The 57,369-nt window shown below is 65.3% G+C and carries 51 protein-coding genes (1 of these 51 only partly in view); 22 read left to right on the plus strand and 29 right to left on the minus strand.

Annotation, left to right across the window (positions count from 1 at the left end; all coding sequences use genetic code 11):
* Positions 1–234: 234 nt before the first annotated feature.
* From V6M50_RS05550 to V6M50_RS05580, 7 genes are all read right to left on the minus strand, one after another.
* The gene (locus tag V6M50_RS05550) at positions 235–924 is read right to left on the minus strand and encodes an N-acetylmuramoyl-L-alanine amidase (RefSeq protein WP_332817560.1); all 690 of its coding nucleotides are present in this window, start codon (positions 922–924) and stop codon (positions 235–237) included.
* Positions 925–991: 67 nt separating this feature from the next.
* The gene (locus V6M50_RS05555; RefSeq protein WP_332817561.1) at positions 992–1,849 is read right to left on the minus strand and encodes a CheR family methyltransferase; all 858 of its coding nucleotides are present in this window, start codon (positions 1,847–1,849) and stop codon (positions 992–994) included.
* Positions 1,846–2,928 (minus strand): chemotaxis-specific protein-glutamate methyltransferase CheB, encoded by a 1,083-nt coding sequence (gene cheB, locus V6M50_RS05560; protein WP_332817562.1) that lies wholly within the window; start codon positions 2,926–2,928, stop codon positions 1,846–1,848. The genes V6M50_RS05555 and cheB overlap by 4 nt, the downstream gene beginning before the upstream one ends.
* Before the next feature lie 37 nt (positions 2,929–2,965).
* Positions 2,966–3,340, minus strand: coding sequence for a response regulator (locus V6M50_RS05565; protein ID WP_039575078.1), 375 nt, complete (start codon positions 3,338–3,340; stop codon positions 2,966–2,968).
* 75 nt (positions 3,341–3,415) lie between these two features.
* On the minus strand, positions 3,416–3,853 hold the full coding sequence (locus V6M50_RS05570) for a chemotaxis protein CheW (RefSeq protein ID WP_332817563.1): 438 nt from the start codon (positions 3,851–3,853) through the stop codon (positions 3,416–3,418).
* Positions 3,850–6,282: a chemotaxis protein CheA gene (locus V6M50_RS05575; RefSeq protein ID WP_332817564.1), complete on the minus strand. Its 2,433-nt coding sequence runs from the start codon at positions 6,280–6,282 to the stop codon at positions 3,850–3,852. Before V6M50_RS05575 ends, V6M50_RS05570 begins: the two co-directional genes overlap by 4 nt.
* Positions 6,283–6,432: 150 nt before the next feature.
* Positions 6,433–7,074 carry a histidine phosphotransferase family protein gene (locus tag V6M50_RS05580; RefSeq protein ID WP_332817565.1) on the minus strand — a complete coding sequence of 214 codons (642 nt, stop codon included), beginning with the start codon at positions 7,072–7,074 and terminating at the stop codon, positions 6,433–6,435.
* Positions 7,075–7,213: 139 nt separating this feature from the next.
* Between V6M50_RS05580 and V6M50_RS05585 the strand changes: the two genes are divergently transcribed.
* The 3 genes from V6M50_RS05585 (at position 7,214) to V6M50_RS05595 (ending at position 9,855) form a co-directional block, all read left to right on the plus strand.
* Entirely contained in the window at positions 7,214–8,170 is a 957-nt protein-coding gene (locus tag V6M50_RS05585; protein WP_332817566.1) for an RluA family pseudouridine synthase, read from the plus strand.
* Between the two features lie 81 nt (positions 8,171–8,251).
* On the plus strand, positions 8,252–9,154 hold the full coding sequence (rpoH, locus tag V6M50_RS05590; RefSeq protein WP_332817567.1) for an RNA polymerase sigma factor RpoH: 903 nt from the start codon (positions 8,252–8,254) through the stop codon (positions 9,152–9,154).
* Between the two features lie 86 nt (positions 9,155–9,240).
* The gene (locus V6M50_RS05595; RefSeq protein ID WP_332817568.1) at positions 9,241–9,855 is read left to right on the plus strand and encodes a hypothetical protein; all 615 of its coding nucleotides are present in this window, start codon (positions 9,241–9,243) and stop codon (positions 9,853–9,855) included.
* Between the two features lie 150 nt (positions 9,856–10,005).
* Here the strand turns inward: V6M50_RS05595 and V6M50_RS05600 are convergent, their stop codons facing one another.
* Positions 10,006–10,806: a transporter gene (locus V6M50_RS05600; protein ID WP_332817569.1), complete on the minus strand. Its 801-nt coding sequence runs from the start codon at positions 10,804–10,806 to the stop codon at positions 10,006–10,008.
* A gap of 101 nt (positions 10,807–10,907) precedes the next feature.
* Here V6M50_RS05600 and mtgA point away from each other — a divergent pair, with 101 nt between their 5' ends.
* Together mtgA and V6M50_RS05610 are read left to right on the plus strand one after the other, a co-directional pair.
* The gene (mtgA, locus tag V6M50_RS05605) at positions 10,908–11,615 is read left to right on the plus strand and encodes a monofunctional biosynthetic peptidoglycan transglycosylase (RefSeq protein ID WP_332817570.1); all 708 of its coding nucleotides are present in this window, start codon (positions 10,908–10,910) and stop codon (positions 11,613–11,615) included.
* A gap of 114 nt (positions 11,616–11,729) precedes the next feature.
* Entirely contained in the window at positions 11,730–11,915 is a 186-nt protein-coding gene (locus V6M50_RS05610) for a hypothetical protein (RefSeq protein ID WP_332817571.1), read from the plus strand.
* Positions 11,916–11,928: 13 nt separating this feature from the next.
* Here V6M50_RS05610 and V6M50_RS05615 read toward each other — a convergent pair whose 3' ends face one another.
* From V6M50_RS05615 to V6M50_RS05645, 7 genes are all read right to left on the minus strand, one after another.
* Positions 11,929–12,468, minus strand: coding sequence for a J domain-containing protein (locus V6M50_RS05615; protein WP_332817572.1), 540 nt, complete (start codon positions 12,466–12,468; stop codon positions 11,929–11,931).
* A gap of 54 nt (positions 12,469–12,522) precedes the next feature.
* Complete coding sequence (locus V6M50_RS05620) at positions 12,523–13,308, minus strand: polyphosphate kinase 2 family protein (protein ID WP_332817573.1); 786 nt, start codon at positions 13,306–13,308, stop codon at positions 12,523–12,525.
* Between the two features lie 84 nt (positions 13,309–13,392).
* Positions 13,393–14,328, minus strand: coding sequence for a hypothetical protein (locus tag V6M50_RS05625; protein WP_332817574.1), 936 nt, complete (start codon positions 14,326–14,328; stop codon positions 13,393–13,395).
* Positions 14,329–14,397: 69 nt separating this feature from the next.
* Positions 14,398–15,273, minus strand: coding sequence for an alpha/beta fold hydrolase (locus V6M50_RS05630; RefSeq protein WP_332817575.1), 876 nt, complete (start codon positions 15,271–15,273; stop codon positions 14,398–14,400).
* 2 nt (positions 15,274–15,275) lie between these two features.
* On the minus strand, positions 15,276–17,057 hold the full coding sequence (gene aspS, locus V6M50_RS05635; RefSeq protein WP_332817576.1) for an aspartate--tRNA ligase: 1,782 nt from the start codon (positions 17,055–17,057) through the stop codon (positions 15,276–15,278).
* 97 nt (positions 17,058–17,154) lie between these two features.
* Entirely contained in the window at positions 17,155–18,666 is a 1,512-nt protein-coding gene (locus tag V6M50_RS05640) for an FAD-binding protein (RefSeq protein WP_332817577.1), read from the minus strand.
* Positions 18,666–18,995: a hypothetical protein gene (locus tag V6M50_RS05645; protein ID WP_332817578.1), complete on the minus strand. Its 330-nt coding sequence runs from the start codon at positions 18,993–18,995 to the stop codon at positions 18,666–18,668. Before V6M50_RS05645 ends, V6M50_RS05640 begins: the two co-directional genes overlap by 1 nt.
* Before the next feature lie 109 nt (positions 18,996–19,104).
* Here V6M50_RS05645 and rnd point away from each other — a divergent pair, with 109 nt between their 5' ends.
* Positions 19,105–20,292 carry a ribonuclease D gene (rnd, locus tag V6M50_RS05650; protein WP_332817579.1) on the plus strand — a complete coding sequence of 396 codons (1,188 nt, stop codon included), beginning with the start codon at positions 19,105–19,107 and terminating at the stop codon, positions 20,290–20,292.
* Positions 20,293–20,411: 119 nt separating this feature from the next.
* Here the strand turns inward: rnd and V6M50_RS05655 are convergent, their stop codons facing one another.
* From V6M50_RS05655 to V6M50_RS05670, 4 genes are read right to left on the minus strand one after another with little or no spacing between them, the layout of a single operon-like run.
* A complete protein-coding gene (locus V6M50_RS05655) occupies positions 20,412–21,908 on the minus strand; it encodes a Ppx/GppA family phosphatase (protein ID WP_332817580.1) in 1,497 nt (498 codons plus the stop codon).
* Positions 21,901–24,069 (minus strand): RNA degradosome polyphosphate kinase, encoded by a 2,169-nt coding sequence (locus tag V6M50_RS05660; RefSeq protein ID WP_332817581.1) that lies wholly within the window; start codon positions 24,067–24,069, stop codon positions 21,901–21,903. The genes V6M50_RS05655 and V6M50_RS05660 overlap by 8 nt, the downstream gene beginning before the upstream one ends.
* Positions 24,060–24,719 carry an HdaA/DnaA family protein gene (locus V6M50_RS05665; RefSeq protein ID WP_332817582.1) on the minus strand — a complete coding sequence of 220 codons (660 nt, stop codon included), beginning with the start codon at positions 24,717–24,719 and terminating at the stop codon, positions 24,060–24,062. The genes V6M50_RS05660 and V6M50_RS05665 overlap by 10 nt, the downstream gene beginning before the upstream one ends.
* Positions 24,719–25,990 carry a heavy-metal-associated domain-containing protein gene (locus V6M50_RS05670; protein WP_332817583.1) on the minus strand — a complete coding sequence of 424 codons (1,272 nt, stop codon included), beginning with the start codon at positions 25,988–25,990 and terminating at the stop codon, positions 24,719–24,721. Before V6M50_RS05670 ends, V6M50_RS05665 begins: the two co-directional genes overlap by 1 nt.
* An 85-nt stretch (positions 25,991–26,075) precedes the next feature.
* Here V6M50_RS05670 and purM point away from each other — a divergent pair, with 85 nt between their 5' ends.
* Together purM and purN are read left to right on the plus strand one after the other, a co-directional pair.
* Positions 26,076–27,194: a phosphoribosylformylglycinamidine cyclo-ligase gene (gene purM, locus V6M50_RS05675; RefSeq protein WP_332817584.1), complete on the plus strand. Its 1,119-nt coding sequence runs from the start codon at positions 26,076–26,078 to the stop codon at positions 27,192–27,194.
* 126 nt (positions 27,195–27,320) lie between these two features.
* Positions 27,321–28,271, plus strand: coding sequence for a phosphoribosylglycinamide formyltransferase (gene purN, locus V6M50_RS05680; RefSeq protein WP_332817585.1), 951 nt, complete (start codon positions 27,321–27,323; stop codon positions 28,269–28,271).
* A gap of 1 nt (position 28,272) precedes the next feature.
* Here the strand turns inward: purN and V6M50_RS05685 are convergent, their stop codons facing one another.
* The 4 genes from V6M50_RS05685 to V6M50_RS05700 form a co-directional block, all read right to left on the minus strand.
* Positions 28,273–28,902 carry a M23 family metallopeptidase gene (locus V6M50_RS05685; RefSeq protein WP_332817586.1) on the minus strand — a complete coding sequence of 210 codons (630 nt, stop codon included), beginning with the start codon at positions 28,900–28,902 and terminating at the stop codon, positions 28,273–28,275.
* Positions 28,903–28,987: 85 nt separating this feature from the next.
* Entirely contained in the window at positions 28,988–29,410 is a 423-nt protein-coding gene (ndk, locus tag V6M50_RS05690; RefSeq protein ID WP_325545881.1) for a nucleoside-diphosphate kinase, read from the minus strand.
* Positions 29,411–29,496: 86 nt separating this feature from the next.
* Positions 29,497–29,946: a DNA polymerase III subunit chi gene (locus tag V6M50_RS05695; RefSeq protein ID WP_332817587.1), complete on the minus strand. Its 450-nt coding sequence runs from the start codon at positions 29,944–29,946 to the stop codon at positions 29,497–29,499.
* Between the two features lie 22 nt (positions 29,947–29,968).
* Positions 29,969–31,438: a leucyl aminopeptidase gene (locus tag V6M50_RS05700; protein ID WP_332817588.1), complete on the minus strand. Its 1,470-nt coding sequence runs from the start codon at positions 31,436–31,438 to the stop codon at positions 29,969–29,971.
* Positions 31,439–31,569: 131 nt separating this feature from the next.
* Here V6M50_RS05700 and V6M50_RS05705 point away from each other — a divergent pair, with 131 nt between their 5' ends.
* The 4 genes from V6M50_RS05705 to rsmA all read left to right on the plus strand — a co-directional run bounded on the left by V6M50_RS05705 (position 31,570) and on the right by rsmA (position 37,219).
* The gene (locus V6M50_RS05705; RefSeq protein WP_332817589.1) at positions 31,570–33,888 is read left to right on the plus strand and encodes an LPS-assembly protein LptD; all 2,319 of its coding nucleotides are present in this window, start codon (positions 31,570–31,572) and stop codon (positions 33,886–33,888) included.
* A 135-nt stretch (positions 33,889–34,023) separates the two neighbouring features.
* Positions 34,024–35,364: a peptidylprolyl isomerase gene (locus tag V6M50_RS05710; protein WP_332817590.1), complete on the plus strand. Its 1,341-nt coding sequence runs from the start codon at positions 34,024–34,026 to the stop codon at positions 35,362–35,364.
* Entirely contained in the window at positions 35,364–36,383 is a 1,020-nt protein-coding gene (gene pdxA, locus V6M50_RS05715) for a 4-hydroxythreonine-4-phosphate dehydrogenase PdxA (RefSeq protein ID WP_332817591.1), read from the plus strand. The genes V6M50_RS05710 and pdxA overlap by 1 nt, the downstream gene beginning before the upstream one ends.
* Positions 36,380–37,219 (plus strand): 16S rRNA (adenine(1518)-N(6)/adenine(1519)-N(6))-dimethyltransferase RsmA, encoded by an 840-nt coding sequence (gene rsmA, locus V6M50_RS05720; protein WP_332817592.1) that lies wholly within the window; start codon positions 36,380–36,382, stop codon positions 37,217–37,219. Before pdxA ends, rsmA begins: the two co-directional genes overlap by 4 nt.
* 6 nt (positions 37,220–37,225) lie before the next feature.
* On the opposite strand, the gene V6M50_RS05725 is transcribed toward rsmA, so the two are convergent.
* Genes V6M50_RS05725 through guaB form a run of 3 tightly spaced genes read right to left on the minus strand, consistent with a single transcriptional unit; the run spans position 37,226 to position 40,446 of the window.
* A complete protein-coding gene (locus tag V6M50_RS05725) occupies positions 37,226–37,756 on the minus strand; it encodes a tetratricopeptide repeat protein (RefSeq protein ID WP_332817593.1) in 531 nt (176 codons plus the stop codon).
* A gap of 32 nt (positions 37,757–37,788) precedes the next feature.
* Entirely contained in the window at positions 37,789–38,979 is a 1,191-nt protein-coding gene (locus V6M50_RS05730; protein ID WP_332817594.1) for an RsmB/NOP family class I SAM-dependent RNA methyltransferase, read from the minus strand.
* 9 nt (positions 38,980–38,988) lie between these two features.
* Complete coding sequence (gene guaB / locus V6M50_RS05735; protein WP_332817595.1) at positions 38,989–40,446, minus strand: IMP dehydrogenase; 1,458 nt, start codon at positions 40,444–40,446, stop codon at positions 38,989–38,991.
* 255 nt (positions 40,447–40,701) lie between these two features.
* Here guaB and V6M50_RS05740 point away from each other — a divergent pair, with 255 nt between their 5' ends.
* The 10 genes from V6M50_RS05740 to V6M50_RS05785 all read left to right on the plus strand — a co-directional run bounded on the left by V6M50_RS05740 (position 40,702) and on the right by V6M50_RS05785 (position 52,516).
* A complete protein-coding gene (locus V6M50_RS05740; protein WP_332817596.1) occupies positions 40,702–42,072 on the plus strand; it encodes an MFS transporter in 1,371 nt (456 codons plus the stop codon).
* A gap of 35 nt (positions 42,073–42,107) precedes the next feature.
* Positions 42,108–43,193: an ABC transporter ATP-binding protein gene (locus V6M50_RS05745; RefSeq protein ID WP_332817597.1), complete on the plus strand. Its 1,086-nt coding sequence runs from the start codon at positions 42,108–42,110 to the stop codon at positions 43,191–43,193.
* A gap of 118 nt (positions 43,194–43,311) precedes the next feature.
* On the plus strand, positions 43,312–44,355 hold the full coding sequence (locus V6M50_RS05750) for a LacI family DNA-binding transcriptional regulator (protein WP_332817598.1): 1,044 nt from the start codon (positions 43,312–43,314) through the stop codon (positions 44,353–44,355).
* Between the two features lie 16 nt (positions 44,356–44,371).
* Positions 44,372–45,640, plus strand: coding sequence for an extracellular solute-binding protein (locus V6M50_RS05755; protein ID WP_332817599.1), 1,269 nt, complete (start codon positions 44,372–44,374; stop codon positions 45,638–45,640).
* Complete coding sequence (locus tag V6M50_RS05760) at positions 45,637–46,533, plus strand: carbohydrate ABC transporter permease (RefSeq protein WP_332817600.1); 897 nt, start codon at positions 45,637–45,639, stop codon at positions 46,531–46,533. Before V6M50_RS05755 ends, V6M50_RS05760 begins: the two co-directional genes overlap by 4 nt.
* Positions 46,530–47,345: a carbohydrate ABC transporter permease gene (locus V6M50_RS05765; RefSeq protein ID WP_332817601.1), complete on the plus strand. Its 816-nt coding sequence runs from the start codon at positions 46,530–46,532 to the stop codon at positions 47,343–47,345. The genes V6M50_RS05760 and V6M50_RS05765 overlap by 4 nt, the downstream gene beginning before the upstream one ends.
* A 23-nt stretch (positions 47,346–47,368) precedes the next feature.
* Entirely contained in the window at positions 47,369–48,127 is a 759-nt protein-coding gene (locus V6M50_RS05770) for an alpha/beta hydrolase-fold protein (protein WP_332817602.1), read from the plus strand.
* Entirely contained in the window at positions 48,124–49,470 is a 1,347-nt protein-coding gene (locus V6M50_RS05775) for a GH1 family beta-glucosidase (RefSeq protein ID WP_332817603.1), read from the plus strand. Before V6M50_RS05770 ends, V6M50_RS05775 begins: the two co-directional genes overlap by 4 nt.
* On the plus strand, positions 49,467–50,339 hold the full coding sequence (locus tag V6M50_RS05780) for an endonuclease/exonuclease/phosphatase family protein (protein WP_332817604.1): 873 nt from the start codon (positions 49,467–49,469) through the stop codon (positions 50,337–50,339). The genes V6M50_RS05775 and V6M50_RS05780 overlap by 4 nt, the downstream gene beginning before the upstream one ends.
* Before the next feature lie 2 nt (positions 50,340–50,341).
* Entirely contained in the window at positions 50,342–52,516 is a 2,175-nt protein-coding gene (locus tag V6M50_RS05785) for a glycoside hydrolase family 2 protein (protein WP_332817605.1), read from the plus strand.
* Here V6M50_RS05785 and V6M50_RS05790 read toward each other — a convergent pair.
* The 3 genes from V6M50_RS05790 to V6M50_RS05800 all read right to left on the minus strand — a co-directional run.
* Entirely contained in the window at positions 52,513–53,679 is a 1,167-nt protein-coding gene (locus tag V6M50_RS05790) for an SGNH/GDSL hydrolase family protein (RefSeq protein WP_332817606.1), read from the minus strand. The genes V6M50_RS05785 and V6M50_RS05790 overlap by 4 nt on opposite strands.
* A gap of 1 nt (position 53,680) precedes the next feature.
* On the minus strand, positions 53,681–55,174 hold the full coding sequence (locus tag V6M50_RS05795; RefSeq protein WP_332817607.1) for a glucoamylase family protein: 1,494 nt from the start codon (positions 55,172–55,174) through the stop codon (positions 53,681–53,683).
* 71 nt (positions 55,175–55,245) lie between these two features.
* A protein-coding gene (locus V6M50_RS05800; RefSeq protein ID WP_332817608.1) for a TonB-dependent receptor crosses the window boundary here: on the minus strand, positions 55,246–57,369 show its 3' portion. The gene runs 912 nt beyond the window's last position; the window shows 2,124 of its 3,036 coding nt (coding positions 913–3,036); its start codon lies off the right edge, out of view; it ends in the stop codon at positions 55,246–55,248.

The following is a 57,369-nucleotide window of genomic DNA, read 5'->3' on the forward strand; positions in this document are numbered from 1 at the left end:
TTCGCCGGGCCGAAGCCTTTGGCGGTCTGCTCTCTGTGGCACTTTCCCTGAACCTGGCCGAAGCCCGATCCGCCGGACGTTATCCGGCACCGTGATTTCCGTGGAGCCCGGACTTTCCTCCCCCGGCAGGATACCCCACCGGCGGCGATCGCCCGACCCTCTGGCGGGAAGGAGTATAGCCTAGCCGCTCCAAGTTAGCGAGAATAACCTGCCTCCGGGACAAGAAAGCCGCTTCTAATTCCCCTCGGGCTGGGGGAGCAGCAGCGCGAGCAATATTGCGCGACATTCGCCGTCGATGGTGCCGTCGATCAGCTCGGGACGGAAGCGCCGCTGGAACGCAACCGTCGCCGCAAAACCGTCGGTCACATCGTAACCGAAACGTTCGAGCGCGAGCAGGAAGCCGGCGTCGGTCCACAACGGATCGGTGAGCTTCTTGGTCGGGCGCGGCAGCGCGAGGCGGCGACGCGCCAGTTCTTCCCACGGGAACAACTCGCCGGGGTCCTGCTTACGCGTTGGCGCGATGTCTGAATGGCCGATGACATTGCCGCGCGTGATCGAATGGCGATCCTTGATCATGTGGACGAGGCGCACGACCGAGGCGACCTGCGGGTCGGGGAACGGGACATAGCCCCATTCGTGGCCAGGGTTGACGATCTCGATCCCCACACTCGCCGAATTGATGTCGCTGATCCCGCGCCAGTGCGACCTTCCGGCGTGCCAGGCGCGCTTGTCTTCGGGCACCATGACGGTGATCTGGCCATCTTCGCTGACGACATAATGTGCCGACACCTTCGAATCGGGATCGGCAAGCCAATCAATGGCTTCGGCACCGCTCTTCATACCGGTGTAATGCAGCACGATCATCGAGATGGGCAGCGCGCGCTCGTCGAAATTGGGAGACCAGCGTTCGATAAAATCGCTCATGCGCTTTGCGGGCCCGTCCTGTGCTTGCCAAGCCGTCGATTGCGCCAGTGGCGCGCAAAAAGCAAGGTCAGGCAGCCGCCGCGCGGCGTACTTGCTGGTCGGCGGGCTCGTAAAGGCCGCGCAGGCGCGGGCTCGCAACGAACTGATCGGTCTGCCCGAGCACCGTCTCGCCGGCGCCGAGCACGAGGAAGCTTTGCGGCGCGGCCATGGCGCGCAGGCGCGCAAACGCCTTCTGGCGCATCGGTGCGGAAAAATAGAGCAGCAGGTTGCGGCAGAAGATCAGGTCGGCGGGGCTCGCGAGCGGCGGCCGGTCGGTCAGCATATTCTGCACCGAAAAATCGATCCGGCGGCGCAGGTCCGCCTTGGCGAGCCAGCCGCCGTCGGTCTGGTCGAACCAGCGAACCATCCGCTGCACCGGCAGCCCGCGCTGGATCTCGAACTGGCTGTAGAGGCCAACGCGGGCGCGCGAAATCGCGTGATAGCTGACGTCGGTGCCGACGATGTCGACCTGCCAGCCCGCCCATTTTTCGCCCTGTTCGGCGATCAGCATCGCCATCGAATAGGCTTCCTGGCCGGTCGACACACCGCAATGCCAGATCGTCACGCGGCGGCGCAGCGCGTTGATTTCGCGGATTCGCTCCAGTGCTGTCGCAGCTATTTCGTCGAATACACTGTATTCACGGTAGAAATAGGTTTCGTTATTGAGCATCGCATCGACCGTATCGTCGAGCAATTGCCGGCTGTTCGAGGTGACGAGCGCGGCGACCAACGCGTCGAGGTCGGCGATGCCGTGGCGCTGCATCACCGGTTTCAGCGACATTTCGATGCGCCAGATGCGGCTGGGCGACAGTGTCTGCCCGGTGCGCGATTCGAGCACCCCCATCAGGACGCGATAGGCCGATTCGCTGGCGCTCGATCCCATCATGACTTGCGGCGCCCGGGAAGAAAGCTGCCGAGCATCAGCGCGATCGCATCGGGATTGAGTGTCGCGGCGGCGATGCCGGCCTTGGCCACCGCGCCCGGCATTCCCCAGATCACGCAGCTTTCGGGGGCCTGGGCAAAGATCGTGCCTCCCGCTTCCTTCAGCCGGGCGGCGCCGATCGCGCCGTCGCGGCCCATGCCGCTCAGGATCACGGCAACGCCGCCCTTGCCATACACATCGGCAACCGAATCGAGCATCGGGTCGGCCGAAGGACAACAGCCATTGTCGACGACACGGTGATCGAGCGCGAGTTCGCGGCGACGGCCATTGGCGACGACGAGCAGGTGCGCATCGCCGGGGGCGAGATAGATATGGCCGCGCTCGACCGCCATTCCGGCCTTGGCAACGCGCACGCGGCGCGCGGTCATCGTCGCGATCTGCTTCGCGTAAAATTCCATGAAGGCGTCGGGCAAATGCTGGGTGAGGAGGATCGGGGCATTGATGCGCGGGTCGAGATTGGCGAGAAAATTGGCGAAGGCCGGGATCCCGCCGGTCGACGCAGCCACAGCGATACACTCGATCGGCTGGTCGGTATCGATGGCGACCGGAACCGGCGCAGAGGCTACCCGCTGTCCAGCGCGGGCGATCGACGGGTGGTCCTGCTGATGGCCCAGCGTCATAATCCGGTCGGTCAATATTTCAGCGAAACGCCCCGAAAAACTGCCGCGCCCGGGCTTGGCCAGCGTGTCGCTGGCACCCAGCGCGAGCGCGTCGATCGCGGCGGGGCCGCCCTCGAGGCAGTTCGACGAGAGGATGAGGACGCGCGCCTTTGCCGCGCGCTCGAGGATATGCGGCAGCGCGTCGATACCATTCATCCCGGGCATTTCGATGTCGAGCACGACGACATCGACGGGTTCGCGCGCCAGATAGGCGAGCGCGTCATGCGCCGACGCGACCGACGCGCAAATCTGGAGCCCCGGCCGCTGGTCGACGATGCGTTCGAGGATGCTGCGCACGACGAGGCTGTCGTCGACGAGCATCACCCGGACCGTCCGCGCCGACGGTTCCGGATCGGGTATCAAGGGTTGCGGCCGGGCCATGCGAACTGGTGACCCTGGCTCAAGCGATGCCGACGAGCTGCAATTTTCCTTCCAGCGTTTCGCGGTCGAACGGCTTCATCACATATTCGTCAGCCCCGGCTTCGATCGCGGCACGGATATGGTCGATGCTGTTTTCGGTCGTGCAGAAAACGACGCGGGGCCGTTCTTCCCGACCATAGTCGAGATCGTTGAACGCGCCCAGAAACTCCATCCCGCTCATCACCGGCATATTCCAGTCGAGCAGGATGACGTCGGGACGGTTGGCGCGGCAGAAGGTCAGCGCCTCCTGCCCGTCAGCCGCCTCTTCGACGGCGAAAGACATGCTTTCAAGAATATGGCGCGCGACCTTGCGAATGACTTTGCTGTCATCGACGACCAGACAAGATTTCGACATTTATACCTCCGCAACCCCCAGATTTCACGCCATGCTAATGTGAAGGAGTGTCCAGCCAGTTAATTAAGGGTCACCCTAAGCCGCATTGAGCACCGGCAAGGTGATGAAATGCGACGGATCGACCACGAGCAGCGATGCGCCCCGATGTTCGATCATCGCATCGGCGACGCGCGCCCAGCCGGGCAGCAGCTTGCCGGCAACGCGTGTTTCGGGCGCGTCGATGAAACAGACATCCTCGATCTCGTCGGCGAGCAGCGCATAACCATGCTCGGCGACATCGACGACGATCACCCGCTGGCCCGGCGCCACCGGGACCGCGGGCAGTCCGACGACGACATGCGGGTCAATGAGGGTGAAGACGCGGCTGCGCAGCGCGAACAGCCCGGTCACGTGCGGCGGCGCGCCGGGCACCTCGACCGGCGTGCCCACGGTCACGACCGAATTGATCGCGCGGCTGCGCAGCGCAACGCGCGTGTCGGCGATGCGCGCGATCAGATAAAGTTTTTCCATCATGCGCGCTCTCCCCCGACGCGGCGGCGCAGTGCGTCGAGCAAGGCCTGCCGGTCGTAGCGATAGACGGTTTCGTCCTCCGGCCCGGCCGCCGCGATCGTGGTGCGCAGGCGGATGACGGGCACTTCGCCCGCCGCATGCACGCAAAGCCCGTCATCCTCGGTCAGGCACAGCAGCACGTCGGGCGCTTCGTCGGTGGCCTCGTCGCCCGACGCGACGCGGTAGCCGGCGTTGCGCAGGATCGGCGCAAGGAAATTGTCGCCCCAGCCGTCATGATCGTCGGCAAGCCGGCAAAGCGGCTCGCGCTGCGACGGTGTGGCCACGCCGCCCGCATATTGTTCCATCAGCCAGAAGGGATCGATGAGTTCGACGGGATCGCCGCCGACGAGCACGATGCCCGCGATCAGGCCCGGCGCCGCCGACGGCTGGACCGCATCGGGCAGGCGCACGATGTCGATCACTTCGGCGATCGGGTAGCAGAGCACCGAGTGGCCGTCGTGAAGGCGGAGGAGCTTCTGCGTCACTTGCGCATCGGGCAGCCTGGCGGTGTGGACCGCGAAAATATCGTCGCCGATCTGGGCTTGCACGCGGCCCGCGCTTTCGAACAGCGCCGACGCGGGGACTTCCTCGACCCGCTCGATCACCGACAGGCGCACACCGCGGACACGGCCACCCACATCGCGGAAAAGCAGCAGCTGTGCGGCGCCCCGCGCCGCGGCCGCCTGCGCTTCGGCTTCGACCATCCGGTCGTGACTGCGGCCCGATTCGGTTGCGTCGACCGCCGCCACGGCGAGCAGACCCTGGACGTCGAGCAGCAAGACGGGGCGGCCGTTGTCGGGCAATGTCGTCCCGGCATAGAGGCCGGTCGCCATGATCATCGGCGCCGCGGGCTTGATCACCAGTTCCTCATGATCGTGGATCGCCGCAACGCTGAGCGCATAGCTTTGTCCCTGCCCCGGCCGGACGATGACGAGCGCGCGGTCGTCGGCGTCGTCGCTGTCGTCGCGCTCGCAGCCGAGCACCGCCTCGAGGCGGAGCAGCGGATATTGTTCGCCGCGAACGGTCGCCAGTTCGCCGCCGCCGACGCGGTCGACGCGCACCGTATCGCCGCTTTCGAGCAGGATTTCCCGCACCGCACCGCGTGGAATCGCAAAATATTGCCCCGCCGCGCGGACCATCAGCCCCGAGATGATCGTCAGCGTCATCGGCACGCGGAGAAGGATCGTCAGCCCCCTGCCCTCATCGTTGCGCAGTTCGACAACGCCGCCGATCTTTTCGACATTCGCCTTGACGATATCCATGCCGACGCCGCGGCCGGACACCGCAGTTATCTTGGCCGCGGTCGAGAAGCCGGGGCGGAAAATGAGGTCGAGCTTTTCCTTGGGGCCAAGCGCACGTGCCTCACTCGCGGTCACGGCGCGCGAGGCAATCGCCTTGGCGACCAGTGCGTCGGGCGACAGGCCGCGGCCATCGTCGCGGATCTCGATTTCGATCTGGTTGCCCGACTGGCGCGCCGAGACCGAAATGGTCGCGGTGATGTCCTTGCCCGCGGCAACGCGATCCTCGAGCGATTCGACGCCATGGTCGATCGCATTGCGGACGATATGGATCAGCGGGTCGCGGATATTTTCCATCATCTCGCGGTCGAGTTCGACTTCGCCGCCGCTCGTCTGGAATGCGATCTTCTTGCCCATGTCCTGCGCGAGGTCGCGGACAATGCGCGGCAGCGGCGCGAACAGCTTGTCGATCCGCTGCATGCGCATCTGGCTGACCGACTGGCGCATCCCGGCAATCGAATCGGAGAGGCGGTCGAACGAGGCGATGACCGACGGGTCGGCACCCGATTCGCGAAGCATGCGCGCGAATTCATTGCGTGCGAGCACGATGTCGGTGACCCCGGTCATCACGCTGTCGAGCAGTGGCAGCGGCACGCGGATCGACCGCCAGCTTTGCAGTTCAGCCTGAAAATCATCGTCGCGGCGCAGCGGCACGCCCGCAACGTCGAACGGCGCATCGCCGGGCGAATCCGGCTCGGCGAGCGCGCCGATCACATCGCGGTCGTCACCCGCCGGCTCGACGCCATTCTGGCCGAGTGCCGTGCACAGGTCGCTCAGGCGGTCGACGATGCCAAGGACGCCGGTGACGAGCGCGGCATTCGCTTGGCGGTTGCCGCGCCGCACCTGATCGAGCGCGTCTTCAGCGGCGTGCGAGAGCGCGGTAACGCGCGGCAAAGCAAGGAAACCCGAGCTGCCCTTGATTGTATGGACGAGGCGAAAAATGGCGTCGAGCTGCGCGCGGTCGGCGGGATCGGCCTCCCACGCGATGATAGCCCCGCCGGCTTCGGCAAGGATTTCCGCCGTTTCGGCGAGAAAGTCGTTCAGCAGATCGTCCATGAAGGTATCGGCGCGCCCCAGAAATCGAGGCTTCACCATGGCGCACAATGGTTAAGGAGGGTTTTACTGGCGAGATTGGCGCGGGAAAAATTCGCGCTCCGCCTCTTTCATCATTCCCGCGAAAGCGGGAACGAGCAAACTACCGTTGCCACTGGGTTCCCGCTTTCGCGGGAATGACGAAGGTAGGGATTAGCGGCCGCGCAGAACTGCACCGACCAGCAGCGAGGTCGGCGTTTCGCACGCGAGCATCACCGTGCCGCCATTCTGCGCCGCGACCGCCTGCACCAGCACCGCAGGCGCGGTGCGCGAGGTCATCACGCTGGCGCCCTCGCCGTCCTTCAGGATCGTTTCGACATCGGCGTCGAGGAAGAGGCGTTCGGCCTCGACATGCAGCGCTATTTCGATGCCCTCCCCCTGCTTTTCGCAGCCGATATCGAGCCGCCCGCCGCGCACCAGCGCATCGACCAGCAGGAGCGACAAGTTGAGGATGATCTTCACCGCCGGCTTGGGCAGCGGATCGGTCCCGATCATCCAGTTGAGGTCGATCGCGCGGTCGCCGATGATGCCCTGGATCGCCGACTTCGCCTCATCGGCCGGGACAAGCTCGCCGAAGCCGCCCGCCGAGCCGAAGGCCAGGCGGAAGAATTTCAGTTTGTTCGCCGACGTCCTGGCGCTTTGCTCGAGCAATTCGAAGCAGCGCTCGCGCATCGCCGGGTCTTTTTCGTCGGCGAGCAGTTCGAGCCCGTTGGCGAAGGCGCCGACCGGGCTCAGCAGATCGTGACACAGGCGCGAGGCCAGCATCGAGGCGAAATCGACGCGATCGTCGGTCATGAATCAACAGGCTCCCCAGCGCAGTGTCCGGACATTTCCGGCGTGGGCTGCTCCTACGGCACCGAACCCGTTCAGAGCAAGCGCGATACGGCGAGCCGTGGCCCTTGAATTTCGGCGTCCAAAAACCACATTCCTATCAATGCAGGGGGATGACGACATTTTGACCGTGGCGCTGGACAATAGCGCGGCCGGGCTGCGGCTCGACCGGGCGCTGGCCGAAGCGTTGCCCAGCCTGTCGCGCGAACGGCTGAAGAGCCTGATCAAGGGCGGCCGCGTCGTCGACGCGAGCGGCACCATATTGTGGGACCCCTCGGCCAAAGCCGCCGCCCCCGCAACGATCGAAGTCCGCCTGCCCGCCGCAATGCCCGCGCATAATGTCGCGCAGGATATGGGACTGGTCATCGCATATGAGGACGAGCATCTGATCGTCGTCGACAAGCCCGCGGGCATGGTCGTCCATCCCGCCGCCGGCAATCTCGACGGCACGATGGTCAACGCGCTGCTCCACCATTGCGCCGGACAGTTATCGGGGATCGGCGGCGTCGCGCGGCCCGGGATCGTCCACCGCATCGACAAGGATACGAGCGGGCTGATCGTTGCCGCAAAGCACGACCGCGCGCATGAAGGTCTGGCCAAGCAGTTCGCGGCGCACAGCATCGACCGCCGCTATCTCGCGATCGCAACCGGACGCCCGATGCCGGTCAACGGGACGATCGACGCGGCGCTCGGCCGGTCGAACACCAATCGCAAGAAAATGGCGGTGGTCGCCGAAGGACGCGGCAAGCGCGCGGTGACGCATTACCGCACGATCGAGCCGCTGCAGCACGCGAGCCTGGTCGAATGCCGGCTGGAAACCGGGCGGACGCACCAAGTGCGCGTGCATATGGCGCATATCGGTCATCCGCTGGTCGGTGATCCGGTCTATGGACGGGCCAGAAAGCCGCTGTCGGACGTGCTGAAAGCCCGTAATTTCGCGCGGCAGGCATTGCACGCGGCCCATTTGGGCTTTATTCATCCGGTGACCGGTAACACCATCGCGCTCGACAGCGAACTCCCAAGCGACATGCGGGAACTGATCGATGAATTGCGCGTTTAGGTTTCGAATGAAAATCTATCTCGACCGCAGGGACCAACCGCGGCATATTTCTCCTCTGAAAAATTAGGGAAGACGCTATCAATGGCTAACAAAAGCAATGTTCCGGCAACGGTGCCCGCGCTCGGCGGCGAGGCGAGCCTGAACCGCTATCTGGCCGAAATCCGGAAATTCCCCCTGCTCACCCCCGAGCAGGAATATATGCTCGCGAAGCGGTTCCAGGAGCATGGCGACAACGAAGCTGCGGCGCAGCTCGTGACCTCGCACCTGCGGCTCGTCGCGAAGATCGCGATGGGGTATCGCGGCTATGGCCTGCCCGTCAGCGAGCTGATTTCCGAAGGCAATATCGGCCTGATGCAGGGCGTGAAGAAGTTCGACCCCGAACGCGGCTTCCGCCTCGCCACCTATGCGATGTGGTGGATACGCGCGTCGATCCAGGAATTCATCCTGCGGTCGTGGAGCCTCGTCAAAATGGGCACCACCGCGGCACAGAAGAAGCTGTTCTTCAACCTTCGCCGAATGAAGAACAGTCTGGAGGCGTTCGAGGACGGCGACCTGTCGCCCGAACATCTCACCAAGATCGCGACCGACCTGGGTGTCACCGAAGACGAAGTCGTCAGCATGAATCGCCGCATGGCGATGGGCGGCGACACCTCGCTGAACGTCCCGATGGGCGAAGATGGCGACAGCCAGTGGCAGGATCTGCTTGGCGACGAAGGCCCGTTGCAGGACGAGCGCGTTGCCGAGGCGCAGGAACGCGATGTGCGCCATTCGCTGCTCAGCGAAGCGCTCGAAACACTGAACGAGCGCGAGCGCCACATCCTGACCGAACGCCGCCTGACCGACGATCCCAAGACGCTGGAAGACCTGAGCCAAGTCTACGACGTCAGCCGCGAACGCGTCCGCCAAATCGAGGTGCGCGCGTTCGAAAAGCTGCAAAAGGCGATGCTGAAGCTCGCCGGCGACCGGCGGCTGATCAACGCCTGACCCGCGTCCGTCCCTAATGTCCGCGATTTGACTCGCGGGCGCAAAGGACTAGCCTCCCCTTCGGGTCGACCGAAGGGGGACTTGTCATGTGGAAATGGATCCGGATTCCCAAGGGCATCGCGCTGCTGGCGTTCTTGCTGCCGTGGATGACCGTCAGCTGTTCCGACCAAAAACTTGTCGAGGCGAGCGGTTTCGGCCTTGCCTTTGGCCGTGTCACCGCGATGGGCCAGGCGTCGCAGGCCGGCGACGGCGCTTCGCTGAATTTCTGGCTGATCCTCGCACTGCTCGCGATTGCGGGCGGACTGATCCTTCTTTTCACCAGGGGCCGCGAGGCGGCGAAGCTGGTGCTCGGCACCTCGGTCGCGGCGCTCGCGCTGATTTTCGTCGGCACCTGGCGTTACAGCAAGGACGCGATCCTCGCCGAGGCGGCGAAGAACGGGTCGAACGGCAATATGGACCAGGCCGCGCTGGCGATGATCCAGGTCAATTGGCACTTCGGTTACTGGCTCGCGCTGCTGTCGCTGATCGCCGCCGCGGTGATGGCGTGGCTGGTGATGAGCGGCAGGGAAGCCGAGGCCGAAGCGAAGATGCGCTCGCTGGCGAGCGATGCGGCCGATGCGGCGAAGGGCGCCGCGGCGAAAGCGGGCGACGCAATCGATACAGCAACGGACAAGAAGGACGACGAGCCGCCGAAGAGTTGAGGCGGGGTGATCGAGGGAAGACCTCCCAACCCTCGTCATTCCCGCGAAAGCGGGAACCCAGCGAACAACCGTTGCAGCTGGGTTCCCGCTTTCGCGGGAATGACGAAGGAAGAGACGACAGCGGTCCTTCAAGTCAGAGAACACCCAACCTCAAAAGCGACGCACAAAGCCGAAATAGAGTTCGACGTCGGGGCTCTCGCGGTTGAGCCCGACGTTGGCGCCGACGTCCCACTGGCTGTCGGCGTCGGGTTGCCAGCCGGCCGAAAGCCCGGCGAGCGCTTCGGTCGCATGCCCGCCCGGGTCGCGGTCGCGGGTCAGCGACACTTCCGCCGCCATCGAAACATCGTCGGACACGCCAAAACCGATGCCCGCAACCGAGCCAAAGGCCAGATGGCGACCATCGCCGTCGCTATCGACCGCGGCGTCGGCATGCGGGGTGAACCCAAGTGACAGCGCACCGAGTTCGAAGCTGACCGGCACGATCATCCCCGCCCCCCAATCGCCTGCACCGATGCTCTCACCGCCGAGCGGCAATGTCGCATAGGGCATCAGCGCGACCGAAAAGCCCGAGCCGTCGGGATTGCTGAGATTCTGCCGCAACGCGAGCGTCACATCGCCGGTCCGCGTCCGGCTGGTCACGTCGCCGGTCGCCCGGTCGCGCTCGCGCACATGGCCGAGCATCGTCCAGCCGACCTGCACCTCGAGCGACGGGGTCAGTCCGGCGCGCAGCAGTGCGTCGCCGAACGTCCAGCTATCGGTCCGGCTATCGGCGGTGCGATCGAGCGTCCAGTCGGCAAGGCCGATCTCGAACAGCACCGACCCCGGCTCGACCGTGCAGGCGGGGGTGCCGAGTCCCGGCCGGTCGGGGCAAAGATCGCGCCGATCCTCTTGTCCAAAGGCCGGCGCGGCGGCGGTCGCCGCGGCAAGCAGCAATAGCGATCGAAGCGACATGCGGACCTCTCTTTCGTCGAACGGCCGCCTTTCTTGTCCCGCAAGGCGAAAGGCGGATCAAGCCCGCTTGCCTCCGGACGACAAGCGGCTAATTTGCCCGCATGACGAAACCCTCTCGCGCAAAGAAGCGCAAGCTCCCCTGGTATCTCCGGCCGTTCAAATGGCTACTCTGGTTCATTATCGCCTCGGTGCTCTGGGTGCTCATCTATGCGGTCGTGCCGCCGCCGGTGACCTTCACGATGCTGGTCGACAGCAGCGGGATCACCAAGGATTGGGAAAGCCTGTCGAACATCGACCGCAACATGGTCGCCGCCGCCATCGCCGCCGAGGACGGCAAATTCTGCAGCCATGACGGGTTCGACCGCGACGCGATCGAGCAGGCGATCGAGCGCAACGCGAAGGGCAAAAGGATGCGTGGCGGATCGACGATCAGCCAGCAGACCGCGAAGAATGTCTTCCTGTGGCAAGGCACCGGCTGGACCCGCTATATCCGCAAGGTCCCCGAAGTGTGGTTCACCTTCCTGATCGAAAAAATCTGGGGCAAGCGCCGGATCATGGAGGTTTACCTGAACGTCGCCGAGACCGGCATCGGCACCTATGGCGTCGAGGCGGGGGCGCAGCGTTATTTCGGGCATGGCGCGAGCAAGCTGACCCCCGCCGAGGCGGGACGCATCGCGGCGATCCTGCCGCTGCCCAAGAAGCGCGAGGCGGTAAGCCCGTCGGGCTTCACCCGCCGTTATGGCAACACGATCCGTGCGCGCGTCGGCGTGGTGAAGCGCGACGGGCTGGATGCGTGTATCTATCAGTAAGGTGCTGCATCGGGCAGAGTCACGGGCAGCGAAAAGCAACCTGATGCCATGCTCTTATCCCCTCTTTAATCCCTAGCTGCTAGCCCCGATGCGCAATCATCGATGGGGGCATCCATGGCTATTCTTTTCCTTGCACTTCTTCTCTTCTTCGCCGTGCGGGCGGTTCTCTATTTTCGGGCTGTCCGCGCATTCGCGGGCATCTTCGCTTCGCTTGCCTGCCCGCTGTTCATGGGCGGGATCTATGTCGATTATGCCAAGTCAAGCAGCGCCGATGCCGAGGTGACCGCGTCGGCGACCTGACGTCGCCAGCGGGTCAGCCGGCGGGCTTCCAGCTTTTCCGTTCTTCGGCCTGCTTGAGCACCTCGAACGCCGCCTGCCCCGCCGCAAAGCGCTTGGCCGCCTCGGCGTCACCCGGCTTGACGTCGGGGTGGCATTCCTTCGCGAGACCCCGCCACGCTTTCTTCGTCGCCTCGAAATCGGCGTCGGGTTCGAGGTCGAGGATTTCGAGCGCGCGCATTTCGTCAGCGCTGCGGCTGCCATCACCCGACCCGCCCCAGGCATAATGCTGGGCCCGCGCATAGCTGCGCGCGCCGCGCGCTTCGTCGGCGGCGCGCTCGGCGGCGTCTTCGGCGCTCAATCCTTCGAAATAGTCCCAGCCGCGATTATATTCGGCCGCGTGGGTTTCGCAGAAATACCAGCGTTCGGGGCTGTTCGGCGATTTGGGCGCGGGGCAGTTGCCGGGGTTGGTGCAGCCGTGGCGATCGCAGAGGCGAACCCTCTGCGCTTCGGTGCTCGATCCATAGGGGCGCCAGCGGGGAAAACCCCAATCATCGGATCTCTTGGCGCGGCTCATCACCCCCATGTAGCGTCTGGGGCGCGCGATTGCTAGCCGAGAGGGGCGAAAAACCTAGTCTTTGGGCTTGTAGCCAAACGCCTTGCCCGCAAGCTTGACGACCGCGGGGTCGAGATCGGGCGGTGTCATCGGCACGACGGTCTCCAGCGCCTCGGCAACATGCGTCAGCGCGGTGATGCGCGCCGTCTTCTTGTTGTTGCCGTCGATCACCTTCCACGGCGCCCAGCGCGTGTTCGTCTGCGCGAACATCTCGTCCATCGCGGCGAGATAGTCCTTGCGCTTCGACCGGTTGCGATAATCCTCCGGACCCGTCTTCCACCGCTTCCACGGATCGTCGAGCCGGTCGGCAAACCGCCTGTCCTGCTCGTCCTGCGTCAGGTGGACGAAGATTTTGACGAGGTTCGTGCGGCTGCCGGTCAGCTGTGCCTCGAACTCGTTGATCTCGTCATAGCCCTTGCGCCACTCGGCCTCGCTCGCGAAGCCCTCGACACGCTCGACGAGGACGCGGCCGTACCAGCTGCGGTCGAAGATCGAGATTTCGCGGTTGCCGGGCAGACGCTTCCAGAAACGCCAGAGGAAATGGCGCGCCTTTTCCTCGTCGGTCGGCGCGCTGATCGGCCAGACTTCGAAATAGCGCGGGTCGAGCAGCGCGGTCATGCGCTTGATGATGCCGCCCTTCCCCGCCGCGTCCCAGCCCTCGAACATGATGACGCTGCGCTGGCCATGGGTGATATGCGCTGCCTGCACACGCTCGAGCCGTTCCTGCAGCGCGTCGAGCGCGTCGGAATAGTCGCCATCATATTTAGCGCCGGCTTCATGGTCGGAAAGGGAAATGCTCATGGCGCCCTCCCTAGCGCAATCCATTCCGCCTTACCAAGCGCGATGCGACGATGTCATTTTCTGGCACAGCGCGCGCCATCCTGGTTAATCGGCGCCCATCAGCCGCTTGCGCGCGTCCCAATCGGAGAGTGCGCGCCGGTTCCGATCGATGCGCGCGAGCCCCTCCGGAATGGCGGTGCTGCGTGAACCCTGCCGCTGCGCCTCGCCATACCAGTCGGTTGCCGCGGTGAAATCACCCTGCATTTCGGCGCAGAGGCCGAGGTTGAACGCCAGCGCGACGGTCGGCTCGACATCGCGGGTCAGCGCGGTCCAGGCGGCGCACGCCGCGACCTGATCGCTCTTGGTCAGCCGGACGGCACTCTTGAATGCGGCTTGCGCGGGTTTGGCGAGGCCCTTCGTGCTTTCCTCGACGCGAACATCGAGTGAATAGTCGCGCGGTGCAAGATCGCCCCGGATCGCACGGACATGGTCGCGCTGGGTCGATGAAATATAGTCTTCGACCGAGCGCGAAGCCGAGCGGTCGGGACACCACACCTGCTGGTCGCGGGTATTGAGCGGCCGCGTATAGCGGATCGACCCATCGCCGATCGCGACCAGCCGCGCGGTCGTCGCGATGGTGATCGTGCGGCGGCGGCAGCGGATGTCGACCTCGATTTCCTTCAGGCATTTCTTCTTGTCGACGGGATCATCCTCGACACAGCGCTTGCGCTTTTCGGTGACGGGCACCTCGTCGACGCTGGCGCGGGTCGTGCCGGTGACAAGGCCATCGGTCGGCGCGCCCGATTCGGGCGCAACGATGCGGTAGTAAGGACGGCCGCCGAACTGCGCAGCCCCCAGCTCTGCCTCAAGATGCTGCGCAAGCGCCGCGCCATCCTCGCCCTCGAAGCGCTCGACCGACAGGCGAAGCAGGTCGTTGACGTTGGCGCTGGCGGGATCGCTGCCATGGATCGTCAGCGTCTCCGCCGCCGCGGGCGCCGCGAGGCAAAGCAAGGTTGCAGAAAATAGCGGACGCACGAGCATGATTCACCCCCCGATCACCAACCCCGCGCCGGGCTATCGCAGCCCCATGCGCCTGTCAAAGCAGGAAGATCAGAGAAGGTCCGCGAGCAGCGCCGCGACGCGCGCGGGGGCCTCCATCGGTATGAAATGGCTATGCTCGTCCCACAGCTCGTCGCGCTCGGCGCCGATTGCGGGGCCAAGGCCTGTCCAGGTCGGGCTCAACGAAAAGTCGAGCGGGCCGCCGCGTTCGCCGGTCGGGGCGCGGATGACGGTCGAAGGCGTCGCGAGATGCGGCAGCCAGGCATGCGGGCTGGTGCGCAGCGCATTTTGATAGACCGACGCCTCGAGCGCCGGCGGGCACGCCAGTTCCAGCCCCTCGCCGGCCGCCGCGGGAAGGAGGCCATAGGTGCAATAGTCGGCGAGCGCGCGCGGATCCCAGTTCGCATAGGGCGGCCGATCGGCGAAACGCGCACGCATCTCTTCGGCGCTGGGCCAGCTATTGCGGCGGCGGGCGACGGGATGCCCGGCGGGATCGGGGATCGGCCGTGCGGCTTCGCCTTCATAAAGCGACGGATCCATGATCACCGGGTCGATCAGCGCAAGATGGCGGAAAGCCGCGGGTCGCTGCGCCGCGAGCCGGGTCAGGATATAGGCGCCCATGCTATGGCCACCGCCGACGAGCGGGCGCCCTCCGTGTCCGTCGATCAGCGGTAGCAAGGCGTCGGCGGTCGCGGCCCAATCGGCGAGCGTCGCGGGACGATAGCTGCGCCCATGGCCGCGATGGTCGGGTGCGATGACATGCGTGTCCGCGGGCAGCGCCGCGACGACCTGGTCCCACAGCCGGGCGTGAAAGCCGGTCGCGTGGAGCAGCAGTAGCGAAGCGCGCTCGCCCGGCGTGCCCCATTCGAACCAGCAAATGTCGCCTTCCGGCGTTTCCAGCCGGTGTTCGCGCGGCTGCCCGGTCACGCTCAGCCCTTGGGGCCGTCGACGATGCGGATGCCGAGTTCCTTGAGCTGCTTGTCGCTGACCGGCGCCGGGGCGTTCATCATCAGGTCTTCGGCCTTCTGGTTCATCGGGAAGACCACGACCTCGCGGATGTTCGGTTCGTCGGCGAGCAGCATCACGATGCGGTCGACGCCCGGCGCCGAACCGCCGTGCGGCGGCGCGCCGAACTTGAACGCGTTGATCATGCCGCTGAAGTTCGCATCGACATCGGCCTGCGAATAGCCCGCGATCTCGAACGCCTTGTACATGATGTCGGGACGATGGTTGCGGATCGCGCCCGACGACAATTCGACACCGTTGCAGACGATGTCATACTGCCACGCGAGGATGTCGAGCGGGTCCTTCGTCTCGAGCGCATCCAGCTCGCCCTGCGGCATCGAGAAGGGGTTGTGGCTGAAGTCGATCTTGCCGGTATCCTCGTCGGCCTCGAACATCGGGAAGTCGACGATCCAGCACATTTCGAACTTGTTCGGATCGATCAGTTCGAGCTGCTCGGCGACGCGGGTGCGTGCGAGGCCGGCGAGCTTCGCCGCCTGCGCTTCCTTGCCGGCCGCAAAGAACAGACCATCGTCGGGACCAATGCCGAGCTCAGCAGCCAGCGCGTCCATCTTCTCCGTACCGTGATTCTTGGCGATCGGGCCGCCCCATTCGCCGCCCTTGCGCGTCGCATAGCCGAGGCCGGCAAAGCCTTCGCCCTGCGCCCAGCTGTTCATGTCGTCGAAGAATTTGCGGCTCTTCTCGGCGGTCGCAGGGGCGGGGATTGCACGCACCACATCGCCCGCCGCGACGATGTCGGCGAAGCGGCCGAAACCCGACCCCACAAAGTGCGCCGAGACGTCGGTGATGATCAGCGGGTTGCGGAGGTCGGGCTTGTCGTTGCCATATTTCAGCATCGACTCGCGGTAGGGGATGCGCGGGAATGAACCCGCGGGGGTCACCGACTTGCCGTTCGCGAATTCTTCAAACACGCCCGCGAGCACGGGCTCGATCGCGCCGAAGACGTCGTCCTGCGTGACGAAGCTCATTTCGAAATCGAGCTGGTAGAATTCGCCCGGCGAACGGTCGGCGCGCGCATCCTCGTCGCGGAAGCAGGGTGCGATCTGGAAATAGCGGTCGAAGCCCGCGACCATCAGCAGCTGCTTGAACATCTGCGGCGCCTGCGGCAGCGCGTAGAATTTGCCGGGGTGGACGCGGCTCGGGACCAGATAATCGCGCGCGCCCTCGGGCGACGAGGCGGTGAGGATCGGGGTCTGAAATTCGGTGAAACCCTGTTCGACCATGCGGCGGCGCAAGGACGCGATCACGTTCGAACGCAGCATGATGTTCGCGTGCAGGCGTTCGCGGCGGAGATCGAGGAAGCGGTATTTCAGTCGGATGTCCTCGGGATATTCCTGTTCGCCCGCGACCGGCATCGGCAGTTCGATCGCCGCCGACTGGACGGACACGTCGCGTGCGCGAACTTCGATCGCGCCGGTGGGTAGGTTGATATTCGTCGTTTCGGGCGAGCGCGCGACAACATCGCCGGTGATCGTCACCACGCTTTCGGCGCGAAGGCCATCGAGCGTGGCGAAGGCCGCGTCGCTCGAGTCCGCGACGATCTGGGTCAGGCCATAATGATCGCGCAGGTCGACGAAGAGCAGACCGCCATGATCGCGCTTGCGATGCACCCAGCCCGAGACACGGACATTCTGGCCGACATCCTCGGCGCGGAGCTGGCCACAGTTATGGGTACGGTAGGCGTGCATTTTCTCGTCTTTCGATGACTGGGGAAATCAACAAAAAGTTGACATTTATGGCCGCGCCTAAGGCAGGTCGGCGTGCCATTTGTCAAGGCTTGGCTCGTCAGCAGGTCAGCCCCAACCCGTCGAGCACCTCGCTCCCGAACAGCGCGCGGTGGGCGGGATCGGGCATCAGTCGGTCGCGCGCGCTCCGCCAGCGCCGAAAATCCTCGCCATAATCGGCGGCGACGCGCACGGCGTCAAGGCGGCAGCTTTTCGCCCAGTGGCGGGTGAAGGCGATCCCCTCGGCATCGAGGCATTCGACAACGCGCGCATAGGCGTCAGCGGTGCGCTGGCTACGCGGGCCGTCGAAATCGATCACGGCATTGTGCGGGAAGCGTGCCGGCGCAAGCAGCCCCTGCGCGCGCTCCATGAAACGCACCGTGACGACGGTCGAGCCGCCGTGGCGCGCAAACACCGCGCAAATGCGTTCGAAGGCGCGCGCGAGATCGGCACGGTCGATGGTGACCGAAGCGTTGAACAGGTCGGCGAGCGGCCGGTGGGTGTCGAGTCCCTCGCCCCAACTGCCATAGACCGGCGGCGCGTTGACATCGGGGCCGCTGGCATAGCCCTGTTTCATCGCGAATTGCAGCAACGGCCCGCGCGCCCACGGATAATCGTTGAGCAGCCGCCCGAGCAGGCTGAGCGCGTCGTAACCCGCGCCAAGCTGGCCCGGGGTGGCGCGCGGATAATCGTCGCGCCACGGCTCGCGATAGAGGAAGCGCAGCATCGCCGGCCGTTTGAACGGCTTGTAGGGATTGACGATCATCTGGACGAAATCGGGATCCTGATCGAGTGCATAGGCCGCCGAAAAGCGCCGAAAATCGCCCGTGGCGAGCCAGTCGAGCGCGGCACATTCGACGGTGCGCAGATTCTGGATCGGGCGGACGAGGAATTTGGGCACGCTGTCGACGACGACCGCGGTGACGATGCCGAGTGATCCGACCGGAAGCTGCGCAGCGGCGAACAGGTCGTCGTCGCGCAGCGGGGTCGAGCCCGTCGCGGCGATGAAGGCATCGCTCATCACGCCCGCGTCGGGCTCGATCCAGTGGATGCCGCCGGGCGTGACGATCTGGAGAGCGCGGATATGATCCTGAATGCCGCCGCGCGCGATCATCGACCCGTGGGTCCCGGTTGCGCAGGCACCCGCGAAGGTCTGGCCATTGCCTGCGCCGCTGGTCCACAGCGAGCGACCTTGCTCCTCGAGCTTGTCGGAGACTTCGTCAACGAGCGCGCCCGCCTCGACCAACATCAGTCCATCGGCGTCGATGCCCGGCCGGACATCGGCGGCCTCGATGCGAAAGCAACGGTTGAAACGGCGGGTGTGGAGCAGCCAGCTGTCGGACGAAATATTGACGTTCGATGGCGACCAGCCCGCCCCGATCGGACGGACACGGCGTTTCGCGGCCTGCGCCTCGGCGAGCCAGTCCTGTACCGCTTTTGAAGCGATGGCAATCTCGTCGCGCCCGCGCACGGCATCCCCGCTGCGCAAGGCAAAGCGCGTCGCGGCTTCGCACGTGCCGGTGCCGTGATAATTGGTCCAGCGGCCTTTGTCGCCGAGCTTGACGATCGGCATCAGGCGTCTCCCAGCGGTAGAATGCCCGCGTGCGCGCGCCACGCCACGGTCACGGGGCGGAGAAAGCCGAAGGTAGCGATCGCGACGAGCATCTGGCGCCGCGTCCCGAAGACGCGGACATCGCACAGGCCGTGGTCGGATTCGGGCGTGACAAACGGCTGCGCCGCTTGGGCAGCAAAGCCCCAGCCCTTCAGCGTCACGACCATCAATTCTTCGTCGAGCGGCCGCGGATTGGCGATCGATACGAATATATCCGCTTGCCCCGCCGCATATTGCCCGACAAGCAGCGCAAAACCCAGCGTAGCCAGCGCCCAACCGACCCACATCATGCCCTAAATCCCTTCGCGTTTTTTTCTGACCGGTGTTCCGGCTCCGCGACCCGAAGAGCACGAGCAAATTTTCCTGCCCGTTCTTTTCAACTAGCTGTATAGGCGCGCTATGCAAGTCCATCCGTTGATCGAAACCAACGCCGCGCTCGTCGAATTCTGCGACCTCATTCGGAACAGCGATTTCATCGCGGTCGATACCGAATTCATGCGCGAAAATACTTTCTGGCCAGAGCTTTGCCTGATCCAGGTCGCCGACCGCGAACATGCCGCGGCGATCGATCCGATGGCGCCCGGCATGGATTTGAAGCCGTTGCTCGACCTGCTCGTCGACAATGAGGACATGCTGAAAGTCTTCCACGCCGGTGGGCAGGATGTCGAAATCATCTTCAACCTGACCGGCAAGACGCCGCATCCGATCTTCGACACCCAGATCGGCCAGATGGCGATCGGCCAGGCCGAACAGGTCGGCTATTCGAACCTCGTCGAAGCGTGGATCGGACTGCAACTCGACAAGGGCGCGCGCTTTACCGACTGGAGCCGCCGTCCGCTCGACAAGCGCCAGATCGACTATGCCGTCGGCGACGTCACCCATCTCGCCCAGATTTTCCCGATGATGCTCGACAAGCTGATCAAGACCGGGCGCGGTCACTGGCTCGACGAGGAAATGGAAAAGCTTGCCGATCCCGCCAATTACAGCGTCGATCCCGACAAGGCGTGGCAGCGGATCAAGATCCCCTCGCGCAAGCCCGATGTGCTCGGCCGGTTGCAGTCACTCGCGGCGTGGCGCGAGCGCGAGGCGCGGACGAAGAATCTGCCGCGCGGCCGCATCGTCAAGGACGAGACGCTCGCCGACCTCGCCGCGCATCCGCCGAAGGACCAGGACGGCCTCGGCCGCGTCCGCGGGCTGTCGGCGACGTGGCGCAGTAACGACATCGGCGCGCGGCTGATGGACGCGCTCGCCAACGCAAAGCTGCTGCCGAAGGACGACATGCCCGACCGCGCGCCGCGCGGCCCCGGGCTCGGCAAGGAAGGCGTGCTCGTCGCCGACCTGCTCAAGCTCTTGCTGAAAATCCGCGCGCGCGAACTCAATGTCGCGGCACGGCTGATCGCGCGCAGCGACGACCTAGAGGCGCTGGCCGCGGGCGGGCGCGAGGGCATCGCCTTGCTGCAGGGCTGGCGCTACGACGTCTTCGGCCATGCCGCGCTCGACCTGGTCGAGGGACGGATGGGCTTTGCGGTCAAGCACGGCAAGCTGGTGATGAGCGAGATCGACGCCGCGACAGCAAGCGCCGACTGACTGCCGCCGAAAGCCGTTTTCCTGCCGCCAAATCGTCATTCCGGCGAAGGCCGGGATCTCAACCTCCGGCCCTAACGGACCGTCGAGATCCCGGCCTTCGCCGGGATGACGATGCAGGGCTAAAGCAGCACCATCTCGGCCTTCGCATCGAGCGCCTGCGCGAGCGAGCGCAACCGCCGATCGACCGATTCGCCCGCGAGGTGATGCCAGCCGCGATCGAGGCTGAGCCGCAATTTCCCGTCGACCAGCGCGATGCCGCTCGCTTTCAGCGGCGCCTCGACGCCGCCGGTCAGTCGCTGCGCGAGCCGGATCGCCAAGCCCCATTGCCGCGCCCGCGCGAGACGGTCGGGTTCGACGAGATTGCCCATCGCCGGAAAATCGCTGTCGGCACCACCGAATCCGGCGTGAAGCGCGCGCGCCAGCAGGATGCGGCCCGGAATATCGATACCGCGCCAATTGCCGTGGAGGCCGATTTCGGTGCCGCGCTCGGCGCGAAAATCGGGATTGGCGGACCAGGCCACGTCGCTGAGCAGGCTGGCGGCGAGGCGAACGCGGCTGTCGGCGTGCGCTTCGCCTGCGAACAGGGGCGCGATCCATTCGGTGATCGCGCGGCCGTGCGGTGCGAACCGCGCGAGCCGGCGCCCTTCGAACTCGGCCGCGACGATCAGCGGGTCCTCGGCGCGCGTCTCGGCGTCGAGCGCCTGGTAGAGCAATCCCTCGCGCAGCCCCGACGAAGACACCGTCATTTCGGGAATGTCGATGATGTTGGCGAGCGCGGCGAGCAATGCCGCCGCATCGGGCAAGGCTGCGGCGCGGTTCGACGCCATGCCGGGGATCGCCCTCAATTCCTCAAATGTCAGCCGCTTGGTCGCGCGAACGAGACGGCGCAGCGCGGTGCGGGGGAGCGTATGCTGGTCGAGCACCGCGAGCGGATCGTGCGTGAGTTCGAGGTCGAGGCGCGAAAGCGCGCGCCACGACCCGCCGACCAGATAGAGCGGCAGGCCGGTCAGCCCGCCCGGCCAGCCCGCATCGCGGAGCATCTTGCGGACAGCGCGCTCGAACGTTTGTTGCCCATCCTTGCGCAGCGCGGGCAGGCGCAGCACCCCGAGCGGGAAGGAAACGCGGCGACCGACCTGTCCGCCCGACACTTCGGCCAGCTCGAGGCTACCACCGCCCAGGTCGACCGCGATACCATGCGCCTCCGGGATCGCAGCGAGTACGCCATAGCCCGCAGCCTCCGCCTCTTCCTCGCCCGACAGCAGCCGGATCTTGAGGCCCGCGGCGGCGGCAGCGGCGATGAACTCGGGGCCGTTTTCGGCGTCGCGCACCGCCGCGGTCGCCACGCACTGCAGGTCTTTGACCTCCATATGCTTTGCGAGCAGCGCATAGCGGCGGAGCGCGGTCAGGCCGCGCGCGGCGTCTTCGTCGGCGATACGGCCGTTGATCGAGAGACCACGGCCAAGCCCCGCCGCGACCTTTTCGTTAAAAATCACCGCGGGCGCGCGCGCCGGTCCTTCATAAACGACGATACGGACCGAGTTGGAGCCGATGTCGATGACGGCAGAACGGTGGACCGCTTGTCTGGTGGAACGCAGCAAACCCAACTTCTCAATCATCGCGCATATTGAAGGCGAGCGTCGGGACGTCCTGGCGCTTGTGGAGCGCGGTTCCGCGGCCCGATAACGATGGATTGTTCATGAAATAATGGTGTAGATTGAACGGCTTATCCCCCGGCGTTACGCGTGCATAGGTGCCATCGAGCTGCAGCACCCAGCTTTGTTCATTGTCGATCAGGTTCGCGACCAGCACCTGGTCGAGAATTTGGTCGTGCACCGTCGGGTTTTCGATCGGGATCATATATTCGACCCGGCGATCGAAGTTGCGCGGCATCCAGTCGGCGCTGCTGATGTACAGCTTCGCGCCGCGATCCGGCAGCGACGCTCCGTTCGCAAAAGCCCAGACGCGGCTATGTTCGAGGAAGCGGCCGACAACCGATTTGACGCGGATCGTTTCCGACAGGCCCGGCACGCCCGGACGCAGGCAACAAATGCCGCGCACGATCAGCTCGATCGGCACGCCGGCCGCGCTCGCGGCATAAAGCTTGTCGATGATGTCGGGGTCGACGAGGCTGTTCATCTTGGCCCATACGCCCGACAGATGCCCCGCCTTGGCCGCGGTGATTTCGGCGTCGATCAGATCGCAAAGATGCGTGCGCATGTTGAGCGGCGACATGGTGACCAATTCGAGCCGCTCGGGCTCGACATAGCCGGTGATATAGTTGAACAGCTGCGCCGCATCGCGGCCGGCGCGCGGATCGGCAGTAAAGAAGCTGAGGTCGGTATAGATGCGCGCGGTCACCGGATGATAATTGCCGGTGCCGAAGTGGCAATAGGTGCGATACCCCTGCCCTTCGCGGCGGACGACCATCGAAATCTTGGCGTGGGTCTTCCACTCGATGAAACCGTAGACGACCTGCACCCCGGCGCGTTCGAGCTGGTTTGCCCAGAGCAGATTTTGCTCCTCGTCGAAACGCGCCTTGAGTTCGACGACCGCGGTCACCGACTTGCCCGCCTCGGCCGCCTCGATCAGCGCGCGGATGACCGGAGACTGATCGCCGGCGCGATAGAGCGTCTGCTTGATCGCGACGACGTCGGGATCGGCGGCTGCCTGGCGCAGGAAAGCGAGGACGACCTCGAAGCTTTCATAGGGGTGGTGGACAAGGATATCCTTGCTGCGGATCGCCGCAAAGCAGTCGCCGCCATGTTCGCGAATGCGTTCGGGAAAGCGCGCCGAGTAAGCGGGGAATTTGAGGTCGGGGCGGTCGACGTCGACAAGCGCCGACAGCGCCGCGAGCCCGATAAAGCCGCCGATCTTGGCGACGATCGCCTCATGCCCCTGAATATCCGCGTTGAGCACCGCGGCGATCTCGCCCGGCATGTCGGCTTCGAGTTCGAGCAGGATGACGCGGCCGCGACGGCGGCGGCGGATCGCGGTACGGAACAGGCGGACGAGATCCTCGGCCTCTTCCTCGATTTCGATGTCGCTGTCGCGGATGATGCGGAAGACGCCCAAGGAGCGGATCGTGAAGCCCGGGAAGATGAGGTCGCCGAAAATCTCGATCAGATATTCGATCGGCACGAACGCGCTCGATTGCCCCGGCACCGGCACGAACCGCGGCAGCGCGCCGGGGATCAGCACCAGTTCGCGCACCGTCTCGCCGTTCGCCTTGCGCTGAAGGTCGAAGATCACGCCGAGGCCGCGATTGGGGATGAAGGGAAAGGGATGCGCCGGGTCGAGCACCTGCGGGGTGAGAATCGGGAAAATCTGGTCGATGAAATATTGGCGCAACGCGGTGCGCAGCGCTTCGACATCGGACCCCGTGCCGTGAACGACAATGCCCTGTTCGCCGAGCTGGCGGTGGAGCAATTGCCATTCGGATTGCTGCTGGTCGACGAGGCGGTTCACCTCGGCCTCGATCTCGGCGAGCTGCTGCCCCGGCGAGCGGCCGTCGGCCGAGGGATCGTCGATCCCTTGCAATTGCTGGCCCTTCAGCCCCGCGACGCGCACCATGAAGAATTCGTCGAGGTTGCTTCCCGAAATCGACAGAAAGCGGAGGCGTTCGAGGAGCGGATGCGCGGGGTTGCGCGCTTCCTCCATCACCCGGCGGTTGAACGCCAGCCAGCTCAGCTCGCGGTTGAAGAAACGTTCGGGGCCGAACGACGGCAGCGCCGTATCGGCGTCATTTTCGGCGCGAAGGGGCCTACCTGTTACTGACATGTGCCTGTTTCCTGCCTTTCGGGGAGATCGGGATCGATCAGGCCTTGTGACAGTAATGTTTCACGCGTGAGACGAACGCCGACGCGCCGTCCCTGTTCGAGCGAGGCGGCATCGAGCGCCGCGACGACGCGGTGGATCATCGCATAGCTGCGCTCCATCCGCGGCACGATATAGGAGGCGACTTCGGGCGCCAAGGCCATGCCACGCTGTGCAAACAGCGCCTCGATCAGGTCGCGGGCAAGGCAGTCGTCGGGCTCGCCGATCGTCAACACCGGTACCGCCGCGAGCCGCGAGGCGAGGTCGGGAAGCGCGATATTCCAGTCGGCGGGCGGGGCGTCGGCGATGATCAGCAGCGGCGTGCCCGAAGTCTGCGCCGCGTTCCACGCGTGGAATATCTCTTCTTCCGAAACGCTGTCGTGCCCGTCGATCACGCGGCCGCCGGTGTCGCTGGCGAAAAGCCGGCCGATCAGGCTGCGCCCCGAACCGCGCGGTCCGGTGAGCACCGCGGTGCGCACCGGCCAGGTCGCGACATGGCGCAAATAGCGGACGGCATCGGCGTTGCTGGTGCCGACGATCAGCGGACCGTCGTTGGAACCGCCCGCGCTCCAGTCGAGCGGCAAGGCGATCTGGCCGGATGCGGGACGCGCCATCAGCGGCTGATCCGCAGCGTGCTGCCGCCTTCCTGTACCTTGTAACCGCGCGCGGCGAGTGCGGCGCTAAGCGCGGCGATGTCGCCGCGGAAGGTCACGCGCATCACCGATGTGCCGCCGAGCGCGAGGCTGGTGGTCGACGCCGACTGGACCCCCGCGATGCCGCCGACCGCGCGTTCGGTCGCGGTGACCGAATCGACGTCGGGCGAGCTGTACTGGACGGTGAAGCTCTGGACCCCGACCGCCGCTGTGGTCGGCACGCTGCTGTCGGTCTCGCTGGGGAGCGCTTCCGCGTCCGTGGAGATTTCTTCGGGCAGATCTTCCTTCTCAACCGGCTTTTCGAGGACAAGATAGGTGTCGGTGCGCAGCACGCCCGCCGCGAGCGCGTCGATATAGATACGGTCCATCCGCGCGACCGCCTTTTCCATCATATCGGGCAGCGCGGCCGGGCTGGGCCCGGTCATCGTGAAGCTGGAGATCAGCTTGCTGTCGGGGCCGAAGCGTGCGGTGAAAGTGCCTTTGATTGGCCCGCCGGGATAGGAATATTCGACCCGCGCGATCGGGGTCAGTACGTCGGCGGCGCCATATTGGTCGAGGATAACGCGCCACCAGATGCGCCCGCGGCGCCCGGTCTGTCCGGAATTGAGGAGCAATGTATCGGCGCCAGTGCCCGCGGTGCGCACATAATCGATCGCGCTCTGCCCCGTATTATATTCGGCCCAGGCACGCTGCCACGCGCTGCGCTGTTCGAACACCTGCGGAATGCCGTCGATCGAGTAGACGGGGATGACGAGGAGCGGCGGCGAGCGCAAAGTCCGGCCGCTGACGCCAAGAATCTGCCCCGCGCGGACGCGGTCGAACTGGACGCCGAGCCGGGCGACATAGCGGCGCGGGCCGATCTGTTCTTCCTCGACGACGATCGCGGTCACGATGCCGTCGAGCACCGAATCGCCGAGTTTGGGGCCGTCGCTTCCGTTCAATTTGCGATAAAGCTGCGTCCAGCCGAGGCGCTGCGCCTCGCGCCAGCCCTTTTCGCGCGCATCGTCGGCGTTGTCGCCGGTGACGTCGACGAGGATTCCGCTGGCGAGGAAATCGCCGCTGCTGTTGATCGGCGTGATGCCGCGATCACCGCGACTGATCTGTCCTTCGACCACGCCGACGAGCAGAATCGCCAAGAAAAGCCCGAAAGCCGCCGCCCAGCGCCAGTCGCGCGGGCGAAAGGCATCGAGCGTCAGGCGGAGCGCGAAGCGGGGGAAAGCAGCCGAAATCATATCTTCTCTATGCTTTGCCCAAAAGCTTGGCGCCGGACAAGGAAATCATGGCATTTCTCGGCTGGAGTCGTTAGTCGCGCTGGCCATGGATTCCAAGCACAACCAACGAGACGGGCAACCCGCCTCCTACACTTATGCCGAGGCCGGTGTATCGATCGAGACCGGCAACGCGCTGGTCCGTGCCATTGCTCCGCTCGCCCGTGCGACGCGCCGCCCTGGCGCCGACGCCGACCTCGGCGGATTCGGCGGCTTCTTCGATCTGAAGGCGGCGGGGTTCACCGATCCCTTGCTCGTCGCGGCGAACGACGGCGTGGGCACCAAGCTGAAACTCGCGATCGAATCGGGAAAGCATGACGGGGTCGGCATCGACCTTGTCGCGATGTGCGCCAATGATCTGATCGTGCAGGGCGCCGAGCCTTTGTTCTTCCTCGACTATTATGCGACCGGCAAGCTCGACAACGAGGTCGCGACCCAGGTCGTCGCGAGCATCGCCGAGGGCTGCAAGCAAGCGGGATGCGCGCTGATCGGCGGCGAGACCGCCGAGATGCCGGGCATGTACAGCGAAGGCGACTATGACCTCGCCGGTTTCTGCGTCGGTGCGGTCGAGCGCGACCAGGTGCTGACCGCCGACAAGGTCGCGGCGGGCGACGTGATCCTCGGCCTCGCTTCGTCGGGGGTGCATTCGAACGGTTTTTCGCTGGTGCGCCGGCTCGCGGCCGACAAGGGCTGGAAACTCGACCGCCCCGCGCTGTTCGACCAGACCGTCCTGCTGATCGACGCGCTGATGGCGCCAACGCGCATCTACGTCAAAAGCCTGCTCCCGCTGGTGAAGAGCGGCCAGATCCATGCGCTGGCGCATATCACCGGCGGCGGGCTGCTCGAGAATATCCCGCGCATCCTTCCCAAGACGCTGCACGCCCATGTTAACGCTGATAACTGGGCGCAGCCGCGGCTGATGGCGTTCCTGCAGGCGCAGGGAAATATCGAACCCGAAGAAATGGCGCGCACCTTCAATTGCGGGATCGGCATGGCGGTTGTTGTCGCCGAAGCTGATGTTGACGCTGTTACCGCGGCGCTCGAAGGCGCGGGCGAGACGGTATTCCGGATCGGCCATATCGCCGAGGGCGAAAAGGGCTGCACCGTGACGGGCAGTGCCGAGACGTGGAGCGCAATGGGCGCGTGGAGTGCCACGCACCACGGTTGAATTTATCGTCACCCTGAACTTGTTTCAGGGTCCATGGTCCGCCATCAAAATTGCCACCACGCTTGCCGAGAGATCAGGCCATGGGTGCTGAAACAAGTTCAGCATGACGAAAGAAGGAGAGCGCCAATGACGAAAGCCAAGGTCGCCGTCCTGATCTCCGGCGCTGGCACCAATATGGCAGCGCTGCTCTATGCGGCGAAAGCCGAAGACTGCCCCTATGAGTTGGTGCTCGTCGGCAGCAACGATCCCGATGCACCGGGGCTGAAGATTGCCGAAGCCGAAGGCATCGCGACATGGGGCTTGTCGCACAAGGGCATGAACCGCGACGCCTTCGACACGCTGGTCGACGAACAGTTGCGCGCGGCCAAGGCCGAATTTGTCGCGCTCGCGGGCTATATGCGAATTCTGTCGGACGATTTCGTCGGGCGCTGGGCGGGCAAGATGCTCAATATCCACCCCAGCCTGCTGCCGCTCTACAAGGGGTTGAACACGCACAGCCAGGCTATCGAAGCGAGTGACCGGTTCGGCGGGTGCAGCGTGCATATCGTGACCCCGGGGGTCGACGACGGGCCGGTGCTGGCGCAGACACCGGTCGCGATCCTGCCCGGCGACACCGTCGAGACTTTGGCGGCGCGGGTGCGGATCGCCGAGCATCAGCTTTATCCGCCGACACTCGCGGCCTTCGTGTCGCGCGAACGCTCGCCCGACTATCTGCTCGGCCGCGTGCGCGATCTCGCGATGGCGCTGCCCGAGGCCGACGAGGTCACCTCGCACGGCATGCCCTGCTTCGGAATCGTGAAGGGCAAGAAATTCGCCTATTTCACGCAGGACCATCATGGCGACGGCAAGACAGCGATATTGGTGAAGATCAGCGGCGCCGACGAACAGGCGCAACTGATCGAGCTCGACGAAGACCGCTATTACCGCCCCGCTTATTTCGGCGACGGCTGGGTCGGCATCCGCCTTGACCTTGGCGACACCGACTGGGATGCAATCGGCGACTGGCTGCGCAAGAGCTGGCTCGCGGTGGCGCCGAAGAAGCTGGCGGGGTTGATGGGGATCGCCGACGAATTCTAGATCAGCGACAGGGAGCCGCGGTGTAGAATGCGTCCTTGCGTACGGTTTTGTCCGCCACGCCGCAGAAACGCGGGACGCGGATCCGCTGACGCAGCGCGTTGTCGGTAAGGAAGCCGCCCTTGTCGATGGGCGTCGTTGCATGGGGAACCGCAATCTCGAAGTGCAGGTGCGACAGCATCGCGCAGCCGACTGCGGCCTCGTCGCCGAGATGCTGCCCCGCCCGAACGCGGCTTCCGACCTTGAGCCCCGCCTTGCTGCTACTGCCCGCGGCCATGTGCGAATAGAGCGTCCATTCACCGTTGGCGTGTGAGAGCCAGAGATAATTGTTGCGGCAGTCGGCGGCGGCGCGGCCGCTCTGCTGTTCGGAAAAGCTTTCCTCGATCGCCATGACCACCCCATCGGCGGCCGCGACGATGCGGTGGCGGCGATCGGCGCCGCGCGGTTCGCCAACGAGATCGACGGCGCCGAGCGGGCGGTGCGTCGCCGCATCGTCGAAAACCGAAACCCGTGTCGCGTCGGCATAGGGCAGACGATAAACGCCCTCTGAAGGCGGAATGGCAGGTGCGGGTTCGGGGGCTGCCCCGAGCAGGATAAGGCTCGCCGCGGCAGCGAAGATCGGGATCGGTTTCAAGAAGCTCTCCTCTTAAAGATCAAAAAAAGGGGGCGCCGGATATTTCCGTCGCCCCCTTTTTTAACGTCGCGGCGAAGGCGTTGCCTTAACCGACAATCTCTTCGGGCTTGAAGAAATAGGCGATTTCGATCGCGGCATTCTCGTCACTGTCGCTGCCGTGGACCGTGTTCGCCTCGATGCTTTCGGCGAGTTCCTTGCGGATCGTGCCGGGGGCGGCGTCCTTGGGGTTGGTGGCGCCCATGATGTCGCGGTTGGCCTGCATCGCATTCTCGCCTTCCAGAACCTGGACGACGACGGGACCGCTGATCATGAAATCAACGAGTTCGCCGAAGAAGGGGCGTTCCTTGTGAACCGCGTAGAAGCCTTCGGCCTGTTCGCGGGTCATGTGAATGCGCTTCGACGCGACGACGCGGAGGCCGGCGTCTTCCAGCATCTTGGTGACGGCGCCGGTGATGTTGCGGCGCGTCGCGTCGGGCTTGATGATCGAAAAAGTGCGGGTGACCGCCATGGGAAAGCTCCTGCGATGTTATGGTTTGCGATGCGCGCGCCTCTAGCTGCGCTTTCGCCCTATCGCAAGGATAGAGCGCCGGAAGCCTACGGCCCTTCGGACCAGCGGCCGCGATCGTCCTGTTTCCAGAAGTGGATTTCGGTGCCCTCGGCGGCGCCGAGCGTGCGCCAGGTCGCGCGCGCGTCGTCGATACGGCTGTTGTCGAATAGCAGGAAGGAGCGTTCGAACCCGAGCGCCTCGTCGCGCCATTCGCCGTCGGCGAGCGCGACGAGCCGCGCGCGGTTGGGCGGCGAGGCGTCGAGCGTTCCGGAGATCAGGATCGGTTCGATTTCTTCGTCAGGCGAGCCCGCATTGCCGTGCGGCAGGAAGCTTGCGGGTTGCAGCGTCCACAGCGCCTCGTCGATCGCCTGCCGCTGCATCGCCGACGCGGCGACGACCAGCAGGCGATCGCCCGCCCCGAGGATGCGCGTCGCAAGCGCGGGGAGCACCCGTTCGACCGGATCGCGGGTCAGCCGGTAAAAGTCGACGCGCGCCATGCTCCCCTGCCCTGCCCTGCCCTCAGCCTTCGTGGTTGTCGGCGATGTAGCGATCGAGGAGGCGCACGCCGTATCCCGTCGCACCCTTTGCCCACACCGAACCGTCCTTGTCGGCCCACGCCATGCCCGCGATATCGAGATGCGCCCAGGCGACGCCTTCGTCGACGAAGCGCTTCAAGAACTGCGCCGCGGTGATCGACCCGCCTTCGCGCGGGCCGATATTCTTCATGTCGGCGATCGGGCTGTCGATCAGCTTGTCGTATGCCGGCGACAGCGGGAAACGCCACAGCTTGTTGCCGCTCGCATCGCCCGCGGCGAGCAGGTCGGCGGCGAGATCGTCGTCATTGGCGAACATCCCCGCATATTCATGGCCGAGCGAGATCACCATCGCGCCAGTCAGCGTCGCGAGGTCGACGATGACCTTGGGTTCATAGATTTTCTGCGCCCAGCTAATCGCGTCGCAGAGCACAAGTCGCCCTTCGGCGTCGGTGTTGAGCACCTCGACCGTCTGGCCCGACATGGTGGTGACAATGTCGCCGGGGCGCATCGCGTTGCCGTCGGGCATATTTTCGACGAGGCCGACGATGCCGACGACATTCGCCTTCGCCTTGCGCCCGGCGATCGCCTTCATCGCGCCCGCGACCGCGCCCGCGCCGCCCATGTCCCACTTCATCATATCCATGCCGGGGCCAGGTTTCAGGCTGATCCCGCCGGTATCGAAGGTGACGCCCTTGCCGATGAAGACGACCGGCTTGTCGCCCTCGGCGGCGCCGTTCCAGCGCATCGCGAGCAGCCGCGGGGGCCGCGTCGACCCTTGCGCAACGCCAAGCAGCGCGCCCATGCCGAGCGCCTTCATCTGGCGCTCGTCGAGCACTTCGAGTTCGACACCGAGGTCGGCGAGATGCTGGCAGCGTTCGACGAAGCTTTCGGGATAAAGGATGTTCGGCGGCTCGGCGACGAGCGTCTGCGTCAGCGCGACACCGTCGGCGACCGCCGAAAGGGCCGCCCAGCGGCCCGACAGATTGCCATGCGGCGAGGCGATGGTCAGCGTCTTGATGCTGGGTTTCGCGGTGTCGGCGAGGCGCGTGCGATAGGTGTCGAGGCGCCAATCGCGCAGTTTGGCGCCCATCGCAAAGGCGAGCACATCATCCGCGTCGCTCTGCCCCGCGCTTGCGAAATCGACATGGACCGCGGTGGCGCCGCTGGTCTGCAGCCGGCCGGTCAGCGCGGCGCCTCCGCGCTCCAGATCATGCGTGCTTCCCTCGCCGATCCCGACGAGCAGCAGGCGAAGGACCCGGCCGCCGTCGACCGCGGCGGTTTCGGCTATGCTGCCTGCCGCGCCCTCGAAACGTGCCTGTGCCGCGGCACCGCCAAGCAGGGCGCCGTGGGGTTCGCCAAGCGCCTCGACAAAGGCGGCAAGTCCGCCCTTACGGACCGGAAAAGCGACGACATCGGCAGACGCATCGATTTGCGCGACAAAATGAATGTCCATTCGGTAACTCTCTCATGCGGTGATTGATTGCAACGTGCGGGACCGATAGGGGTTTCGCTTGCGAGTTGCAAAAATAAAGCAGCCGGTCCAACCCGGGCGGACGTGACAAAGATGTGGGACAAAGTGATCAGATGACGTTGGCTTTGTTCCCCGGAACGACAGGCGCACGGCCGTTCTGGCTGGCGACGGCCAGCGGCATCGTGCTGTTCGCGACGCCGGCGCTGGCCCAGACGGCGGGCGATTCGACCCCGTCGGGGCAGGTCGTCGGCGAACCCGACACACAGACGCCCGACCTGCAGACGCCCGACGTCGTCCCGACCACGACCGACGCGCCCGACGTGAAGGCCGAAGACCAGATCGGTTTCGCGGCCGATGCCCTGAATTACGACAGCGACACCGAAGTCGTCGTCGCCGAGGGCAATGTCCAGATGAACCGCGAGGCGATCCGGATGCGCGCGGACAAGGTCACCTGGAACCGCAAATCGGGCCAGGTGTTCGCCGAAGGCAATGTCACGATCATCAATCCCGAAGGCGATACCGCCTATGGCGACCGGATCGAGCTGACCGACACCCTGCGCGACGGTGTCGTCGACAACCTGCTCGTCGTGCTCGACAATGGCTCGCGGCTCGCCGCGATCAAAGGCACGCGTTTCGACAACGGCAATATCGAGTTGGAGAATGCCGCCTACACCCCCTGCCCCGTCGAGGATGCCGAGGGTTGCCCGAAGAACCCGAGCTGGCAGGTCCGCGCCGTCCGCGTCATGTACGACCGCGCCAAGAACAAGGTTCGCTACAAGGGCGCACGGATCGAGCTTTTCGGCCTGCCGCTGATTCCGCTGCCCGGCCTGAGCCATTCGATCAACAACGAGGCGAGCAGCGGCTTGCTGGTGCCCGAGATCCGGCTCGACCGGAGCAACGGCTTCGAGGTCGCCGTCCCTTATTATCTGCGGCTCGCGCCCGACCGCGACATCACGGTCACCCCGCACCTCTACACTGGCGCCGCGCCGATGATCGAGGGCGAGTTCCGCGCGCTGACCGACATCGGATCGTTCCGGATCAACGGCTATGCGACCTATGGCTCGCTCGTCCCGTTGACAGGCGACGACCCGGACAGTGAAAAACGGTTTCGCGGTTACCTCGAAAGTGCCGGCAAGTTCCAGTTCGATCCGCGCTGGAGCCTCACCTATTCGGGCCGTATCGCGACCGACCGCACCTTCATGCGCCGGTACGACATCAGCCGTGACGACCGGCTGCGCTCGACCTTCGAGCTCGAGCGGATCGGCGGCAACTCGTACCTGTCGATCGCCGGCTGGGCGACGCAGACGCTGCGCCGCAACGACGACCAGGGACAGCAGCCGATCGCGCTGCCGATCATCGATTACCGCCAGCGGTTCGACGATCCCTTTCTCGGCGGGCAGTTCGAACTGCAGCTCAATACGCTCGCGATCGGCCGCACCGCAGGCCAGGACACGCAGCGCGCCTTTGCCGGGGCGCGCTGGGATTTGCGCGGGCTGACCGGCATGGGCCAGGAAGTCACGCTGACCGCGCTCGTTCGCGGCGACGTCTATCACAGCGACGAAAATCTGCTCACCGCGATCCCCGGCTATCGCGGCAAATCGGGTTGGCAGGCGCGCGGCATCGCCGCGGTCGCGGCCGACATGCGCTGGCCCTTCATCGGCGAGTTCATGGGCGGCACCCAGACGCTGACCCCGCGCGTCCAGCTTGTCGCGACCCCGCCGATCAAGAATCTCGACATTCCGAACGAGGATTCGCGCGCCTTCGACCTCGAAGACAGCAATTTGTTCGCGATCAATCGTTTCAACGGCCACGACCGGTTCGAGGACGGCGCGCGCATCACCTATGGCGTCGAATGGAATTACAGCCGCCCGGGTTTCAACATCAGCAGCGTCGTCGGCCAAAGCTATCGCCTGACCGACAAGCCGAGCCTGTTTCCCGACGGCACCGGGCTGACCGACCGCACGTCGGACATCGTCGGGCGGACGACGATAGCCTACCGCGATTTCCTGCGCCTCACTCACCGATACCGGCTCGACAAGGATAATCTGGCGATCCGCCGCAACGAATTCGACGCGACGATCGGCAGCCGCTCGACCTATGCCGTGGTGGGTTATTCGCGGCTCAACCGCGACATATTGCTGCTCGGCGAGGATCTGCAGGACCGCGAGGAAGTCCGCGCGGGCGGACGCGTGGCTTTTGCCAATTACTGGTCGGTTTTCGGGTCCGCCATCGTCGATTTGACCCAGCAGAGCGACGATCCGCTGAGCTCCGCCGACGGGTTCGAGCCGATTCGCCATCGCCTTGGCATCGCCTATGACGACGAATGCCTGTCGATCGCGCTGACCTGGCGCCGCGACTATGCCGACACCGGCGATGCGCGGCGCGGCAACAGCTTCTCCTTCCGCATCGCGTTCCGCAACCTGGGCTTCTGACCCGCCTTGCTCAGCCTAGGTTCAGCGTCGGCGACCTATGTGCGGGCTTCAAACAGGTCCGATGGCCGATTGCGCTGGACCATCGGGCGTTTCCGCTGATACGGAGCGTGCCACTAATTCTCGAATAGGGTAGCAATGACCAAATTTTCGACCATGATCGGACTGATCGCCGTGGCGGCCGTGGGTGTGACGCCAGTGATCGCCCAGACCGTCAGCGACGACACTGTTCCGACGACCAGCCTCAACATCCCGGGCAATGTCCAGATTTTTGGCGATGCCAAGAGCAACGTCTATCGCCCCTCGGCCACGGTGAACGGCGAGATTATCACCGCGACCGACATCGAGCAGCGCATGGCGCTGATCCGTATCGCGAACAACAATGTCGAACTGCCGCCGGAGGAGCTCCAGCGGTTGCGCAGCCAGGTGTTCAGCAATCTGATCGACGAAAAATTGCAGATCCAGGAAGCCAAGGCGGCCGAGATCACGATCGACGAGAATGTCGTCAACGATCAGTTCGCGCGCCTCGCGACGCGTTTCAAGCAGACGCCCGACCAGTTTTCGGCCTATCTGGCATCCAAGGGATCGTCGGCGGCCGCGGTGAAGCAGCAGATCCGCGGCGAATTCGCCTGGGATCGCCTGTTGTCGCGCAACATTCAGTCGACGACGAACGTGTCGACCGACGAGGTCCAGGCCGTCGAGAAGCGGCTTAACGAAGCCAAGGGCCAGGATGAATTCCATCTGGGCGAAATCTATCTGTCGGCGACCCCCGAAAATGCCGCCGCAGTGACGGAAAACGCCCGGAAAATCATTCAGGCGCTGCAGGCGGGCGGCAGTTTTGCCGCTTATGCCCGTCAGTTTTCCGAAGCATCGACCGCCAGCGTCGGCGGCGACCTCGGATGGGTGAAACCCGCCTTGCTGCCGCAGTCGATGGCCGATGCGGCGTCGCAGATGCAGCCCGGCCAGCTCGTCGGCCCGGTCGAGGTTCCCGGCGGCCTCTCGATCATGCTGATGATCGACCGGCGCCAGGTGCTGACCGCCGATCCGCGCGACGCGGTACTCAGCCTGAAACAGATTTCGCTCGATTTCCCCGCCGGGACGACGCAGGCCCGGGCGTCCGAACTGGCGAGCCAGTTCGCCGAAGCGACGCGCGGTATCGCGGGTTGCGGCGGCGCCGACGCGGTCGCGCAGAAGCTGGGCGCCAATGTGGTGTCGCGCGACAATATCGAAATGCGCCAACTGCCGGCACCGCTTCAAAACACGTTGGTCAGCCTTCAGATCGGCCAGACGACGCAGCCATTCGGCGCCGCGAACGAGGGCGTCAGCGTCCTGGTGCTGTGCGGCCGCGACTTGCCGCAGACCGCGACCACCGCGAACCTCGAGCAGATCGAACAGCGCTTGCTGGAAGAAAAGGTCAACAAGCGAGCCCAGCGCTATCTGCGCGACCTGCGCCGGGATGCCGTGATCGAATATAGCTGATGTCTGAGTACAGCAATCGACGCCCGATCGCGGTCACCATGGGTGACCCGGCCGGCGTCGGCCCCGAAGTCACGGCCCGCGCCTGGGCCGCGCGACGCGAAAACCATTTGCCGCCCTTCGTCGCCATCGGCGACATCGCCGCGATCGCCGCCGTCTGGGATGGCCCGATCGCGCGCGTCGGCGACATGGCTGAGGTAATCCGGACGTTCGACGACGCCCTGCCCGTCTGGCACCTCGAAGACAGCGGACCGCTGACCCCCGGCATACCGACCCCCGCCGGCGCGACCTGTGCGCTCCATGCGCTCGAAACCGGCATCGGCCTGACCCGCAACCAGGCGAGTTCGGCGCTCGTCACCGGCTCGGTATCCAAATATGCGCTGCACGGCATCGGCTATACCCATCCGGGGCAGACCGAATTCATCGCCGAACGCTGCGGCGTGACCGCCACCAACGCCGTCATGATGCTCGCCGGCCCCAGCCTGCGCGTCGTCCCGCTGACGGTGCATATCCCGCTGGCCGAGGTGCCCGAGCGGCTGACCGTCGAGTTGATCGTCGCCAAGGCGCGGATCGTCGCGCGCGGCCTGCGCCGCGATTTCGGCATTGATACGCCGCGCATCGCGCTCGCAGGCCTCAACCCGCATGCGGGTGAGAGCGGTCAATTGGGCAGTGAAGAACTACGCATCATGGCGCCCGCGGTTGCCCAGCTGGCCGACGAAGGGATCATCGTCGACGGGCCGCAGGCGGCCGACGGACTGTTCGCCCCCGCGGTTCGTGCGCGCTACGATGCGCTGCTCTGCGCCTATCACGACCAGGCGCTGACCCCGTTCAAGGCGCTCCATTTCCACGACGGGGTCAATCTGACGCTGGGCCTGCCGATCATCCGCACCTCGCCCGACCATGGCACGGCGTTCAATATCGCCGGCACCGGCACCGCCGATCCCGGCCCGACGATCGCCGCGATAGCGCTTGCCGCAAAGCTCGCCGCGACCCGCGAGCGTAGCTGCGCACCGGCAAAGTGACCGCCAGGCCAGCACCGAACCTGCCCCCACTGCGCGAGACGGTGCGCACGCACGGCCTGTCGGCGAGCAAGGCGTTGGGGCAGAATTTCCTGTTCGACGAGCAATTGCTCGATCGCATCGCCGCGCTGCCCGGCGATCTCGACGGCGCCACCGTGTTCGAGGTCGGTCCCGGCCCCGGCGGACTGACGCGCGCGCTGCTGCGGGCCGGAGCGAAGGTGATCGCGGTCGAACGCGACGACCGCTGCCTGCCGCTGCTTGCTGAGCTGGCAGAGGTTTTCCCGGGGCAGTTACAGGTCGTCGCCGACGACGCGATGGCGGTCGACGTTGACGCGCTGACCGGCGGAGCCTCTTATCACATCGTTGCCAACCTGCCCTATAATGTCGGCACCGCACTCTTCACCCGTTGGCTCGAACCCGCAAGCTGGCCGCCGCGTTGGCAATCGCTGACCCTGATGTTCCAGCTTGAGGTCGCCGAGCGCATCGTCGCGCCGGTCGGCACGAACGCCTTCGGCCGGCTTGCGGTGCTCGCCCAGTGGCGATCGACCGCGAAGATCGCGATGAAGGTCCATCGCTCGGCCTTCACCCCGCCGCCCAAGGTGATGTCGGCGATCGTCCATGTCGTTCCGGCGGAACAGCCCGAGGGCGTCGATCCGAAGCGGCTGTCGAAGCTGACCGAAAAGGGTTTCGGCCAGCGGCGCAAAATGCTGCGGCAGAGCCTGAAAGGCGTCGAAGGGGCAGTTGCCGCAGCCGAGGCGCTGGGGATCGACCCGACGCGCCGCGCCGAAACGGTCAGCGTCGCCGAATGGGTGGCACTGGCGAGGGCGCTGGGCGCCTAGGACCGATCAATTCTGGTTGCTGCTGGCACCCACCGTCGCGACGACGGGCTTGGGCGCGATGGCCTCGGCCGCCACGACGCGCTTGGCATCGCTCACCTGGATCGTCTTTTCGAGCGTCGCGACCTGCGGGCATTTCGAACTGCACACACGCTGCGCTTCGGCGAGCTTTTCGCGGGCCAGTTCGAGCGCGCCCTTGTCGGCCAGCGCCTCACCCTGTCCGGTCAGCGCGACGACGTCATTGGGCTCGAGCACCAAAGCTTCGCGATAGAGGCCGATCGCTTTGCCCGGCAGTCCCTGCGCGCGCGCGACCTGCGCCAACGCAATGATCGCCGAACGGTTACGAGGATCCGCGGCGAGCGCCGATTCATAATAATCGATGGCAGCGCTGAGGTTGCCCGCTTCCTGCGCCTTCTGCCCTTCGTGCTGGAGCGCGATCGAGCGCGGGAAAATGTCGTTATCGGCGCGCTGGGCGTCGGACGCGGTGGGCAGGCTGGCAAGGATAGCACCCGCCGCAAGAGCCAGAAAACCGACGCGCATCGCATTCTCCCATCGCTTCATTGGCGGCGATGCTAACATGGTGCCGTCAGTCGTGCGAGAAAAAATCCATCGCAGCCGTCGTGCCCCGGGGTGAGCAGAAAACCGCTGCCCGCCGCGCGGCCGACGCCTTCGGGCAGGATGCCGGCATCGGCGGTCCAGCCGGGGTTCCGGGTCAGAAAATCACCCACCTGTGCGCGCCCCTCGCGTGCGATGATCGAGCAGACGGCATAGAGGAGTTTGCCGCCCGGCGCCACCATCTGCGCACCAATGTCGATCAATTTCGCCTGGTCGGCGAGATGGCGTTCGAGCCGCACGGGGGTGAGGCGCCAGCGCAGTTCGGGGCTCCGCCGCCATGTCCCGCTTCCCGAACAGGGAGCATCGACGAAGACGCGGTCGGCCGACCCCATCCAGTCGTCGAGCATCTCGATCTCTTTACCGGGGTTGAGCAGCCGCGTTTCGATCCGCATCGCGCCCGCGCGCTCGGCACGCGGCGGCAGTTGCTGGAGGCGCGCGCGGTTGGTGTCGCAGGCAAGAATGTCGGCTGCGTCGCCCGTTACCGACGCGATCGCCAGCGTCTTGCCCCCGGCCCCGGCGCAGAGGTCGACGATCCGCATCTCCGCAGCGGCACCCAGCGCGATCGAAGCATATTGGCTCGCCGCATCCTGTACTTCATATTGTCCCGCGGTATAGGCGGGGTCCTGGACGGCGGCGGTTTCGGGTGGAAGGCGCCAACCGTCGACGAGCCCCGCGATCGCTTCACCATCGGGAAACAGCGCCGCAAGATCGCCCTGCGTCGCCTTCAGCCGGTTGGCGCGAAGGTCGAGCGGCGCGCGGGCGAGCATCGCTTCGGCCTCTTCCTCGCCGACCAGCGGATCGAAAAGCTCGACCAGCGCGGTCGCGGCCAGCCCGGCTTCGGCGCGCGCTTCATCGGCAGCAATCGGCGCGGGCCCATAGGGCGAGCCGTCAAACAAAGCGGCTATATCGGGCTGTCGGTCGGCGAGCGCGAGCATCGCCGCGCGGCCCGACGCGGGCGCCGAGCGCACCACGCGGATCGCATCATAGACGAGCGCACGGATCGCGCGGCGATCCTTCGACCCGGCATAGCGGCGCGCGCGCATCGCTTCGGCGAAAACGCTGTCGGCCGGCGCCCCGCCTTCGCGCGCAGCAGTCGCGATGGCATTGAGGATCTCGATGGCTGCCTGAACACGTGCTGCGGGCGTCATCGGCCGGCCTCAACCCGCCGGATAGTTCGGCGCCTCGCGGGTGATCGCAACGTCGTGGACATGGCTTTCGCGCAGGCCCGCGTTGGTGATGCGAACAAATTTCGCCCGCTCGCGCAGGTCGTTCAGCGTGCGGCTGCCGGTATAACCCATCGCGGCCTTCACCCCGCCGACAAGCTGGTGAATCACGTCCTTCGCGGGGCCCTTGAACGGCACCTGGCCTTCGATCCCTTCGGGAACCAGCTTCATCTGGTCCTTGATGTCCTGCTGGAAATAGCGGTCGGCCGAACCGCGCGCCATCGCGCCAACGCTGCCCATGCCGCGATAGCTCTTGTACGTCCGGCCCTGGAACAGGAAAGTTTCGCCGGGCGCTTCGGCGGTGCCCGCGAGCAGCGAGCCGACCATCACGCACGATGCGCCCGCCGCCAGCGCCTTGGCGATGTCGCCCGAGGTCCGCAGGCCGCCATCGGCGATGACGGGGATGTTCTGCTTCGCGGCCTGCTCGACGCTGTCGAGGATTGCGGTGAGCTGCGGCACGCCGACCCCCGCGACGACGCGCGTCGTGCAGATCGATCCGGGGCCGATGCCGACCTTTACGCCGTCGGCGCCGGCGTCGATCAGCGCGCGGGTCGCATCGCCCGTCGCGACATTACCCGCAAGGATCTGGACGCGGTTCGACAGCTTCTTGATACGCTCGACCGTCTGCCCGACCAGCTTGCTGTGGCCGTGCGCGGTGTCGACGACGATCAGGTCGCATTCGGCCTCGAGCAGCGCCTCGGCGCGCTCGATCCCCGAATCGCCGGTGTTGGTCGCCGCCGCGACGCGCAGGCGGCCGGTGCCGTCCTTGGTCGCGTCGGGGAAATTGACCGCCTTTTCCATGTCCTTGACCGTGATCAGGCCGATGCAGCGATAATCATCGTCGACCACGAGCAGCTTTTCGATGCGACGCTGGTGCAGCAGCTTGCGCGCCTCATCCTGCCCGACGCCGGGACGGACGGTGGCGAGATTGTCGGCGGTCATCAGCTCGCGCACCGGCTGGCCGGGATTGTCGGCGAAGCGGACGTCGCGGTGGGTCAGGATGCCGACCAGCTTGCCGCCTGTCTCGACCACCGGGATGCCCGAAATCCTGTGCTGGTCCATCAGCGCGGTGGCGTAAGACAGCGGTGCTTCGGGGGTGATGGTGATCGGGTTGACTATCATGCCGCTTTCAAAGCGCTTCACCTGGCGTACCGCCGCAGCCTGTTCCTCGATCGTCAGGTTCCGATGGAGCACGCCAATGCCGCCGATCTGCGCCATCAGGATCGCCATGTCGGCCTCGGTCACCGTATCCATCGCCGAAGAGAGGATCGGGATGTTGAGGCTGATCTCGCCGGTCAGCCGGGTCGACAAAACGGCGTCGCTCGGCAGGATGTCCGATGGGCCGGGCACCAGCAGCACATCGTCAAAGGTCAGACCGGTCGTGATTTCCATTGGGCCACTTTCTGGTGCGGGCGGCGCCTGCCCCGGATTTCAGGACGGCACGCGCGATTCGTTTGGTGGCGGCCCATGTAACCAGTCGGGCGCGCGCGCGCCAGTGGGGCGAACGAATATTTCACGGGGCGCCGGACTGCATCCTCAAGCGCAGCCGAACGGCGTCGCGCAGGCCGGAATGTAACCGGTTGCATTGGGTTCGGCGTCCAGTTAGACCCTGCCCATAACATAATTTTGGCGAAGAGGATAATCAGCATGGACCTGCCCAACCCGGCGCCCGCCAAGAATGGCGGACGGTCGAATGCCATGGCGGCCTTTGCCGCAGTTACCGTGCTTTTCTTCGCCTGGGGCTTCATCACCTCGCTGATCGACCCGCTCGTCGCCGCGGTGAAGGGCATCTTCACGCTCAGCGATACGATGACGCAGCTTCCGGCTTTCGCCTTTTTCGCGGCCTATGGCCTGATGTCCTTTCCCGCCGCCAAGCTGATCGCGCGCTTCAATTCGGTGCCGTCGATTCTTGCGGCGCTGGCGACAATGGTCGGCGGCTGCCTCGTCATGCTGCTCGCGGCCAATCTCGCGGTCTATATCCTCGTGCTGGTCGGCCTGTTCATCCTCGCGAGCGGCATCACCGTGCTTCAGGTCGCGGCGAACCCGCTCGCGGCCGCGCTCGGCAATCCCAAGTGGAGCCATTTCCGGCTGACGTTTAGTCAGACCTTCAACAGCTTCGGCACATTTTTGGGCCCGCTGATCGGCGCCCACCTGTTCCTGGAGGGCGTCGAGGTCAAGGATGGCGCGGCGCTGACCGACGCGGTTCGCGACCAGGCGCTGGCCGGCATCGACTCGGCCTATTTCTGGCTGTGCGGTTTGATCGCTGCGCTGTTCGTCTTTTTCTGGTTCAGCCGGCGCATCGTCGATGCCGCCGTGCCGCCGGCGCCGGTGGGCCCGCCTGTCAGCATGGGCGAGTTGATCCGCGAGGCGCTGGCGTCGCGCTGGGCGCGGATCGGCGCGATCGCGATCTTCCTCTATGTCGGTGCCGAGGTCGCGATCGGCACGCAGATGGCATTGTTCCTCAACAGCGACGCGATCTGGGGCCAGTCCGACGCTGCATTCAGCGTCCCCTTGCTCGGCTTTGCGATGGGCAGCGACGGCGTCGCCGGCGTGTCGCTGCAAGAGGCGGGCAAGGCGGTCGCCTTCTATTGGGGCGGCGCGATGGTCGGCCGGGCGATCGGGTCGGTGCTGCTCGCGCTCGCACCGGCAGCGCGCTTGCTCGCGCTGTTTACCGCGATCGCATGCCTGATGTGCCTCTATGTGGTATTCGTCGGCGGCGTGAATTCAGGTTTCGTCGCGCTGGCGATCGGGTTGTTCAACTCGATCATGTTCCCGGTGATCTTCACCCTGACCCTCGAACGCTCGGATGCCCGCGCCGAGGCAACGTCGGGCTTGCTTTGCACCGCGATTATCGGCGGCGCGATCGTTCCCGTCATCGTCGGCGCCTTGTCGGGTGCGATGGGTTATGCCGCAGCGCTGATCCTGCCGGCGCTCTGTTATGCCGTGCTGTGCGTCTTCGCCATCGCGGCCGGGCGCGCGCCGGCGCGCCAGGCAAGTGCGGGCGCAACCGTTCACTGACAACAGCGCACGCGCCGAGGGGGTAAGGGAGAATAATGGCCGGACTGTCGATCCGCGGCGCGCGCAAGAACTTTGGCGAGACCGAGGTGCTGAAAGGCGTGTCGATCGACGTCGCCGACGGGGAATTCACGGTGATCGTCGGCCCGTCGGGATGCGGCAAATCGACGCTGCTACGGGTCGTCGCGGGGCTTGAGGAACTGACCGGCGGCAGCATCGTCATCGGCGACCGCGATGTAACCGCGTTGCCGCCGTCGGAGCGCGGGATCGCGATGGTGTTCCAGTCCTATGCGCTCTACCCGCACCTCACCGTCCGCGAAAATATGGCGTTCGGGCTGAAGATCGCGAAGGCCGCCAAGCCCGAGATCGACGATGCAGTGCGCCGCGCGGCGGGGATATTGAACATCGAGGCGCTGCTCGACCGCAAGCCCGCGGCGCTGTCGGGCGGGCAGCGCCAGCGCGTCGCGATCGGGCGTGCGATCGTCCGCCGGCCGCAGATTTTCCTGTTCGACGAACCCCTGTCGAACCTTGACGCCGACCTGCGCGTGCGGATGCGGTACGAGTTTGCGAGCCTGCACCGCACGCTCGGCACGACGACGCTGTACGTCACGCACGACCAGGTCGAGGCGATGACGCTCGCCGACCGTATCATCGTGCTGCGCGACGGGCGCATCGAGCAGGTCGGGTCCCCGCGCGAGTTGTACGCCCGGCCCGCGAATATCTTCGTCGCCCAGTTTCTGGGCACGCCGCGCATGAATATTCTGGCTGCTGTGGTCGCAGACGGGGGGCGGGCCGAACTGGCCGACGGGCGCAGCATCGCCCTGCCCCCCCTTACGGCGCCGCTCGCGCCCGGAACATTGGTGTCGGTCGGCATCAGGCCCGAGGACATCAGGATCGGCGACGTGCCCGGCGCGCTGGCTTTTACTATCGGCTTCGTCGAGCGGCTCGGCGGCCTCGTCACCGTGCATTTGCAGGGTGGAGGCGGCAGCGAGCCGATCGCGTGCCAGCTGCGCGACGATGGGGCCCTGCGCGAAGGCGAAAAAATCGTGGCGCTGCTGCCACCCGAGCATCTGCACCTGTTCGATACGGAAGGTCGCGCGCTGCGCTCGGGAGAGCCCGAATGACCTTGCTTTTTGTCCATGTAACCGGTTACGTTGTGAACGTTTCCGCGCCCGGTAATCGGATAATAGACGGAGTCGCAACAGCGGCCCGGCGCCATCGGAGGGAAGAGGGGCGAACATCATGGCTACTTTGAGGGACGTGGCCCGCGAAGCGGGGGTTTCGGTCGCCACGGCATCGCGCGCGATCAACGGCCACAGCAATGTCACTGCGCCGACGAAAGCCGCGGTGATGGCCGCGGTCAAGAAACTCAATTTCGTCCCGCACAGCGGCGCGCGCAGCCTGACACGGCGCAAAACCGATACCGTCGGCGTGATCCTGCCCGACCTGTTCGGCGAATTCTTCTCCGAAATCATCCGCGGTATCGACCTTGTCGCGCATGAATCGGGGATGCACCTGCTGCTCGGCAACATGCACGGCAGCACGCACGAAACCGCTGCGGCGATCGCGGCGATGCGCGGGCGGGTCGACGGGCTGCTCGTGATGCCGCCCGATGTGAAGCCCGAATTATTGTCGGGCTATCTCGATCCGGTCCTGCCGACCGTCCTTCTCAACTATGATGCGGGGACGCTCGATCTGCCGTTCGTGGCGGTCGACAATTATCGCGGCGCCTATGCGATGACCGAAGCGCTGCTCGCGCGCGGCGCGCGGCAGGTCGTCCACATTGCCGGGCCGAAGCACAACCGCGACGCGCGCGATCGCCAGCGCGGCTTCGTCGACGCGATGGCGAAGATCGCCAAGATTTCGAATCCGGCGATCCTGCCCGGCGATTTTTCGGAAGAAAGCGGCGCACAAGCCGGCCGCCTGCTGGTGCAGGGACAGCTTCCCGTCGATGCGGTTTTTGCGGCAAACGACCAGATGGCGGTCGGGCTGATCGCCCAACTGGCCGAGGCGGGCAAGTCGGTGCCCGGTGACGTCATGGTGGCGGGGTTCGACGATATTCCGCTCGCGCGGCACCTCAATCCCTCGCTATCGACCATGCAGGTCAACATCGACCGGCTGGGATCGACCGCGATGATGATGTTGCTGCGCATCCTGCGCGGCGAAACGCTGGGCGCGACGAGTGCAACGATCCTGACCCCGACGCTGATCGCGCGCGGCACGACGGGCGGTGCGGCCATTGTCGAGGTGACCGGGAAAGCGCCGGTGCTCGGCGCCCAGCTGTGACGAAAGCCGCCGCCCGATGCAGGTAACGCGGCGCCAGGTGACCGGCGCGCTGGCGGCGCTGCCTTTGCTGCCGATGCTCGGCGGCTGCGGCACGCACAGCGGCGACGGGTTGACGATCTGGGCGATGGGCAATGAAGCCGCGAGCCTGCCTGAACTGCTGAAAAGCCTCGCCTTGCCTGCTGGAGCGCCCAAGGTGACGGTGCAGCCGCTGCCGTGGACCGCGGCACACGAGAAATTGCTTACCGGTTTTGCCGGCGGCTCGCTGCCCGCGATCGGGCAGGTCGGCAATAGCTGGATCGCCGAGATGGCGGCGATCGGCGCGATCGCCCCGGTGCCCGCATCGGCACAGGGCCTGCTCGACGACCAGTTTGCCGCGGTAGTCGACACCAACCGCATCGCGGGCCAGACTTGGGCGATCCCCTGGTATGTCGACACGCGGCTGCAATATTACCGCAAAGACATGTTCGCGCGCGCGGGCTACGCCGCGCCGCCGCTCGACTGGGCGGGGTGGAAAGCCGCGCTGCACAAGGTGAAAGCCCTCGCCGGCGACGGCAATTATGCCGTGCTGCTGCCCGTCAACGAATTCGAGCAGCTGCTGACCATCGCCTTGTCGGCGGGCGCCCGGCTGCTGCGCGACAACGGGTCGCGCGGCGCCTTTTCGGATCCCGAATTCAAGGCGGCGCTCGCCTTCTATAAATCGCTGTTCGACGAAAAGCTCGCGCCGGTCACCTCGGCGACTCAGATTTCGAACATCTGGAACGAGTTCGCGCGCGGCTTTTTCAGCATCTTCCTCTCGGGTCCGTGGACGATCGGCGACATGAAGGAGCGCCTGCCCGCCGGCATGCAGGCCAAATGGGGCACCGCGCCCAATCCCGGCCCCGGCGGCATCGGGTCGGCGGCGCCTGGGGGATCGAGCCTCGTCGTCTTTGCCGGCACCGAAAATCCTGATGCGGCGTGGGATCTGCTGACGCGCCTGCTCGCGCCCGCGGCGCAGCTGAAGTTCCATCAACTGACCGGCGACCTGCCAGCGCGGCGATCGGTATGGCGCGACGCGGGAATTGCCAGCGATCCTGTCGTGGCCCCTTTTGCAACGCAGCTCGACCGCGCGACCGCGCTGCCCAAGGTACCCGAATGGGAGCGCATCGTCACCGAAATGCAGGTCGTCGCCGAACGCATGGTACGCGGCCAATACGGCGTCGATGCCGCCGCGAAAGAGATCGACCGGCGCGCCGACCGTTTGCTCGAAAAGCGGCGCTGGATGCTCGACAAGGGGTTCGCGCTGTGAGTGCGGCCGGGCGCAGCGGCGAGGCGCGCGCGGGGTGGACGATGGCATCGCCCGCGCTCGCAGCGATCATAGTCTTCTTCGTCGTTCCCGCAATTGCGTCGCTGTTCCTGAGCTTCACCGATTTCGACATCTATGCGCTCGCGAACCTCGACAACCTCCGCTTCGTCGGCTTCCAGAATTACGCAAGGCTGGTTGAAAACCCGCTGTTCTGGAAGGCGATGACGAACACGCTGCTGTTTGTGGCCGTGGGCACCCCCTTCGTCGTCGCGCTCTCGCTCTTCGCTGCGATGCTCGTCAATTCGCGCTGGCTGAAATGGCGGCCCGTGTGGCGGGTCGCGCTGTTCGCGCCCTATGTGACGACGCTGGTCGCGACCGCGGTCGTGTGGCGTTACCTGCTCCACACGCGCTACGGCCTCGTCAATTACCTGCTGTCGCTGGTCGGCATCGGCCCGGTCGACTGGCTCGGCAGCCCCAGCGCCTCGCTGCCCGCGATCCTGATCTTCGTCGGGTGGAAGACCTTCGGCTACAACATGATCATCTTCCTTGCCGCGCTGCAGACGGTGCCGCGCGAGCTTGACGAGGCGGCGCGGATCGATGGCGCGGGATGGTTCACGCGGCTGCGTCATGTCACCCTGCCCGCGATCGCGCCGACGGTCCTGCTCGTCTCGGTGCTGACCGTCGCGGCGATGTTCCAGCTGTTCGCCGAACCCTATGTGATGACGCAAGGCGGCCCCGCCCAGTCGACCGTCACCATCCTCTACTTCATGTATGAGGAAGGGTTCAAATGGTGGAACCTTGGGTCGGGGGCGGCGGTCGCGTTCCTGCTCTTCCTCTGCATCCTGGCGGTGACGCTGGTGCAGTTGCGGCTGGCCAAGCGGAGCGGCGCGATATGAGTATGCGCCGCTGGTCAGTCACGCTGCTTGCCGCGTTCGTCGCGCTGCTCACCATTGCACCCTTGCTCTGGATGCTCTCGGTCAGCTTCATGGCACGCGGCGAGGCGTCGCAATTCCCGCCGCCGCTGCTCCCCAGTGATCCCAGTCTCGAAAATTACCGCACCCTGTTCGGCACCTTCGGCATCGGGCGCTTCCTCGCCAACAGCCTGCTGGTCTCAACGCTCTCGACGCTGCTGGCGCTGCTCTTCACCGTCCCAGCGGGCTATGCCTTTGCCAAGCTGCGCTTCAAGGGGCGTGATGCGACCTTCCGTATGCTCGTCGCCGCGCTCGTCGTTCCGGGGCAGATCGGCATGCTGCCGCTATTCCTCGAATTGAAGGCGATGGGGCTCGTCAACAGCTATGCCGGGGCGCTCGTGCCCTGGCTGGCTGGGATTTTCGGCATTTTCCTCGTCCGCCAATATTGCCTGTCGATCCCCGACGAGATGCTCGAGGCGGCGCGCATCGACGGGGCGAGCGAGGCGCAGATCCTCCGCCGTATCGTGCTGCCGATCCTCACCCCGATCCTCGTCACGCTGGCGCTGTTCGTGTTTCTCGGCAGCTGGAACGACTTCATGTGGCCGCTGATCATCCTTGCCGACCAGAATCTCTACACGCTACCCGTCGCGCTCGCCGCGATGAGCCGCGAGCATGTGCAGGACAATGAGCTGATGATGGCGGGCGCGGTGGTCACCACGCTGCCCGTGCTGATCCTCTTCCTCGCGCTCCAGCGCTTCTATTTGAGCGGCTTGCTGACCGGGAGCGTCAAGGGATGACCCTTTCAACCAAGGAAGTTCGAATGAAATATTGGACCGCGGCGTTGCTGGGCCTCGCCCTCACCGTGCCTAGCCCCACCACCGCAAGGACAAAGATGCCGCTTATGGTCGAGGGACAGACGCCCCAGCAGGCGATCGAGCCCGGAAACTATCCCTATCAGCTGTTCCTGCCGAAGGGCTATCTGGCCGACACGGCAAAGCCATATCCACTGCTGATCTTCCTCCACGGTTCGGGCGAGCGCGGCGACGATGTCGCGAAGGTGAAGGTCCACGGCCCGCCCAAGATCGCCGACCGCGACCCGGACTTCCCCTTCCTCACCGTGTCACCGCTGCTCGGCGCCGATCAGGATTGGGATGTCGAAAAACTCGACCGGCTGGTCGACCATATCGCCAAAACCTATCGCATCGATCCCGCGCGCGTGTACCTGACCGGGCTCAGCCGCGGCGGGCACGCGAGCTGGCGCTGGGCGATCGCCGAACCCAAACGCTTTGCCGCGGTCGCGCTCGTCGCGGGCCGTGGCAATCCCGGCGAAGCCTGCCGCCTGATGGACCTGCCCGTTTGGGCCTTTCACGGCGACCGCGACGATGTTGTCGTCCCCGAAGGCAGTTTCAACATGGCGCGCGCGATCCGCGCCTGCGGTGGCCGCAAGGTCCGCCTGACCATCTATCCCGATCTCGGCCACAATAGCTGGGATCCCGCCTATGACGATCCGGCGCTCTATGCCTGGTTGCTCGAACACAAGCTCCCCTCTCCCCAGAACACCAACAAGGACAAAAAATGACGCAGACAGTTTTCCCCGACGATTTCCTGTGGGGCGCGGCAACCGCTGCCTATCAGATCGAAGGATCGCCGCTCGCCGATGGCGCGGGCGCGAGCATCTGGCAGCGCTTCAGCCACGACCCGCGGTTGATGGCGGCGAAGGGCGACACCGGCGACATCGCGTGCGACCATTATAACCGCATGGAAAGCGACGTCGCGCTGATGAAGGAACTGGGCCTCAAGGCCTATCGCTTCAGCGTCAACTGGGGCCGCGTTTTGCCCGAGGGAATCGGGCGCGTGAACGAGCCCGGCCTCGGATTTTACGAGCGGCTGGTCGATACGCTGCTGAAGCATGACATCGAGCCGCTGCTGACGCTTCACCATTGGGACCTGCCCGCGGCGCTCGACGACAAGGGCGGCTGGCTCAACCGCGACAGCGCAGCGTGGTTCGCGGAGTATGGCTCGGTGATGTACCGCCGCCTCGACGGGCGCGTGAAGAAATGGGTGACGCTCAACGAACCGTGGGTGATCACCGACGGCGGCTATCTCCACGGCGCGCTCGCGCCCGGCCATCGCAACCTGTTCGAAACCCCGATCGCGAGCCACAATCTGATGCGCGCGCACGGACAGGCGGTGCAGGCTTATCGCAGCGAAGGCGCGCACGAGATCGGCCTCGTCGTCAATATCGAACCCAAATATCCGGCGAGCGACAGCCCCGAGGACGTCGCCGCGACGGCGCGCGCGCACGCCTATATGAACCGCCAATATCTCGACCCGGCATTGAAGGGCAGCTACCCCGCCGAACTCGCCGAGGTGTTCGGCGAAGCGTGGCCCAATTGGCCGGCCGAGGACCTCAAGGATATCTGCCAGCCGGTCGATTTCATCGGGATCAATTATTATACGCGCAACGTCGTGAAGGCCGATCCGAACCAGTGGCCGGTCGGCGCCTCGCCGGTGAAGCAGATCGCGACCCACACGACGACCGACTGGGAAGTCTATCCGCCCGCGCTCACCGACATGCTCGTCTGGTTCCGCGACACCTATGGCGACATCCCCGTCTATATCACCGAAAATGGCGCGGCCTTCTACGACCCGCCGACCGCGGGCCCCGACGGGATCGACGACCCGCTGCGCTGCGATTACCTCCGCACCCACATTTCGGCGATCGGCGACGCGATCAAGAAGGGCGTCGATGTGCGCGGCTATATGGCGTGGTCGCTGCTCGACAATCTCGAATGGTCTTTGGGCTTTTCGAAGCGCTTCGGCATCGTCCATGTCGATTATGAAACGCAGGTTCGCACGCCGAAACGCAGCGCACGCTTTTACAGCAGCGTCATCGCGGCCAACGGGGGGAACCTCGGATGACCCGCTGGCTGATCATCTTCTTCGCGGCGCTGCTCGCGCTGCCTGCGGCGGCGAAGGACCGCACCGACCGCTATAGCGCGATGAGCTATAACATCCGGCTCGATCTCGCGTCGGATGGCGATAATGCGTGGCCGAACCGGCGCAGCGCGCTGATCGGCCTTGTCGCTTATTATGCCCCCGACCTCGTCGGCATGCAGGAGGTGCTGCTGCACCAGAAGCAGGCGGTCGAGGCCGACCTTCCCGGCTATGCCTTCGTCGGCGTCGCGCGCGATGACGGCAAGGAAAAGGGCGAATTTTCGCCGCTCGGTTTCCGCCGCGACCGCTTTACGCTGCTCGCATCTGGCACCTTCTGGCTGTCACCGACGCCCAATGCCCCCAGCAAAGGCTGGGACGCCGCCCTTCCCCGCGTCGCAAGCTGGGCGCGGCTGAAGGACAAGGCTTCGCACCATATGCTGCTGGTCGTGAACACCCATTTCGATCATATCGGCACGACAGCGCGGCTCGAAAGTGCGCGGCAGATTCGCCGCTGGATCGGCGACAATCGCAAGACCGGGGAGACGGTGGTGCTGATGGGCGATTTCAACAGTCCGGCCGATAGTCCCCCGCATGATGCGATCGTCGAAAACGCGCCCGGCCGCATCGCCCTGCACGATACATTGGCGATCAGCCGCACTCCGCATTTCGGACCGCTCGGAACCTTCACCGGCTTCAAGATCGAACAGGTCGAACCCAGCCCGATCGACCATATCTTCGTCGGCGACGGAGTTACGGTACTGCGCCATGCGACGCTGACGCAGCAGACGGGCGGGCGCCTGCCGTCCGACCATTATCCGGTGCTCGCCGACCTGTGCGTCGGCAAGGGCTGCTGACGATGGCGCGGTGGTTGATGCTCCTCACCACCGTGCTGCTCGCCGCCTGCTCGGCCGGTCCGCCCCCGGCGCCGCTGTCCGCCGCCCCGGTCGCGGCGCGGACCGCGACCGAGCTCGCCTCGGGATGGCAATTCCGTTTCGATAACAGCCTGACACCCGAAGCCGCACTCGCGCTGCCCGATGCCGAGTGGCAAGCGATCACGCTGCCGCACACATGGAACCGGTTGGGCGAATATCGCATCGGCCGGACCGCGGCGACCGACAACCGGCAGGGCAAGGGCTGGTACCGGCTGCGGCTGGACGCGCCGCTACCGCCGCTCAAGCGCCACGTCATCGAGTTCGAGGCCGTGGGCAATCTTGCCGACCTGTGGGTGAACGGCCGGCATGTCGGCAGCCACGCCGGCGCCTTCTCGCGCTTCCGCTTCGATCTCACCGATTATCTCGACCCGGCGGGGCCGAACACCCTCCTGCTGCGCGCCGACAACAGCGCCCCGGTGCTCGACAGCTCGACGCAGCATATCGTGCCGCTCGACGGCGATTTCTTCATCCACGGCGGGCTCTATCGTCCCGCACGCCTGCTCCATGTCGCGCCGAGCCATATCGCGCTCGACGACCATGGCGGACCGGGGGTCTATGCGACGCCGAAGATAGGAAGCGATGGTTCGGGCGAGCTCGCGGTGCGGGTCAAGCTGGCGGGTGCGGCGGCAGGGCAAAGCCTCGTCGCGATCCTGCGCGATGCCGGAGGGCGCACCGTCGCCGAAGGCACGACGCCGCTGACCGCCGGGCAGGCTGAGGCAGCCATGAACCTTCAGGTCGCCGCGCCGCGGCGCTGGAACGGGCGCGCCGATCCCTATCTCTACCGCCTCGAAGCCCGGCTCGCCGACGCCGCGACCACGCTCGATGGCGTCACCGTTCCTGTGGGCTTCCGCGAGTTCCGCGTCGATCCGAACAGCGGCTTCCATCTCAACGGCAAGCAGCTGCCGCTGCATGGCGTGTCGCGGCATCAGGATTACCTCGGCAAAGGCTGGGCGCTGTCGCCCGAGGATCACGAACGCGACATGGCGCTGATCGCCGAAATGGGCGCGAATACCGTGCGCTTTGCCCATTACCAGCATGCGCCCGAATGGTTCGAACTCGCCGATCGCTATGGCATGATCGTCTGGGCGGAGATTCCCTTCGTCAACCGACCGTCGAACGACGGCTCGGCCGGCTCGCCCGAACTGATTGCCAATGCGAAGGCGCAGATGGCCGAGCTGATCCGGCAGAACCACAATCACCCTTCGGTGGTAACCTGGGGGATCGGCAATGAAGTCGATCTCGACGTCGTGACGGGGCGAGCGCCCCCCAGCACCGATGCGCGGCCGCTGCTGCGCGAACTCAACGCGCTGGCGCACGCCGAGGACCCGGCGCGCCCGACGGTGATCGCCGACTGCTGCGAAGCGACGCATGAGGGCGCGGCCCCGGCGGGCGCGCGGGCGCGGCAGCCGGTGCTGACGGGCCTGTCCGACCTGATGGGCTATAACCGCTATTATGGTTGGTATTATCGCGACGTCGCCGACCTCGGCCCGCATCTCGACCGGATGCACGCGCGCTATCCGGCCATTCCGATCTCGGTCAGCGAATATGGCGCGGGCGGCGCGCTGAGCCAGCATGTCCAGGATGGGGCGAAGCACAAAATCGCCCACGCCAGCCGCATGCACCCCGAGGAGTTCCAGAGCTGGTATCATGAGCAGAGCTGGCCGCAACTGCGCGACCGCCCCTATCTCTGGGCCAACTGGATCTGGAACATGTTCGATTTCGCGTCGAAAATCCGGCAGGAAGGCGACGCGACCGACATCAACGACAAGGGCCTCGTGACCTTCGATCGCAAGGTGAAGAAGGACGCCTTTTTCTACTACAAGGCGCAATGGTCGGCGGAGCCGGTGCTCCATATCACCAGCCGCCGCTGGACCGAGCGTACCGAGGCGCTGACGCAGATCAGGGTCTATAGCAACGCCGACCGCGTCGCGCTGACACTGAACGGAACGGCGCTGGGCGAGGTGCCGTGCATCGACCGCATCTGCGCAAAGGACGATGTCCGGCTGATCGCCGGTCCGAATATCGTGACGGCGCAGGCAACAATCGGGGCGGCGCGGCTCGACGACCGTGTCGAATGGAATTTGGTCGCGGCGCCCTAACGAAACAGCGCGAGCGGGATCGCCTCTCCCATCGCGCGCTGGCCCGCGGCATTGGGGTGGAGATTGTCGCCGATCTGCAGGTCGCTGCGCAATCGCTTTGGCTTCGCAGGATCGGCCGTCACCTTTTCCATATCGAAGACCGCGTCGAATATCCCGGCATCGCGGATCCAGGCGTTGAGCCGCTGGCGGATTTCCTCACGCTCGGGCCGGTAATAGCCCGCGCCTTCAAAGGGCATCACGGTCATCGCGACCACCTTGATGCCATGCGCCTGCGCACGCAATGTGAGCTGGCGATAGCCCTCGATCAATTCGTCGGCGGTGATGCCGGTATCGCCCGAGGTCCCAATATCGTTGATCCCCTCGAGCAACAGGAGGTGCGTTACGCCGGGGATGGCGAGCACATCGCGATCGAGGCGGGCAAGCGCGTTGGGCCCGGCCACCGGGGTCAAAATCTTGTTACCGCCGATCCCCTGGTTGACGACGACATGCGGTTTGCCCGCGCCATGCAGTCGCCGCCCGAGCACTTCGCTCCAGCGGCAAGGCTCGGGGTCGCTGTTCGGGCAGCTCGACGCATCGGTGATCGAATCGCCGAACGCGACGATGACGGGCCGCGCGCGCGGTCCCTTTACGTCGATACCGGCGATCAGCGGCCGCAGTTCGTTCGTCGCCGCTCCTTTCCAGCTTTCGACCCCGCTATGATCGCCCGGCGGCGAAATCTGCAGCATGTTAGCGTGGTCGACATGCACCCCGACGAGCGTCGTCGGCGCGGCGAGATGGATCGAAACCTGGATCAGGTCGAAGGGCTTGACCGTCACCTCGACTGGATCGCTGACCAGCGGCGCGCCGATTGCGACGCGCGCCGACGCCTGCCCCGCAAAGCGCACGGGGACGAAGCGCCCGTCGGGCATTCGCAGCGTGACCGCGTTGATGCGGACGGGCATGCGTCCAAAATCATTGGCCAACCATATCCGGACGGCGTCGCCCCCCGCTCCGATCCGGATTTCCGAACGCAGCGTCTGGTTTTCGACCGCAATGACCTGACGCTCGTTGCCCTGCCACAGGCTCGACGTCCAGGCGCGGGTCCAATGCTCCCTGGCGGCAGCGGCGGGTGCCAGAACCAGCGATACGGCCGTCGCCCAGGCGAGAAGCGGGCGACGCATCATGCTATTTCGCCGCCTTGTCGAGCCAGCCACCCTCGAACCCGATGCGCTTGAGGCCGCGCACGATGTGCGGATTCTTGCGCATCACCTTCCACACGAAGCCGCTGCGGTGATTTTCCATCATCGCGAGGATCGGGCCCTGGTCGATACCGAGATAATCGTTGGCGACCCAGCCGTGGACGGGATCGATCGTGCCGCCGCGCGAACCCGCATCGGCAAAGGTGAAGCTGGGGTTGAAGGCGTCCTTGAAACCATAACGCGTGTAAAGCCGCTCGCCATATTGGGTTCGCATCGCCATCAGTGCGGGGATCGTCACGTCGGGCGCGAAGGCGACCGAGCCGCCCGCCGCGGTCGGGACGATCGTGCCGTCGTCGACGACGCGGATCGCGCTGGCCCCGCGCGCCATATAGCCGTTGAAGAAGCGCGGGGTTCCGCCGACGCTATATTTGTCCTTCGAATATCCCGGCCCGTCGGACGCGGTCCAGCCCCAGATGTCGGCGCTGTATCCCCTCCATTTGTTCGGATTGTCGGCGCCATAGGCGCGCTGCGACAGCGTCGCGCGGCGGCTGTTCTCGAAATAGTCGATGCCCTTGCCGCGCATATATTCGTCGCGGATACCGCGAAAATCGACCCAGACGTGGCTGTACTGGTGCCCGAACAGCGGCTCGAACTGCAGATGCTCCTGCCCGTAATAGGTGCCCCAGTCCTTTTCGAGCTCGGCCGCCCAGCCCTTGTCCCACGCATCCTTGCCGACGGCGTGCGTCGGCGAGCCGAGCGCGAGCACATAGACGAGCATCCCCTCGTTATAGCCGACCCAGTCGTGCGTTTCGAAACCCTTCTCGGGCTTCCAGCCCATCGTGATCGCGTGCGAATTGGCGAGATTCTTCGCTTGCGTCCCCGTCGTGTTGCGCTGTGCCCAGCGCCAGTCGACGCGCGTATAGATTTTCTCGGCGAGGTCGCGGATCTCGGCCTCGACCCGATCGTCGCGGTCATAATAGCTTTGCGCGAACAGCGCGCCGCCGAGGAACAGGCTGGTGTCGACGGTCGACAGCTCGGTCGTCCTGAACCGCGTGCCGTCGTCATTCTTCAGGAAATGATAGAAGAAGCCCTTGTGCCCGGTGACCCCAGCGGCCGCGGGGCCCTGCGGTGCATTCCAGTAGAAGCGCAGGCAGTCGCGCGTGCGCTCCGCCGCCTCGGCGCGCGTCACATAGCCGCGCTCGGCGCCGATGCCATAAGCGGTGAGCGCAAAGCCGGTCGCCGCGATCGACGAAAAGGGATTGCTCGGCCAGCGATCGGGCGCGAGGCAACGTTCGGTGTCGGTGGTGTCCCAGAAATAGCGGAAGGTGCGCTCGGTCAGCTCTTCCGAAAAGGCCGCCTCGGTCATCGGCGCCAGGGTCGGTGGGGGAACAGCGGCCGTCGTGGTGGGCGCCGGCGTGGTGGTGCAAGCGGCGGTCAACGCCACCAGGGGCAAGGCAAACGCCCCGAGCCGGAACGACATTCGATACTCCAAAACAAATGAGGCGCCCGGTCAACGGGAGGGGTGTTGCGACCGGGCGCCTTTTCAGCCGATCAGAATGAGAAGCCGGCCGATACCTTTACCGTCCGCGGCGTGTTCCCGCCAACACCAATACCCGAAATCTCGAGATAGCGGGGCGATGACGGGTCGTTGTTGTAATCGACATAGTTGCGATCGTTGAACAGGTTCAGAATGTCGACGCGGAGCCGCAGGCGCGATTCCTCGGTGATGAACCGAACCGGGATATATTTGGTGATCGCGACATCCATCTGGCGGAAGCCCCAGCGATCGCCGTTGCCATCGGCTTCGTTCGAGACGACCGTGCGGCTGGGATTGGCGCCGCCCTGGTTGATGAACGCCTTGAGATAGGGCGGCGACGCGACCTGGAACTTACCCGACAGCGTCACGCCGATCGGCAGATCGACCGAGCCCGTCGCGACCAGCCGATGCTTGCGCACACCGCTCGAACGCGTGACTGTATAGTCGTCGAGCGACGGGAAATCGAGGCTGAAGGTCTCGCCAAACTGCCGGTTTTCCTCGGCTTCGGTATAGGTATAGGTCGCCGAGAAGCTCCACGGCGACGCGACAGTGTAGTTCTTGACGAGCTTGAGATAGCCCGTGTCCGCGCTGGTTTCGATCCCGTTGGTGCCGATGATGATCGACCCGAAACCCGGAGGCGCGAAGCCGAAGGGCGAGTTCGGCGCGGCGGGTGCCGGCGGGAAGAAGGTACCGTCGGGCCGGCGGTTGCCGAGCAGATAGGCGAAGCCGTCCTTCGATTCGATGTGGCTGTAACCGACCTCCGCCTCGAACAACGGCGTCACCTTGGCGCGGAAGCCCAGGCTGAACTGGTCCGAATAGGGAACCTTCAGGTCGTTGTCGATGAAACGCAGCTCGCGGCCGCCACCCGCCCCGGCGCCCGCGAGCAGCTGCGCGCGGCCCGCTTCGGTCAGGTAGATCGGGTTCCACGGCACGCAGGTCGGCCCGGGCGCGCAGCTATTGTTCGGGTCACCGGTGATGAAGTTGAAGGTGCGCGTGGTATAGGAACCGGTACTGATTTCCTGCTGCAGGAAGTCGAACTGGTTACGGTCGTAAGAACGGCCGGCTCCACCGAACACCACGAAACGCCCGTCGTCGTCGAACTCGTAGCTGAAACCGATGCGCGGCTGCCAAGCGCCCGTGAACGCCTTGCGCTCTTTGCCCGTCGAGATGTAGTCGTTGATGTCGTAGTCGGCGTTGACCAGGTTCGGATATCTGGCCGGCGACACCGCGTTCACCGCGTCGGCGGGGTGGACGAAATCGAGGAAAGCCGGGGTCCGCTCATAGTCCCAGCGCACGCCGAGGTTCAGCGTCAGCCGATCGGTGACCTCCCAGTCGTCCTGCACATAGATGCCGAACTGGAAATTCTTGGAATTGATGATCGGGCTGCCATTGCCCGTGGAGGCGCCGAACTGGACGCGGTAGGGCACATCGTCGTTGAAGGTGCCACCGCCGGGATTGAACGCCGGATTATAGGTATAGACGGGGTTGAAGCCGTTGAGCTGCAGCGAGTTGAGCTCGACCCATTTCGCCTTGGCGCCGACCTTGATCGTGTGGCCTTCGAAGCCGGTCCAGGTGAAATCGTTCTGGACGCCCCAGCCCTTCTGGCCCTTGTCCTGAAAATTGCTGCCGCCGCCGACGCGCAGGATGTCGCCGCGCACGACGACGCCGGGCTGCGGGTTGGTCGGCGACGGGCCGGCATAGGCGAAGAGGAAGCCGTTGCCGAATACGGTCGGCGTCGGCGACCAGCTGACGTCTTCATAGGTCAGCTTGAAATCGTTGATCCAATTGTCGGTCGTGTGCTCCCAGCGCCCGGTGACGCGCAGTTCCTCGACGTCCTGCGAGCTGATCGTGCTGCGCGCGTTGAAGCCGCTGCCCAGGAATTCGCCGCTTTCCTTGCGGAATTTTCCCGACACCTCGATCAGATCGCTGTTCGACGGCTGGAAGCTGAGCTTGCCGAAATAAAGATCTTCGTTGAACGTCGCGTTGGTCGGGCCAAACACGTCCTGATATTCGGACGGGAAATAGCTGACCGGCAGGTTCAGCCCCGGCTGGACGTCGACGGGTTGTTGCTGGCGCTTGCCTTCGTAGGTCACGAAGAAGTGCAGCATGTCCTTGATGATCGGACCGCCGAGCGCGCC

Source organism: Sphingopyxis sp. (assembly GCF_036675685.1).
Classification (GTDB): domain Bacteria; phylum Pseudomonadota; class Alphaproteobacteria; order Sphingomonadales; family Sphingomonadaceae; genus Sphingopyxis.

Coding starts and splice junctions, on each gene's coding strand:
- V6M50_RS05600 (WP_332817569.1), bottom strand. CDS start 10,806: ATGTCGCTTCGATCGCTATTGCTGCTTGCCGCGGCGACCGCCGCCGCG.
- V6M50_RS05755 (WP_332817599.1), top strand. CDS start 44,372: ATGCAGGTAACGCGGCGCCAGGTGACCGGCGCGCTGGCGGCGCTGCCT.
- V6M50_RS05615 (WP_332817572.1), bottom strand. CDS start 12,468: ATGAGCCGCGCCAAGAGATCCGATGATTGGGGTTTTCCCCGCTGGCGC.
- V6M50_RS05575 (WP_332817564.1), bottom strand. CDS start 6,282: ATGGTGAAGCCTCGATTTCTGGGGCGCGCCGATACCTTCATGGACGAT.
- V6M50_RS05770 (WP_332817602.1), top strand. CDS start 47,369: ATGAAATATTGGACCGCGGCGTTGCTGGGCCTCGCCCTCACCGTGCCT.
- V6M50_RS05625 (WP_332817574.1), bottom strand. CDS start 14,328: ATGCTCGTGCGTCCGCTATTTTCTGCAACCTTGCTTTGCCTCGCGGCG.
- V6M50_RS05620 (WP_332817573.1), bottom strand. CDS start 13,308: ATGAGCATTTCCCTTTCCGACCATGAAGCCGGCGCTAAATATGATGGC.
- V6M50_RS05730 (WP_332817594.1), bottom strand. CDS start 38,979: ATGACGCCCGCAGCACGTGTTCAGGCAGCCATCGAGATCCTCAATGCC.
- V6M50_RS05700 (WP_332817588.1), bottom strand. CDS start 31,438: ATGGACATTCATTTTGTCGCGCAAATCGATGCGTCTGCCGATGTCGTC.
- V6M50_RS05550 (WP_332817560.1), bottom strand. CDS start 924: ATGAGCGATTTTATCGAACGCTGGTCTCCCAATTTCGACGAGCGCGCG.
- V6M50_RS05795 (WP_332817607.1), bottom strand. CDS start 55,174: ATGTCGTTCCGGCTCGGGGCGTTTGCCTTGCCCCTGGTGGCGTTGACC.
- mtgA (WP_332817570.1), top strand. CDS start 10,908: ATGACGAAACCCTCTCGCGCAAAGAAGCGCAAGCTCCCCTGGTATCTC.
- V6M50_RS05785 (WP_332817605.1), top strand. CDS start 50,342: ATGGCGCGGTGGTTGATGCTCCTCACCACCGTGCTGCTCGCCGCCTGC.
- V6M50_RS05665 (WP_332817582.1), bottom strand. CDS start 24,719: ATGGCGCGTCCCGCATCCGGCCAGATCGCCTTGCCGCTCGACTGGAGC.
- V6M50_RS05790 (WP_332817606.1), bottom strand. CDS start 53,679: ATGATGCGTCGCCCGCTTCTCGCCTGGGCGACGGCCGTATCGCTGGTT.
- V6M50_RS05725 (WP_332817593.1), bottom strand. CDS start 37,756: ATGCGCGTCGGTTTTCTGGCTCTTGCGGCGGGTGCTATCCTTGCCAGC.
- V6M50_RS05780 (WP_332817604.1), top strand. CDS start 49,467: ATGACCCGCTGGCTGATCATCTTCTTCGCGGCGCTGCTCGCGCTGCCT.
- V6M50_RS05670 (WP_332817583.1), bottom strand. CDS start 25,990: ATGATTTCGGCTGCTTTCCCCCGCTTCGCGCTCCGCCTGACGCTCGAT.
- V6M50_RS05655 (WP_332817580.1), bottom strand. CDS start 21,908: ATGATTGAGAAGTTGGGTTTGCTGCGTTCCACCAGACAAGCGGTCCAC.
- ndk (WP_325545881.1), bottom strand. CDS start 29,410: ATGGCGGTCACCCGCACTTTTTCGATCATCAAGCCCGACGCGACGCGC.
- V6M50_RS05595 (WP_332817568.1), top strand. CDS start 9,241: ATGTGGAAATGGATCCGGATTCCCAAGGGCATCGCGCTGCTGGCGTTC.
- rpoH (WP_332817567.1), top strand. CDS start 8,252: ATGGCTAACAAAAGCAATGTTCCGGCAACGGTGCCCGCGCTCGGCGGC.
- V6M50_RS05580 (WP_332817565.1), bottom strand. CDS start 7,074: ATGACCGACGATCGCGTCGATTTCGCCTCGATGCTGGCCTCGCGCCTG.
- aspS (WP_332817576.1), bottom strand. CDS start 17,057: ATGCACGCCTACCGTACCCATAACTGTGGCCAGCTCCGCGCCGAGGAT.
- V6M50_RS05570 (WP_332817563.1), bottom strand. CDS start 3,853: ATGATGGAAAAACTTTATCTGATCGCGCGCATCGCCGACACGCGCGTT.
- V6M50_RS05640 (WP_332817577.1), bottom strand. CDS start 18,666: ATGCCGATCGTCAAGCTCGGCGACAAAGGCCGCTGGACCAATTATCAC.
- V6M50_RS05705 (WP_332817589.1), top strand. CDS start 31,570: ATGACGTTGGCTTTGTTCCCCGGAACGACAGGCGCACGGCCGTTCTGG.
- V6M50_RS05765 (WP_332817601.1), top strand. CDS start 46,530: ATGAGTATGCGCCGCTGGTCAGTCACGCTGCTTGCCGCGTTCGTCGCG.
- V6M50_RS05645 (WP_332817578.1), bottom strand. CDS start 18,995: ATGATGTGGGTCGGTTGGGCGCTGGCTACGCTGGGTTTTGCGCTGCTT.
- V6M50_RS05555 (WP_332817561.1), bottom strand. CDS start 1,849: ATGATGGGATCGAGCGCCAGCGAATCGGCCTATCGCGTCCTGATGGGG.
- guaB (WP_332817595.1), bottom strand. CDS start 40,446: ATGGAAATCACGACCGGTCTGACCTTTGACGATGTGCTGCTGGTGCCC.
- V6M50_RS05660 (WP_332817581.1), bottom strand. CDS start 24,069: ATGTCAGTAACAGGTAGGCCCCTTCGCGCCGAAAATGACGCCGATACG.
- V6M50_RS05745 (WP_332817597.1), top strand. CDS start 42,108: ATGGCCGGACTGTCGATCCGCGGCGCGCGCAAGAACTTTGGCGAGACC.
- purN (WP_332817585.1), top strand. CDS start 27,321: ATGACGAAAGCCAAGGTCGCCGTCCTGATCTCCGGCGCTGGCACCAAT.
- V6M50_RS05695 (WP_332817587.1), bottom strand. CDS start 29,946: ATGGCGCGCGTCGACTTTTACCGGCTGACCCGCGATCCGGTCGAACGG.
- rnd (WP_332817579.1), top strand. CDS start 19,105: ATGCAAGTCCATCCGTTGATCGAAACCAACGCCGCGCTCGTCGAATTC.
- V6M50_RS05750 (WP_332817598.1), top strand. CDS start 43,312: ATGGCTACTTTGAGGGACGTGGCCCGCGAAGCGGGGGTTTCGGTCGCC.
- pdxA (WP_332817591.1), top strand. CDS start 35,364: ATGTCTGAGTACAGCAATCGACGCCCGATCGCGGTCACCATGGGTGAC.
- V6M50_RS05610 (WP_332817571.1), top strand. CDS start 11,730: ATGGCTATTCTTTTCCTTGCACTTCTTCTCTTCTTCGCCGTGCGGGCG.
- V6M50_RS05740 (WP_332817596.1), top strand. CDS start 40,702: ATGGACCTGCCCAACCCGGCGCCCGCCAAGAATGGCGGACGGTCGAAT.
- V6M50_RS05710 (WP_332817590.1), top strand. CDS start 34,024: ATGACCAAATTTTCGACCATGATCGGACTGATCGCCGTGGCGGCCGTG.
- V6M50_RS05775 (WP_332817603.1), top strand. CDS start 48,124: ATGACGCAGACAGTTTTCCCCGACGATTTCCTGTGGGGCGCGGCAACC.
- purM (WP_332817584.1), top strand. CDS start 26,076: ATGGATTCCAAGCACAACCAACGAGACGGGCAACCCGCCTCCTACACT.
- V6M50_RS05585 (WP_332817566.1), top strand. CDS start 7,214: ATGCAGGGGGATGACGACATTTTGACCGTGGCGCTGGACAATAGCGCG.
- V6M50_RS05565 (WP_039575078.1), bottom strand. CDS start 3,340: ATGTCGAAATCTTGTCTGGTCGTCGATGACAGCAAAGTCATTCGCAAG.